Genomic DNA, 57,671 nt, shown 5'->3' with positions numbered 1-57,671 from the left:
CCCGTTCCGGAAGATGATCTCGACGCGGTCCACGGTGCCGTACTGGAAGCGGGTCACCAGCCGGGTGCACTCGCCGACGTCGGTGGGCGCGACCCGGCGCCCGATCAGCGCATTGACCAGTGTGGACTTGCCGGACTTGATCCGGCCCGCGACGGCCACCTGCAGCGGAGCCGACAACCTGCGCAGCACCTCGGCGAATCCGGCCGCGCTCCGCTCGGACACCTGCGGCTGCAACCCGGTGCACAGCCGGGCGACCGCAGCCGAAAGCGGACCGGGCCAGTGCTGCTGCTCGGTACTCAACGCCGACCTTTCCGGTGGACTGTGCGGGTCGTCTCGTGCAGCGCGACCGCGGACGCCATTGCTCCCGACACGATTCGCGCATTGGACATGCTGTCGGGGCGGTCCAGCGGAGATGGCGTTCGAAGAACCAGGCTGCGGACGTGCTGGAAGGGCGGCTCCGCCACTTGCCTGCGCACGTCAGCCCTCCCGATCCACGCGGCCACTCGCTGTCCGTGACATCCTGCCACGCATGGCTGATCAGCCGGGACGTCGAAGGGATATTGCCTGGTGTACGACCACGGGTTGATCCGATTCGAGCCTGCGGAATGACGTCCGCGCAGGTCCGGACGTCCTAATCTCGGCAGTGTGCGGAAACTGAGCCTCTGGTTGCGGGCGCGCCCGTTGGTCGGCGACAGCGGGATCGCCACCTTCATGTTGCTCGTACACCTGGGCGGGCTCAACGATGGCGGTGACCGGGCGATCGCCATGCCGTCCGCGCTGTACGTCGTGGTCGGACTGCTGCTGACCGTGCCGCTGGCGGTGCGGCGCATCTGGCCGGTGCCGTCGGCGTACGTCGCGCTGCTCGGCGTGGCGATCATGTCGGTTGCCCACCAGGGCGCGGATTTCGCCGCGGCGACCGTGGTGGCGTGCGTGATGATCTACACCCTGGTCGCCGGGGCGGGCCGCTGGAAAGCCGCGCTCTACACCGCGCTGACCGGCGGACTCTTCCTGCTCCGGCTGTTCACCCAGCAGGGCCTGCCGGAGAACGTGATCGGCCTGGTCCTCGTCCAGGTCGCGTTCTTCGTCCTGCTGGCCGGATTCTGCTGGATGCTGGGCGAGTTCGTCGGAGCCCGCCGTGCGTACCACGCCGAGGTGGAGCGGCGGCTGCACAGCCTGGAGTTCGAGCGCGACCAGCAGGCCCGCATCGCGGTCGCCGAGGAGCGCAACCGGATCGCCCGAGAAGTGCACGACGTGCTCGCGCACTCGGTCAGCGTGATGGTCACGCAGGCCGACGGCGCCGGTTACGCCCTGCGCCACAAGCCGGAACTCGCCGAGTGCGCGTTGCAGGCGATCGGCAGCACCGGCCGCGAGGCGCTGGGCGAACTGCGGAGCCTGCTCGGTGTGCTGCGCGGTCCAGCAGAGGGCGAACCCGGCCGGATTCCGCAACCGACCTCTGCGGACCTGCACGACCTGGTCGACCGGGTGCGCGATCTCGGGGTCCGCGTGTCGTTGCAGGTGACCGGCGATTTCACCGAGCTGTCGACCGGGATCGGGCTCAGCGTGTACCGGATCGTGCAGGAATCGCTGACCAACGTGGTCAAGCACGGCGGACCGGGAGCCACCGCCAGGGTCCGCGCGGACAACGACGGACAACGCATCGAGATCGAGGTGCTGGATGACGGGAAACGACGGAAGCGGACCGAGCTGACCTCGGGCGGCAACGGGCTCATCGGGATGCGGGAGCGAGCCGTGGTCTACGGCGGAACGCTGGAGGCCGGTCGGCGCGCGGACGGAGGCTGGCGGGTGCACGCGCTGCTGCCGATCGGCCAAACCGAACGCGAAAGCATGCCGTCGATGCAGCGGTAGCCGTTGGGTTTCGGCCTCGCCCTGCCGCGCGGAAGACGCGGGATCGGGTGCCAGTTTCAGGGCAAAACCGGCACCCACTCCGAGGTTCCGCCGGGCAAGCCGATCCGTGCACTCTCCGAGTTCGAAATCCCTGCTCGGATAGGGTGTGTTGCCATGGTTCGCGTGCTGCTGGTGGACGACCAGGAACTGATGCGCATGGGATTCCGGATGGTGCTCGACGCCCAGGACGACCTGGAGGTCGTCGGCGAGGCCGGGAACGGTGCGGACGCGGTCGAGCTCGCCGGGCGGTTGCGGCCCGACGTGGTGTTGATGGACGTCCGGATGCCGGTGCTCGACGGCGTCGAGGCGACCCGCCGGATCGTCGCCGCGGACAGCGCGAAGGTCCTGGTGATGACCACCTTCGACCTGGACGAATACGCCCTGTCCGCGTTGCGCAACGGGGCCAGCGGATTCCTGCTCAAGGACACCCCGCCGGAGAGCCTGGTCACCGCGGTGCGGTCGGTGGCCAGCGGGGACGCGGTGGTCGCACCCAGCGTGACCAAGCGGCTGCTGGACCGGTTCCTGGGCGAACGCGTCGGCGAGTTGCGGGACCCCGCGGTGCTGGACGTGCTGACCGACCGGGAGCGCGAAGTGCTGGTGCTGGTGGCGAAAGGACTGTCGAACAGCGAGATCGCGGGCAAGCTGTTCCTGTCCGAGGCCACCGTGAAGACCCACCTCGGCCGCATTCTGTCCAAATTGGACCTGCGGGATCGGGTGCAGGCGGTGGTGCTGGCCTACGAGACCGGCCTGGTCAAACCGGGAGAAGCGTGAAATACGCCTCCAACCAGCCACAACACCGCCAACGGCGGCTAACCTGCGTTGGTGACCGACGCCGCGTGGAAGCCTCGCCTGATCGCTGTCGACGTCGACGGAACCCTGCTCGACCCGGCCACCCAGCAGATTTCCGCGGTGGTCAAGGCGGCGGTGCGCCGCGCGGTCGAGGCGGGCAGCCAGGTCGTGGTGGCGACCGGCCGCGCCATGCTCGGCACCCAGCCGATCCTCGATGAACTTGAACTGACCAGCGGCTTCGCGCTTTGCTCCAACGGCGCGGTGCTGATGGACGTGGTCACCCGCGAGCCGCTGTCGGTGGAGACCTTCGACCCGGCACCGGTGTTGGCCGAACTGGCGAGTCGGCTGCCGGGTGCCAGCTTCGCCGCCGAGCAGATCGGCGTCGGGAACCTGGTGACCACGAAGTTCCAGGAGCACGAGTTGCACGGCCCGCAGCAGTTGGCCTCGCTGGACGAACTCGTCAGCGAACCGGTGCCCCGGTTGATCGCGCACTGGGTCGACCACCAGCCCGCCGAGGTCTTCGAGGCGCTGGGCGATCTCGACATGCCGTCCTGCACCATCACCCTGGACCACTACGAACCGCTGGTCACCGTCGTGCCCGAGGGCGTGACGAAGGGCTCGGCGCTGGAGAAGCTGCGCGCCGAACTCGGCATCGCCAGCGAGGACACCTTCGCCGCCGGTGACGGGGACAACGACATCCAAATGCTGCGGTGGGCGGCGCTCGGCGTCGCCATGGGGCAGGCACCGGAGATCGTGCGCGCGGCAGCCGACGAGGTCACCGGTCCGGTTTCCGAGGACGGCCTGGCGGCTGTCCTGGACCGCTTGTTCAGGTGAGATCTCCGGGACAACCCTGAGGCGGTCATCCTTCAGGTCGGGTTCACTACGACTCGGGGATGACCCGAAGTCCAGACGCTGGACCGATGTCGGCGTAGTGCCAGAACATGCAAGCTGATCTCGTGGCCCCGGTCAGGGGCCGCGGCAGTCGGCGGCAACAGGAGTGATCATGATCGAGGCGACCGGCCTCACCAAGCGCTACGGACCGAAAGTCGCGGTGAACAACTTGTCGTTCACCGTGAAACCCGGCCGAGTAACGGGCTTTCTCGGTCCCAACGGTGCTGGTAAGTCCACGACCATGCGCATGATGCTCGGCCTGGACCGGCCGACGTCGGGCGAGGTGCGCATAGACGGAAAGCTCTACCGCGAGTTGAAGCACCCGCTGCGCACCGTGGGAGCGCTGCTCGACGCGAAGTGGGTGCACCCCAATCGGTCGGCGCGCACCCACCTGCAATGGCTGGCCAAGTCGAACGGGATTCCGCTGAAGCGGGTCGACGAGGTGCTCGGCATGGTCGGCCTGGACGAAGTCGCGCGTCGCAGGGCGGGCGGGTTCTCGTTGGGCATGTCGCAACGGCTGGGCATCGCCGTCGCGCTGCTCGGCGACCCGAAGATCCTGTTGTTCGACGAGCCGGTGAACGGGCTGGACCCGGAGGGCATCCACTGGATCCGGCGGTTCATGCAGGGCTTGGCCGCGGAGGGGCGCACAGTCTTCGTCTCCAGTCACCTGCTGTCCGAAATGGCCCTGACCGCCGAGGAACTGGTGGTGATCGGCCGTGGCGAGCTCATCGCGCAGTGCAGCACCCAGCAGTTCGTCGACAACGCCAGTACCCAGGGAGTGCTGGTGCGCTCGCCGAGCGCCACGCAGTTGCAGCAGGTGCTGAGCTCGCAAGGGTTGAGCGTGCGGTCCACGGCGGCGAACACCCTCGTGGTCGACGAGGTAACCACCGAGCAGATCGGTGAACTCGCCGCGCAGCAAGGAATAGTCCTGCACGAACTCACCGCGCAACGGGGCTCGTTGGAAGACGCGTACATGCAGATGACCAGCAATGCCGTTGAATACCAGACCGATCTCGGCCCCGCCGCGTCCGCGCTGACCACCTCGGGGGTGACCCGATGACCTTGCTCGCCGTGGAGCGCATCAAGCTCTTCTCCACCCGCTCGCCGTGGTGGTGCACCTTCCTGGCCTTGGCGTTGACCATCGGGTTCGCCACGCTGTTCGCGTCCCGGGCCGACGATCAGATGCCGTTGCAGATGACCCAGATCGGCCACCAGTTCGGTCTGATGGTGGTGCTGGTGCTGGCCGCGTTGTCGATCACCACCGAGTACCGCTTCGGCACGCTCCGCGCGACCTTCCAGGCAGTGCCGAACCGGAGTGCTGTGCTGCTGGCCAAAACGGTGGTCGTCGCGGTGGTGGCGCTGCTGATCGGTGAGGTGGCGGCGTTCGGCTCGTGGGGCGCGGCGAAGGTGCTGGTGCCGAACGCGGATCTCGCAATCGGCACGCTCGACGCGTGGCGCCAGGTCGCCGGGGTCGGCGTGGTGTTCGCCATCGGCGCGGTGCTGGCGGTCGCGGTCGGTGCCCTGCTGCGGCAGACCGCGGGAGCGGTGACTCTGCTGCTGATCTGGTCGCTGCTGGTGGAGAACCTGGTCGGGTTGATCCCGGAGATCGGCGAAGACGTGCAGAAGTGGATGCCGTTCGTCGCCGCCGACCACTTCCTGACTGGAGCCGACGGGGTGGGCGATATGCCATTCGGGCCGTGGGGTGCGCTGGGCTATTTCGCCGCGATCTCGGCGGGCCTTTGGCTGATCGCGTTGATCATCGTCCGGCGGCGGGACGCCTGACCAGCAAGAATTGATCTTGGTGTGGAATTTCATGATCAATTAAAGAAATGCCCTGCTGGGCGGGGGATAGCAAAACGTTACCCAGCCCGGCCGAGAGTCTGATCACGTCAACAGATAGGATCGGCGACAAGATCGAGCCGCAGACGTCGCCACCTCGGTGCGCTGTGACCATTGCGGCACGCAGTGTCCGTAGTGGACACCGTGCGGGGGCAACGGTGCGGCGGACTGGCACAACCGAAATCGACCGACTGCAGCAGCGCTCGGGGGCGCCGGCGGTCGGGACGGGGGAGGGCCCGGGCTGTCATTCGGGGGATGGCCCGGGCCCTGTGCTTTCTCGGAATCTGTCTGTGAACTCGTTTTGCCTAGCGGTGCGGGATGTCCCCGCATAGCACTGCCTGAGAACCCGCGGTGGTGCCAGTTGCGAGGGTGGGCCAAGCGGCTGCGCCGCTTCAAAAACAAGATCAAAGGCAAGCTCTCGGGTATCCGGGTCGTCGGGCGCGGCCTGCGGGCGAGGTGGCGTTCAGACGTTCGGGCGGACCACCAGAACCGGGCAGGCCGCGTGGCGGACGCATTGCTCGGCCACCGAGCCGAGCATCAGGCCAGCGAAACCGCCGCGACCTCGATGGCCCACCACGAGGAGCTCCGCGCCCTTCGACGCCGACAGCAGGGCTTGCGGCGACGGCGAGTGGACGACGTGGATCTGCACCGGCAAGTCGGGGTGCTCCCCCAGCTTCTTGTTCACGATGCGTTCGGTGTCCTCCAGGACGGACTGCTGGAACTGGTCCAGGCTGGGGACCACGTTCGGCGGGCAGTCCGACGGTCGCGGCGCGGTCCGGAAGCTCCAGGCGCGCACCACGTGCAGCACGGTGTTGCGCCGCCTGGCCTCCTCAGCCGCCACGAGCAGAGCGCGCAGCGAGGACGCGGAGCTGTCCACCCCGACGACGACACCGCCGTCGATCTCAACCTGTTGGATCGTTTGATCTGGCACCCCTCCATGCCAACGGCCCAACCCCGCGTTGTCGAGCCGACCAGCGGTGCATCAACCGAACACGTTGTAATTCTGTGACTTTGGACACAATTAACATCCCTGTGTCATTCTTTGACTTGGCTGTGGTAAGGCATGAGTAGAGATGTCCCGAACCAGCGTCGCTTGGGGGCATGCGCTGGGCGAGGGCGAGTTGGATCGGCTCGCAACTTTCTCAACAGCAGAGGGGTGGGCCATGGCGGTTTCGAAGGAAGGCTCGGTAGTCCAGAGGCAGCAGAAAGACGTGCGTCTGAAACGGCCGGACAGCGATGTTCAACTTGAACCGGTGCCGCGTCTGGAATGGTCCCTGGCGACCGAGGCGCACCCGCCCGCGCTGGAGGCTGCAACCCCCGCATCGCTGCGCCGAAGTTGGATCCACACCGCACCGGAGCAGCAGGTCCTCGACCTGTTCCGCAAGTTGCACGGCGCGCAGCGCCGACTGCCCGCCCCGTGGTGGCTGCGGGCGCTGGATCGAGGCGAGATCCCGTCACGCGGCGCGGCGTTCGAGATCGAAGACGAGGTGCACGCGGTGCTCGGCGCCCGGCCGGGTTGGGTCTTCGTGCCTTGGGCCGGGATCGGCGAAGCCGGGTACTGGGAGTACGCGCCGTCGGACCGGGGGGCGATGAAGATGCCCACCACCGTGGTGCTCACCGACGAGCATCCGGGTTGGTTGAACGTGGTGGCCGCGCACGGCGACACCGAACCGGTTCCGGTGCCGGTCAAGCAGGCCGCCGGGCTGATCTCGATGTTGCCGCAGATCGAAGCCTGGTGATCAACCGGCCCCGACGGCCGCACCGGGTTCGGTCGTCGGGGTGTGCTGCGGGTTTGCGATACTGAGTTCTCGTGAACGCGTCTGACCAGCAGGTTCCGTTTCGTCGAACTGTCGTCAGCTACGTCCAGCGCGGCGAGCGGATGACGGTGGGTCAACAGCGGGCCTGGGACTGCCACTGGCCCGAGCTGGGCCACGAGGTGACCGCGCTGCCCGAAGGTCCACTGGACGTCACGACCTGGTTCGGTCGCCGCGCGCCGCTGGTGCTGGAGATCGGTTCCGGCATGGGCGAAACGACCGCGCAGCTCGTGGCCGCCCAGCCCGAGGTCAACTACCTGGCGGTCGAGGTCTACAAGCCGGGCTTGGCCCAGCTGATGCTCCGGGCGGAGAAGCTGGGAGTGACCAACCTCCGGCTGCTGCGCGGGGATGCGATCGTGCTGCTGCGCGAGCACATCGAACCAGCGTCGCTCGCCGAGGTGCGCATCTACTTCCCGGACCCGTGGCCCAAGAAGCGGCACCACAAGCGCCGTCTCGTGCAACCCGACTCGGTGGAGTTGATCGCGTCCCGCCTCGCGCCGGGCGGCGTGCTGCACCTCGCGACGGACTGGGAGAACTACGCCGAGCAGATGCTGGAGGTCTGCCGGGCGGAGCCGCAGCTGCGCAACCGGTACGCCGACGAGCCGGGCGACTGGGCGCCGCGGCCGGAATGGCGGCCGGTCACGAAGTTCGAGAACCGCGCCCACGAAGAAGGCCGCGCGATCCGCGACTTGATCTTCGAACGCGTCTGATAGGCGTCAGCGCCGATCGGCATCGCGACCGGCCTCGTCGCAGAAGCACGCGGGTTCAGCGGGCGTGGAGCTCGTTCGTGCTGAACCGCCGCTGCCGGGGCTCGGGCTGGGCGGCGTTCGTGTGATCCTCGGTCGGTGGTATCTGCTGCTCGCGTCTTGTGCGATGGGTGGATTCAGCGGCGCTGCTCGTCTCGGGCGTACTTGGCGTTGGTCATTGGCGAGTTTCAGTCGGTGCGGCTCGCAGCCGGGCGAGTTCGGCCGCGCTGTTGTCGTGGACCCGCTGGATGAAGCGCAACACCGCGGCGAGCTCCGCGTCCGTGAAGTCGGCGAGATCGTCGCGGGTGTGCGCGGCGAGTCCGGCGTAGTAGGCGCGCACGCGGTTGAGCCCTTCGGTGGTGGGCTCGATGAGCACCCTGCGTCGGTCGCCGGGATCGCGGACCCGCTCGATGCAGCCCGCCGCGTCGAGGCGGTCGATCATGCGTGATACCGAACCCGACGTCAGCCCCACGTGCTTGGCGAGTTCGGCCGCGGTGGCGGGTCCGTGCTTGTTGAGCGCGTGCAGGCAGTCCAGATCGCTGAGCGTGACACCCATCTGCTTGGCGATCTCGGCGTTGAGCTGGGCGGTGGCGTTTCCCCAATCCGGCAGGGCTGCCAGCACCCGCCCGGCCGCCGTGCCGCTGCCCGTACTGCTCACTCCAGCGCTGCCTTCCCGTTCGGCTTGTTATCCGGAAGCTAGCACGATTAATCTGCGTGGCACAACTAATGCGTCACACAGTTAATGCGCCAGGCAGTAGTTGCGCCGCGATGTCGAGGTGTGCCCGGAAAGCTGGGAGTTCAAGTGCGTGTGTTGTTGTCGACCATCGGGTCGCGCGGGGAGGTCCAGCCGGTGGCGGCGCTGGCCTGGCGGTTGAAAGCGCTCGGCCAGGACGTTCGAGTGTGCGTGCCCCCTGACTTCTGCGAGTGGATCGAGGATCTGGGAATCTCGGCGGTCCCCCTCGGAGCGGTGATGCGTCCTGGGGCGACATCCGAAGCAGCAACGGACAAGTGGGACCTGTCCTCGCCCGAGGGATGGCGTCAGGCAGCGGAGGACGCCGTGGCCGCGCAGTTCGCCACGCTCCCGGGGGCCGCGCGGGAGGCTGATGTCCTGGTGGCGGGCGGGGCCGTGCTCGTCGCCGCTCGGTCGGTGGCCGAGTTGATGGGGATCGGCTACGTCCACTTCCACTACTGCCCCACCACCTTGCCGTCCCCGCACCACGCGCCAGCCCCGTGGCCGGGATGGCCGCAGGACGAGACGGGCGACCACCGCCAGCAGTGGGCGTTGGACGCGCGGCGTTGGAACGACACCTGGCGCGCCGCGCTCAACGCCCACCGCGCCAGCGTCGGTCTGCCACCGGTCGACGACGTGCGCAACCACGTCCTCGGCGATCGGCCCTGGCTGGCCGCCGACCCGGTGCTGGGCCCCTGGCCCGAGCCCGACGACCCGACCGTGATTCGGACGGGCGCGTGGATCCTGCCGGACGAACGCCCGCTACCGATCGAGTTGGCAACCTTCCTCGACGCGGGCGAGCCACCGGTCTACTTCGGACTGGGCAGCATGCGTTCCCCTGGGGACGACATCAGCCAAGTGATGACCACCGCGGCCCGCGCACTCGGACGCCGCGCGATCATCTCCCGTGGATGGGCCGACCTGCCGCTGCCGGACGACGGGGACGACTGCCTGTTGATCGGAGAGGTCAACCACCAAGAGCTGTTCCGGCGGGTCGCCGCCGTCGTGCACCACGGCGGCGCGGGAACCACGACCGCCGCCGCGGGAGCCGGGGCGCCCCAGGTCGTCATCCCCCAGGTCTACGACCAGCACTACTGGGCCCGGCGGGTCGGCCACCTCGGGATCGGGGTCGCGCACCCGCAGCGCATGCCGACGGCCGATTCGCTGACCAAGACCCTCAGCCAAGCCCTGGAACCGGACGTCGCGGCCCGCGCCCGCGTTGTGGCCACGTCGCTGCGCGCCGACGGCGCACAGGTGGCCGCACAACGCTTGGTGGCCTGGAGTTCGCAGGGATCACCAACCCTGTCGTCCAGCGGAGATCCCACCTAGACCAGGCGCCTTGCTGGCCGCCTGTGGTCTGGATGGAGCGAAGACCGGTACTCGATCGCGGTCTGGACTTCCATCCGTTGCGGCGGGCGCTGGCTGGGATCCTGTTTCGTCCATCAGCAGCGGGGGCATGAACACGCCGCAGGTTCCTCTGCGACCCGCACCCACACCCGGCCTTCTCGGCGAGTTGCCGAACGCGCTGGCTTCTCGGGCCGAACGGGCAATCCGTTTGTGCAGCTGTTGTGAATCTATGAGCCGTCTCGTCTGGGAGTCGCGCTGCAAGGCTTCGGCGCGTCGTAGCTCGGCTGCTACGACAAGCACACGACACTCGTCCGGATCGAGGGGAGGTGGCGCCCCAACGAAGGATGCGCCGGACCGATATCACCCGCTGCCCGATCAGCACCGCCAACTGCAAGGCCCACGGGCGACGAATCGTTCCAGCTGCCACCAGCAACCAGCGTCGTCGTAGAGCGACTGCCGCTCACCTTTGCAGCGGCGATGCGGACTCCGAGCGCTTGCGTGCGGGCCGGGCGACTTCTAGCCCGCGGCGCGACAAACACGGCGACAAGTGGCGGGGAGTTTGGCAGACTGCCAGCAAGTGGGCATTCTGCTGCTGAAGCTGTTTCTCGCTCCCCTGTTGGTCGTGACGTCCACGCTGGCCGGGCGCCGGTGGGGATCCGAAGTCGCGGGGATTCTCGTCGGTCTTCCGATCGTTGCCGGGCCGATCCTGTTCATCTCCTACCTGCAGCACGGCGCGGACTTCGCCAGCGGTGCAGCCAGTTCTTCCCTGCTGGGACTCGTGTCGATTGCTGCGTTCGCGGTGGTGTTCTCCCGTGCTGCCGGTCGTTTCGGCTGGCTCGCCACGTTGGCCACGAGCTGGACTGCCGTGCTGGCAATGGACGTTGCGCTATCCCTTGTCCGGGTCACCACGCTCGTCGCTTTTGCGTTCACACTGGTCGCGACCACTGCCGCGATGATTCTCATGCCGAGAACTGAGCCGGAAGCCGAGTTGGAGCAACCAGCGTCGCCATCGTGGGACCTGCCCAGCCGTGCGATCGCGACCGGCATCCTGGTGCTCGCAGTTACAACAGCTTCCGGCGCGCTCGGTCCGAACTGGACCGGACTGCTGGCACCGTTCCCCACTGCGATGAGCGTCGTGGCAACCTTCGTCCACGCGCAGCACGGACCCGCAGCGACCGCGCGAACCCTGGCGGGTGCGGTCATGAGCCTGCTCAGCTTTGCGACGTTCTGCCTCTCAGTCGCGATCCTGGTACGTCCGATCGGCGGCGCCTCGTTCGTCCTTGGCGCAGCCGTGACGGTCGCCGTTCAACTTCTGGCAGTACGCACGCGCGAAACACTGCGCAACAGACGGACAACGCTCCAGCCATGACGGCTGCCCCAGATGCTCTGATAGACGTCCGGTCATCGACTGCCGTTGATTGCCAGCGCGGGGAATCCGGCGGCGACACATCATCCTGCCCCACGGCAAGTGCTAATTTCGCGAGAAATCGGCAACACCGCCACCGGCACCGGTAGGCGGGACAAGCAGACGCCGGTCGTTGCGTCTCCGATTGGTCGGACTGTGGATCGGTGGAAGATGTTCACCTGATTGGGCGATCAAGGGTGGCTTTCGTTGGGACGATAGCTGCTACGGCGAGTGGCTCTACGCGCGATCGTGGGTTCGTGAATTCACCGGAAAGAAGAGCGCTTCCGGAGTGACGAGTGAACGGCGATCGCGACTACGTTACCGGTCCGTGACCGTTATCCGTGATGAAGTCATCCCGATCCAACAGCGCTCGCCGGACAGCGACATTAACGGCACCGGCAACAGCGACAGGGCGCGCGAGCTCGACCCCTGTCGGCCCGAGTCGACCACGGATATCTCGGCCGCCGAGGAGTTCCTGCGCGCCTTCCACGATGCTCACCCCGAGGCCGGACCCCTGACCAAGCGGCTGGCCGAGGTGCGCCGGGCGGTTGCCGAGACCGGCACCTACTGGCACACCAGCGCGGAACTCGCCTACGGCGCGCGGATTGCGCTGCGCGACAGTGGTTGGTGCACCAGCGGCGCGCCGTGGCGTCGGTTGCGGGTGCGCGACCTGCGAGGTCTGCGCAACGCCTCCGCGATCGCCAGTGAGTGCTTCGAGCACCTCCGGCTGGCCACCAACGCTGGGCAACTCCAGCCGTTGGTCACCGTTTTCGCCCCGGATGCGCCGGACCGACCCGGCCCGTGCATTTGGAACGAACAGGTGGTCCGGTACGCGGGCTACACCTTGTCCGACGGTGGCGTGCTCGGCGATGCGCGCTACCAAGGCTTCACCGCTGAGGTGCAGCGACTCGGATGGAAACCGCCCAGCGAGCGCGGGCGTTTCGACCACGTGCCGCTGGTGGTCGAAACCGCACACGAAGGCACCAAGCTGCTGACCGTGCCGCGCGACGTGGTGCAGGAAGTGCCGTTGGAGCACCCGGAATTCCCGTGGTTCCGCGAACTCGGACTCCGCTGGCACACCGTGCCGCTGATCAGCAACATGCAGCTGCTCATCGGCGGCATCCGGTACCCGGCCGCGCCGTTCAACACCTGGTTCGTGGGAACCGAGATCGGCACTCGCGGCTTGGCCGACGAGAACGCGTACGGCATCGCCCGGCATGTGGCCGAACGGCTGGGCATGGACACGTCCACGGAACGAACGCTGTGGCGGGACCGGGCGATCGTCGAGATCAACCGGGCCGTGCTGTACTCGTTCGACTCCGCGCGCGTCACGATCATCGACCACCACAGCGAGGCGTTGCACCGGTTGGCTTGGCTGCGGTCGGGGCCGCGAACCGGCTCCCACCGACCGATGTTCACCGTCACCAAGGAAGCGGCCCAGCGTGCCCGGCAGGGCACACCGCCCGGCTTCCGGTCCCCCGAACCGACCCGGCTCCGCTACGACGTGCTGGCGCGGATGAGTCGGCGCTGCCTGGGGACCGATCTGCCCGAGGACTGACCGGACGATCCGCGTTCGGGGCGAACCGCTCCAGTAGATCCGGCAGCACGGAACTGACCGCCATGAGCAGCAGCACCGCCAAGGCAATTACGGCTCCGACGATGGAAATCGCGTTGACGAACATCTCAAACCCTCCCCGACTTCGCTTCTGATACCTAAATCGTCGCTTTTCCGGCCGGTGCGGCGGATCGGCCAGATGGTTCGGCCGGGTGGCCATTCGGCCAGTCCGGCGGCTGCGGGACTGGCCGAATGGCTGGTGCGGTCCGTGCCGGTGGCTACTCGTCGGAGATGGGTTCGGCGCTGATCCGGCGCAGCATCGGCCCGCTGCTGGCGGCGGCGAGCACCGCGACCGCCACACCGATCACGACCGGGGCGAAGATCCAGCCGTTGATCACCACCGGGGTTTCCGAGCCGAACAGGCCCAACATGCCGATCCCGACCGCGATGCCGCCCGCACCTGCGCCCAGCGTCGCGACCAGCGCGGGCAGCGCGGCCTCGGTTCGCAGCGCGCGTCCCAACATGCGCACCGGCGTGCCCGCGGCGATCAACGCTCCGAAGGTGCGCCGCCGATCGACCACCGACGATGCGGCGGTGATCGCGGCACTGCTGCCCGCGAGCAACGCGGCGAGCGCCAAGCCGATGGCCGTGACCCGCTTGAGATCCGCCAGCATCGTCTGCTGTTCGTAGAGCCGCAATTCACGGCTGTTGAACGTCACGCCGGGCAGTGCCGCGCCGAGCGCGGTGCGTGCCTTCTCCCGGTCGGCATCGGTCGCCGGGTTCACCAGCAACGTGGCTTGCCCGACGTTGGCCAGCTCGGGCGCCAGTGCGGGATCGATCAGCACCGAATCGCTCAGCTCCGGGTCCTGGCCGCCGAGCGGGCGCACCACGACGCCTGCCGGTAGCGGGACCTTCACTGGCTCCGGGGAATCGCTGAGCCATGGGTACCACTGGATCTGCAGGCCGGAACTCGGCAGCCGGGTGGACGGGTCGGCTCGAATGGCCGGTGGGCCCGTGCACACCCCGACAGCCATCCGGGTCACCGCCGCGGCGTCCGGGCAACTGATCACCAACCCGGAGAACTCCTCGCCGTCAGGGGTTTCCAGGGAGACTCGTCCGGCCTCGGTGGCCGTGGCGTTCGTGCCGTTGCGCGCCAACTCCTCGGTGATGCGCTGTTGCTGGGCGGCGGCTTGCTCGGACGGCACGTCCACGTACAGCACGGAGTCCTTGAAGGAGCGGCCACCCCCGGCGAAGGCTTCGAAGCTGGGCAGCAGGGTCAGTGCCATCGACCCGACGAAGACCGCGAGGACGATGCCGGACACCGAGCGGTAGGCGGCCTTCGGATCGCTGCGCAACCTGCGGCCCGCAAGCAGCATCGCCGGTCGCCGCCACAGCGTGGCGAACAGCGCGCCGAGCGCGCCGGTCAGCCACGGACCGACGATCGACGCCGACACCAGTACCGCGGCCAGCGACGCGAGCAGCAGTGTGAGGCCGCCGGTGTCCTTGGCCACGGCGAGACCGAAGGCGAAGAACGCTGCCACTGCCACGAGGGAGAGCAACCGCCATGCCTTGGGCGCCTTCCTCGAGTGGTTCATCGCCGCTCCGACGGGAGCCTGCACCACTCGGCGCAGCCCCAGCACCGCAGCCAGGATGACCAGCAGCGGAATCACGATCGCCACCGCGAGGACCGTGAGCGTCGACGGGGTGAAGTCGGTGGCCAGCCAGGTGCCGCCGCCCCACGGGATCTGCGCCCCCAAGTACCGCAGCGGCCAGCTCAGCACGAGCCCGATCACGGTGCCCGTCACCGCGGCGATCGTGGTCTCCGCGGTGACGGTGCCGATCACCTGCCCGGGGGTGGCACCGGCCAGCCGCAGCGCCGCGAGTCGACGCTCCCGACGTGCCGCGGTCAGCCTGGCCGCGGATGCGACCAGGACCAGGCTGGGAATGGCGAGCAGCACGATGCCCACGCCGGACAGCAGATTCAGCAGCAGGTCTTCCTCGCCGACCGACGCCGAGCTGAAGTCCGAGGCACCGGAGGGGTCCAATGTGCCCGGTGGATGCCCGACGATCGCGACGAGTTGCTCCGGGAACTTCAGCGAACTCTCGTCCAGCACGCCGATCACCCGGCCCGGGAACCGGTTGGCGAGTTCCTCGCGCGGGTAGTGCTCGGCCAGATCCGCCAGTTGCGGGGACAGCAGAACCTCACCGGCGCCCGGGAACACCGGCGCACCACCGGTCGGAGCCGGGCTGCCCTCGGTGTCCAACCGGGTGATCGTCTCGTTGTGGAAGAAGTCCTGGCTGGCCAGCGAAACCGCGCCGGACGGGTCGACGGCGTCGCGTTGCCACATTGACCGGTCCAGCCGCGCCTGGGTCGCGTTCGGCAGGGTCGCCAGGAACAGGATCAGCGCCGTGGCGACCGCGACCCCGGCCGCGGTGAGCACGGCTGAAAGGCGGCTGCGGGAGTCCACCCGCAGCACCCGGAGCGCCAGTTGGACGGGATTCATCCGACCATCACCCCGCCCGCGATCACACCGTCGCGGATCTCCACGGTTCGCCCTGCCTTGGCGGCCAGTTCCCGGTCGTGCGTCACGATGACGACGGCGGCTTGGGTGGCCGCCGCGGCGGTGAACAGGGCATTGGTGGTCTCGGCTCCGGTGCGGGTGTCCAACGCCCCGGTGGGTTCGTCGGCGAAGATCACCTTCGGTCGGTGCGCCAGGGCGCGCGCGATCGCAACCCGCTGCGCCTGACCGCCGGAGAGCTCGCCGGGCAGCCGTTTCTCCAGCCCAGCGAGGCCGAGCCGGTGCAACCAGTCCTGCGCGCCCGCCAGCGCCTGCTTCCGGTCGGCCCCGGCCAGCAGCAGCGGCAACGCCGTGTTCTCCACCGCGGTCAGCTCGCCGACCAGCAGGCCCTGCTGGAACACGAAGCCGAACGCGTGCCGCCGCAGCTCGCTGCGCTTGGCCTCGCCGAGCTGGTCGATGCGGTGCCCGTCCAGCAGGACCTCGCCGCTGTCCGGGCGCAGGATCCCGGCCAGCACGTGCAGCAGAGTCGTCTTGCCGGAGCCCGAAGGCCCGACGATCGCCAACACCTCGCCGGGGTGGATCGCGAGATCCACCCCGGCAAGTGCCCGGTCCGTGCCGTAGTTCTTGACCAGCCCTCGTCCCACCAGGAACGGATTTCCGGGCCGCTGGTCGACCATGGGAGCCGACATTCCTTCCTCCTGCTTTAGTGCCCTGGGTCACCGCTGGATGCGGGACGCGTGTGATTCGAGATTGGCGATCAGCGGGAGTTTTGGGATCGGCCTGCGGGCCGTTGATCGAGTGCCGGAGGTCGGCCGATCGGTCAGGGCATTCGAACCATTCGGCCAAGGTGCTCGAATTCGCCACCGACTACCGTTTTGGCGTGAGCAGTTTCGTGACGTCTCCGAAAACCGAACCAGCCGAACCGTGGTGGCGACGGTTCGGTGCCTTCCTGCACGAGCAGTGGATCTTCGCTGCGCTGCTCGGACTGGTCTGGAGCGGGGACGCGCTCGCGCTGCTGACGGATCATGGGCGGAGTCCGCTGCTGATCCTGCCGATCACCGCGATGGCGGTGCTCGCGATCTTCGGTCGCCGCCATCCGGTGCGGTGCGGGCTGGCTGCGGCCGTTCTGCTGTGCGGCACCACGGCGGTCGTCCGGCTGACGGACGCGAACGTGTACTCGCTCGGGTTGGAGTCGGTCTTGCCGACCGAGAACCTGGCCGGGCTGCTGCTGGTGCTCTACCTCTTCCAGTTCCGCCCGGTTCGGAAGGCCATCGTGGTCACCGCAGCCTTGGTGGTGGCGTGCCTGGCGGCGGTGGTCTTCCGCGACGGCACGACGTATTCACTCAGCCAGACCGTGGGTTTCGGGTTCCTGCAACTGCTGCTCGCCACCGGAACCGGCTTGTACCTGCGCGGGAAGTGGCTGGTCCGGGACGACGCCCTGGACAGCCCGATCCGGGTGCTGTTGCGTCGCCAGTGGCCGGTGATCGCGGCGCTGAGCATCCTGCTGTTCCTGGAATTCGCCAGGAGCAATGGATCGCTGATCGCCCTCGTGGTCGTGCTGCTGGGTGGGCTGGTGATGTCGGTGCTGGCCGTGTTCGCGCCGATGCGCCCGGTCGAGGCGGCCATGCTCGGGTCGGTGGCGCTGGTGCTGACGGCGCTGGTGATGCGGTTCCTGGGGTTGGAGGCCGAGTCCGGGCTCCTCGGCCCGGTGCCGATTTCGTCGACCGGTGCGGGCATGTTGCTGCTGACGTTCGCGACCCGTCACGCCGAGCCGCGACGCGCCGTGCGGTCCGGCGTCGCGCTGGTCGCCGCAGCGCTGTTCGCGCTGTTCGTCACGCCGCTGGAGGGCGGAAGTTACGGCGATCTGAGCGATCAGCTGCAATCCGTGTTCCTGGGTGGTCTGCTGCTGGCGATCTCGGTCGGCACCGGGATGTACTTCCGCGCACGGGACGAGGAACGGGCGAAATCGGTGCAGGCCGCCGTGTCGGACGCGCAGCACGCCGAGCGGATGGCGCTGGCGCGGGAACTGCACGACGTGGTGGCGCACCACGTCACCGGCATCGTGGTGCAGGCGCAGGCGGCCCAACTCGTCGCGGCGCAGAACCCGAAGGCGGCGACCGACGCGTTGGCGCGCATCTCCGAGAGCGGCACGGAAGCGCTGACCGCGATGCGACGGCTGGTTGCCAGCATGCGCGGTGCCGAACCAGCCGGTGCCTCGGAGGCCACCGAACAAGCCACCACCAACCTGGAGGCGGATCTGCAGGCGCTGGTCGCCGCGACCCAACGCGTCGCCGGTCACGCGGGCGCGCCCACGGTGAACCTGCGGGTGGACCTCGGTCGGGAAATCCCACCGGAGGTCGCCCGGTCCGCCCTGCGCGTGGTGCAGGAATCCCTGACCAACGCGGAGAAGCACGCGCTGGACGCGAGCTATGTGCAGGTCGACGTGCGGGCCGACCTGGCGAACTTGTACGCCCTGATCACCGATGACGGCACAATGGCACGCCGTCAGCCCGTCGGTGGATCGGGCGGATACGGTTTGGTCGGCATGCGGGAACGGATCGAGTTGCTCGGCGGCCGGTTCCGCGCGGGGCCGGGAGAACACGTCGGCTGGCGGGTCGAAGTGGTGCTACCGCTGGCGGAGCAGACCGAGGAAGTGGGACAGCGATGATCCGGGTGTTGATCGCCGACGACCAGGAACTGGTGCGCGCCGGTTTCCGGATGATCCTGGAGTCCCAAGACGACATCGAAGTGGTGGCCGACGTCGCGAACGGGATCGACGCGGTTCGCGTCGCGCGGGAGAAGCGGCCGGACGTGTGCCTGATGGACATCCGGATGCCGGGGATCGACGGGCTGGAGGCGACCAAGCAACTGGCCGGTCCCGACGTGGCCGAGCCCGTCAAGGTCGTCGTCGTGACCACCTTCGACCTGGACGAGTACGTCGAGCGCGCGTTGCGCAACGGGGCGAGCGGATTCCTGCTCAAGGATGCTGGTCCAACCCTGCTGCTGGAGGCGATCCGGGCCGCGCAACGCGGCGACGCGCTGGTCTCACCGCAGATCACGGTGCGCCTGCTCAAGCACTTCGCCCAGCCGCAGGTGCAACGCCGGTCGGTGCCCGCGCCGACCGTGGAGCTGACCGAACGGGAACTCGACGTGGTGCGGGCGACCGCCCGCGGCCTGACCAACGGCGAGATCGGCAACGAGCTGTTCATGTCGTTGTCCACGGTCAAGACCCATCTCGCCGCCGCGCAGGGCAAGATCAAGGCCCGCAACCGCGTGGAGACCGCGGCGTGGGCGTGGCGCAGCGGTTTGATGGACGACGAATGACCGGTGGTCGATTTTCGCGTCGGTCGGCGGCGATTCCGCGATCGGGCCGGGCACGCGGCACAAATTCCAGGACGACCTTCAACCGCGCGCTCTTCGTGTGATCTTTGACACCGAGTGCACCACTGCACCAAGTCAGGGTGTCGTTGTGGAGCTGCGTGCTGACCACCCGCGAAGGTGCCGTTGAGCGCCTCGGAAACGGCTCGCCGCTTGGCCGACGTCGGGACGGATCGACGCTGGCTACCTAGCCCGTCCGAGGTCAGCCGACTGGCCGCCGGGGACTGGCCGATCGAACGAGGTCAGCGGGCCGATCAGCCGAGGTCCGGGGGCCGGAACCCGGTGATGCTGGAGTCATGACACAGCGAATGCAAGACATCGTTTTCCTGACAGTGCTGACCGGCATCGCGGGCTTGGCGGGGGTGATCATGTTGCTCGTCATAAGCCCCTGGGGCGGCGGATGAGCGTCGGGCAGAATGCGGGCATGCCGATCGCACTACGCCTGCACGCGCCGATCGTTCTGCCCTGCGATCCGACGTGCTCGGTGATCCGGGACGCGGTGGTGGACGTCGACGCAGAGGGGCGCATCGTGTACTGCGGGCCGCGCACCGGCGCACCGGAGCGTCCGCACGATGCGAACGTCCGGGAATGCAGCGGAATCCTGTTACCGGGCCTGATCAACGCGCACGCGCACAGCCCGATGACCCTGCTGCGGGGGACGGGTGGCGATCTTCCGCTGCTGCGGTGGCTGCACGAGGTCATCTGGCCCGCCGAGGCGCGGCTGCGACCGTCGGACGTCCGCGCCGGGATGGAGCTCGGATGCGTCGAGATGCTGCGGGCCGGGGTCACGACCAGCTCCGAGATGTACTTCATGGGCGAGGCAGTGGTCGAGGCGACCCTGTCGGTCGGGTCTCGGGTGGTGCTGGCCACCGCGGTGATCTCCACACCGGCGCTGGACAATTTCGGCGGCTGGCAGGGCATGGTCGACGGCATCAACCGGTGGATCGATGCCGACGGGCTGCGGTTCGGCGCCAGTGATCGGGTGGAGCTGGCCTACGGTCCGCATTCGGCCTACACGCTGCCGCCGGAAGCGCTGCAGATGATCGGCGAGTCCGCACAGCAGCGCGCTGCCTTGGTCCACACGCACGTGGCCGAAACCGCCGCTGAAGACGCGGAACAGCGGGAGCAGTTCGGTTCGGTGCCCGCCCTCCTGGAGAAGCTGGGCGTGCTCGACGGCCGGGTGCTCGCCGCGCACGGCGTGCACCTTTCGGACGCGGACATCGAGTTGTTCGCGCGCCGCCAGGTGGGCGTGGCGCACTGCCCGGGGTCCAACGCGAAGCTCGCGTCGGGAACCGCTCGGCTGGTCGATCTGCTCGCTGCGGGTGTTCCGGTGGGCCTGGGCACCGACGGACCATCCAGCAACGACGACATCGACCTGTGGGAAGAGGTGCAGCTCGCAGGCCTGTTCGCGCGGACCGCGACCGGCGATGCGACGGCCCTCAGCGCGGGTGCGGCGCTGCTCGCGGCGACACGCGGCGGGGCCGAGGCCCTGCACCGGGACGACATCGGAGCGCTGGAGCAGGGCCGCTGGGCTGACATCGTGCACCTGGACGTCGACAACCCGGCGTTCGCCACCGGCCTGGACGCACCGGATGACCAGGTGTTGGCGAACGTGGTGTGGGCGGCCGGGTCCCGGTACGTCCGGGACGTCTGGGTCGCGGGCGAAGAAGTGCTGCACGACAGCGAACCCACGCGGGTGGACCGCCGCGCTGTGCAGGCGGCGGCCCGCACGGCGGCGCAGTACATCCGGGGCTGAACCGGTCCGACGCAGGTGGTGCGGCGACCGGACCGGGTGCGCTGGGTCAGGACGGTCGGATGACGATCTCGGTGAGGTGCGCGTCGGCGCTGGCGTGCACGGCGGACACGATCGGCCCCGCCACCGACTCGGGACGCAGGTAGCGCTCCGGCTCGAACGCGGCGTCCTCCTGCTCGCGGACGTTCCGCTGCATGTCCGTGACGGTTCGGCCGGGGAAAACCGAGGTGACCCGCATGCCGTTGGCCGCTTCTTCGGCGCGGAGCACGTCGGCGAAGGCGCGCAGCGCGAACTTGCTCGCGGCGTAGGAGCCCCAGTGCGGCTTCGCGGACAGCCCGGCGCCGGAGTTGACCAGCACCACGTGCCCCTTCGCGGCACGCAGTGCGGGCAGCAGCAGCCTGGTCAGCTCGGTGACCGCGAAGAGGTTCAGCTCGAAGGTGCGCCGCCAGGAGTCGCTGCGCGCGTCCGCGACCGGCGCCAGTTCGATGAGACCGGCGCTGTGCACCAGCACGTTGAGCCGTTCGATGTCGGTGACCGCGGTGGCGACGGCGTGGTGATCGGTGAGTTCCACCGGCCAAGGCGTGGCGCCGGGCAACTCGTCGACGAGCGTCCGCAGCGCGTCGGTGTCGCGCCCGCCCAACAGCAGATCGTGCGTGTCGGACAGTGCGCGGGCCACGGCGGCACCGATGCCTCGTGAGGCGCCGGTGACCAGGGCAATTGGGCGTTCGGGCATGCCTGAACGGTAACGTCGGCCGGTTTCGATCCGGATACCGGCCGTCCCAATCAGCGGCCCACCACTTGACCCATTGGGGGCTGGAGGCTTAGGTCACCTGGGTGAGCAGTGTCGACGCAGCCTCTGCTGGAGTTCAGAACCGGATCGTGCGCAAAGTCGCGGTCCGGTTGATGCCTTTCCTCTGCTTGCTCTACTTCGTCAACTACCTGGACCGCGTGAACATCGGTTTCGCTGGCCCGAACGGGATGAACGACGAACTGGGGCTGAGCGCGACCGTCTTCGGGTTCGCCTCGGGCATCTTCTTCATCGGCTACCTGGTGCTGGAGGTGCCGAGCAACCTCGCGCTGCACCGCTTCGGGGCGCGCAAGTGGCTCGCGCGCATCATGATCACCTGGGGCCTGGTGGCGACCGCCATGGCGTTCGTGCCCAACGCCACCGCCCTGGTGGTGCTGCGGTTCCTGCTCGGGGTGGCCGAGGCCGGGTTCTTCCCCGGCATCATCCTGTACCTGACCTACTGGTTCCCGGCGGCGCAACGGGCGAAGGCGGTCGCGCTGTTCATGACCGCGATCCCGGTGTCCAGCGCCATCGGCGCAACGGTGTCCAGCGCGTTGATCAGCGCCGGGCACGGCGTCTTCGGGTTGTCCGGATGGCGGTTCATGTTCCTCGTCGAGGGCATCCCGGCGATGCTGCTGGCCGTCGCCACCTGGTTCTACCTGACCGACCGGCCGTCCGAGGCGAAGTGGCTCACGGCCGACGAACGGGCCTGGCTGAACGAGCAGCTGGAGGCCGAACGCAAGCAGACCGAGGCCGCCCACAGCTGGCCGCTGCGCAAGGCCCTGACCCACCCGCGGATCCTGGCGTTGGCGTTCGTGTACTTCGGCATCGCCTACGGCCTGTACGCGCTGGGCTTCTTCCTGCCCACCATCATCAAGGGCTTCGAGCAGCAGTACGGCACCGATCTGTCCACGATGCAGACCGGTTTGATCACTGCGGTGCCGTACGTGATCGGTGCGGTGGCCATGGTGCTCTGGGCCGGGCACGGTGACCGGACTCGGGAGCGGGTGTGGCACGTCGCGTTGCCGATGTTGCTCGGCGGCGCGTGCATCCCGATCGCGCTGTACCTGGGCAATCCGTTCAGCGCGATGGTCGCGGTGACGATCTGCGCGGTCGGTGTCTGCGCCGCGCTACCCACGTTCTGGGCCTTGCCGAGCAACTTCCTGGCGGGTGCGGCGGCGGCCGGTGGCATCGCGCTGATCAACTCGTTGGGCAACATCAGCGGCTTCGCGGCGCCCTACATCACCGGTGCGCTCAAGGACGCGACCGGCTCCCAGCGCACCGGCCTCTGGGTGGTGGGTCTGGTGATGATCGCGGCGGCGATCACGGTGATCGCCCTGCGCGCAGCACCCAAAACGGAACAGGCCGAGACCAGCGCCCAGCAAGAAGGCTGATGCGCCGCACGGTCCTCGGCGGCTGCGGGCGTAGCCGGGCGCAAGGCAGGCGTGCATCGGATTCGGTAACGAAGCCGAGGTGTTCGTGCTGTACGCGATCGGGTGCTTGTTCGGCCTGGTGTCAGCCGCTGGGCGTTCCGGTTCTCGGGCAGGCACGGCTGGAATGCCCTCCGGCCCAAGGCCCGCCCTTGAACTCGCGCCGCGCGCCAGTGCGAGGAGTTGCCAATTTCTTGAGGAATCGGCACCCGCTTCTCACGGGAAGTGACAATTTCGCGAGAAATCGCCCACCCAGACGCGATAGCCACTGTCGGGGACAGGCTCGAAGGTTGCGGTTGTCGAAACGCAGCCTAGACCGGGAAATCCTTGCTGCACGCGGAAAGCAGCGCACTCAGCTCTGCACCGAGTGGGCCGAGCCCGGCGTCGCGTCGCGTGGCAGCAGCGACGAGCGCGGCTATGCGGTGCTCCCAACCACCACCGGGATCGGGCTCGTCGATGCGTTGAAATCCACGCGACAGCAACCCATCGGCGGTATCCGGAAGGCCGCGCAGCACCGCTTTGCACGCACCGAGAGCGTTCATGGCAGCGCTTTCGGCCAGCGACCAGTCAGCGCCGCGCGCCTGCGGGTTGCCGACATCGGCGTCGGTGTCGAAAGCGTGCGACTCAGCCCAGATCTGCAGGTCGAGCCGCCAGAACAGCGGCACTCCGCGAAGCCGCACGAAGATCAGGCGACGCAGCGAGGACCGCTGGAACTCCGGCACCGACCGCACCGACGCGACCTCGGCCACCTCGCCGAGCAGCGGAACCAAACGGTCGGCGCAATCCGGCGCCGCGCCGTCGGGCACCACCCGGGCAAGGTCGACGTCGCTGTACTCGTCGGCTGTGCCAGCCCCCAACGACCCGATCACCGACACCCGCGAGCCGGGCACCGCATCGGTCAACGCCCTGGTCACGGCCTGCGCGAGCGATTCTCGATCCGCGAATCCCACCGCTGGAAACTACCCGGAAAAGCAACGAGGGCCTCCGGCCTGGCCGGAGACCCCCGCGCTGGCGAGGTGGATCAGCGTCGGCCGATCTCACCACCGTCCTTGCGCCAGATCGCCACGACCGACGGACGCGGCTGCGAGTTCCCGCCGTCGGGCCAGTGCGACGCCGGGTTGTCCGCGCTCGCGCCGTCGAGCTCGCCGGGGTGCTGCACGCAAACAGTCACCACGTTGTCCCGGATCACCGGACCGCAGGTCTCTCCGCCGTGCGGCACCGTCAGGAACTGCTTGACCCAGCCGCGTTCGGGACCGTCCACCGGCACCGCGAACAGGCCGTCGTTGCTCTCCAGCGCGTTGCCGTCGGTGGAGATCCACAGGTTGCCGTGCCGGTCGAACGCCACGTTGTCGGGGCAAGAGATCGGGCTGACCTTCGACTTGTCGAACCCGCCGAAGAAGGTGTTCGGGTCGTTCGGGTCACCGCACACCAGCAGCAGGTCCCAGGCGAACTTGGTGCCGGTCGTGTCGTCGGTGACCTCCAGCACGTGACCGTGCTTGTTGCCGACCCGCGGGTTCGCCTCGTCCGGAGCGGCGTTGCCCGCCGAGCCGCGGTTGGTGTTGTTGGTCAGCGCGCAGTAGATGCGGCCGTTGACCGGGTTCGGCTGGATGTCCTCCGGCCGGTCCATCTTGGTCGCCCCGACCTGGTCGGCCGCGAGCCGGGTGAAGATGTAGACCTCTTCGGCGGTGAATCCGGGCACGAACGATTCCTTGCCGCTGGCCAGCGGGATCCACTCGCCGGTGCCGTCGAAGGCGCCGTCCGCGGGCAGCTTGCCGGTGCCGTCGATCTCACCGGCCGGGCTGTTGCCGGCGAACTTCGCGACGTAGAGGGTGCCATCGTCGAGCAGCGTCATGTTGTGCCGCCGGGCGAAGGCGCTGGTGCCCTTCTTCACCTTGCCGTTGGAGACGAACTTGTAGATGTAGTCGAAGCGCTCGTCGTCGCCGGAGTAGGCCACCACCCGGCCGTCATCGGCGATCTGGATGGCCGCGCCTTCGTGCTTGAACCGGCCCAGCGCGGTGTGCTTGACCGGCGTGGACTGGGGATCCTGCGGGTCGATCTCGACGATCCAGCCGAAGCGGTTGGCCTCGTTCGGCTCCTGCGCGAGGTCCCAGCGCTTGTCGAAGTTCTCCCACTTGCGGACGCTCGCGGCGCCCGAGAAGCCGTAGCGGCCCAGGCGGGTCTTGGTGGCCGGGTCGGTGACCGAGTCGGCGTTGGCGAAGTACTGGTTGAAGTTCTCCTCGCCGGAGAGGATGGTGCCCCACGGCGTCAGGCTGCCCGCGCAGTTGTTCTGCGTGCCGAGGACCTTCGTGCCGGTCGGGTCGGCCGAGGTCTTGAGGTAGTCGCTACCCGCGGCGGGACCGCGCAGTTCGAACGGCGTGTTCAGCGTGATGCGCCGGTTGTACTTGCTCGGCTGCGGTTTGAGGCCGCCGCCGTCCCGCTTCACGAGCACCACGGACAGGCCGTGCGCGGCCCAGGCGATGCGCACCTGCTCCTCGGTCGGGTTCTCCTCGTCGTACCCGGCGAACATGTGCGTCTCGGTGGTGTATTCGTGGTTCACCACCAGCAGGTTCTCGTTGCCGCCGCGGTCCAGCGCGATCAGCTCGGCGAAGTCGTTGTTGTAGCCGAACTGCTTCTCCTGCGCCGCCGCGGTCTGGTTGTTGAAGTCGAACTCCGGCGCACCCGGCACCACCGGGTCGCCCCAGCGGATCACGATGCCCTGCTCGTAGCCCTCGGCGGTGACGACCGCGTCCTCGGTGTTCGGGGCAACGGGCGCGAAGTCGGTGCCGGGAACGGCTCCCCGGCCCGGTCGGGCTTGCGGTGCCGGGGTGGCCGCTGCGGTGCCAGCGAGAGCTGCTGCGCCCCCGACGGTCAGGGCGAGCACGCCACCGGCCTTCAGCGCGCCGCGTCGGCTGAGCACGCTTTCGATGATGTCGCCGAAGTAGGCGTTGTCCGAGGTGTTGGGTGCCTCGTGAGCGCACGCGCTACCGCAGCGGTACTTGCAGGTCACCGAGGACCGGTTGGCTGAGTGGTGGGACAGAAGGGGGAGCGGGATGACCCGCCCGCTGTCCGATCGGGAAGACAAGCGGACCTCCAAGTGATCGTCGGGAACAATCGGACATTACGGCGATCAGGCGATAGCACTTGAACGCGAAGATGAACAAAGGTCAAACACATGACGCAGAGTTGCCGAAACCGCCTTCGGACAACCGAAATTGACGAACATCGGGTAGTTGACCGACTACTGAGGTCGATCCCAGAACTCGTTCCGCGTGCGCCGATTTCGCGCTAGATCGCCCACCAAGCTCTCAGCAGTACGGCGGCTGGTTGGTGAGCGCGGTGGCCACGGTCATCCAGACGCGGAACTGCCGGTAGACGTCGGGCAGGTAGCCGCTGATCTCGACGGTGCGATCGTCGCGGGCCGTGACGCCGGGAAGGTCCAGCAGCGTGGTGGCCACGGCGGCGGACTGCCAGCGCACCGCGAGCGTTGTCCGCTCCGCCGCATGGGTTTCGGCCGCAGGCGCCCTGGTCAGGGTCGCGGTCGCGGCGGCTTCGATGGCTTCGCGCGCTTCGGCGATCGGCCGCAGTTCTGCCGCGAAGCGGCCGCGCGCGTACTTCACCGGCACGGTCTCGACGGCGGGGTCCCAATCGGTCATCTCCGCGCATGCGGTGTCGTCGCCGGAGAGCAGCACCACCGGAACACCGAGCACGGCGGCGGTGGCGTGCGTGAGCCCGATCTCGCCGACGGGTCGGTCATCGATCCACAGGTCTTCGATCTCGTGGCCCATGAAGCTGTGGCTGAGCACTCCCGAGGTTCCGGCTCGGGAGTGGTAGCCGATGCAGATCGCCGCGTCGTAGCTGTTGTCGAGACCTTCCAGCATGCCCATGCTCTTGGGCTTGCCGCGGATCAGCCGCGCGATGGGGTGCAGCATGTCGGAACGCAGGTTTCGCATCGGGCCGTGCGCGTCGTTGACGGTGATCTCGGTGGCACCGGCGGCGAGCGCGCCGCGAATCGCCGCATTGACGTCCTCGGCCATCATCAGCCTGCCGTGTTCGTAATCCCGCCCGGCGGGTTGGACGTCGTGGGAGTCGACGAGACCGGTGATGCCTTCCATGTCGACGGTGAAGTAGATCCGCATGGGCACGCTCCGGAGTAGCTGATCAACGCACATCGTTGCACGGCAGCGGCTGCTCACGCGGGCACGAGCTCAGGTGCCCGAAAAATCGGTTTCGAGTCGCGATTGGGACCGCTAGCCTGCTCGGCATGGCTGGTTTTGGTGGCATCGGCGTTTTCATGAGGTTGCGTTCCGCCTAGGCGGCGCCGGATCTGAATTAGCGCCGCCGTCCGCGTCCGGGCTCTCGTTTCCCGACGCGCGGTTCGTTGTGCTTTTGATGCCACGCTGACCTGCGCTCGCGAGTGCCCGGTTCCGACCGGTTCGCGAACGCAGGAGCACTCACCATGCCTACTCGCCGCATGTCGGCGCGCGATCGTGCGCGCCGTGAACTCGGCCAGAACTTCCTGATCGACCGGAGCGCAGCCCGCCGCCTGGTCGACTTGCTCGATCCGTCGCCGGTGCCGATCGTCGAACTCGGCGCCGGGCGCGGAGCCATCACCCGCGCACTCGTCCACACTGGACGAGAGATCACGGCTGTCGAACTCGACCGCCACTGGGCCGCGGAACTCCGCGCCAACTGTCCCCAGGTTCGGGTGATCCGGTGTGACATGCTGGATTTCCGGTTCCCAGACACGCCGTACGCGGTGGTCGGCAATCTGCCTTTCAGCATCACGACGGCGATGACCCGCCGGTTGCTCGGCACAGCGGGTTGGTCGGAGGCGATCTTGCTCGTGCAGTGGGATGTCGCACGCAAACGCGCTGGTGGCGGCACGATGCTGAACGCGCAGTGGGCGCCTTGGTACGAGCTCCGGCTCTGCGGACGGGTTCCCGCTCGATCGTTCCGCCCGGTGCCTGCCGTCGACGGGGGCGTGCTGAAGATCCGGCGTCGGCCGCAGCCGCTGGTGCCCTCCGACGAACTGCGCCAGTACCAGCGATTCGTCGAGGCGGTTTTCACCGGACCCGGTCGGGGTTTGGCCGAGATCGTGCGAAAGGTGACTGGGCGCCGGTTGCGGAACCTGCCCGCGTTGCCGAAGAACCTCACGGCCGAAGGCTGGGCCCACCTCTACACCGAAGTCACCTGACGCCGGTCGGCTTGGTGGTCGCTTTTCGCTGCTTTCCGTTGGAATCGCTCGATGAGCTGTTCCGATTGGTCCGTGGTCGTAGGTGATCAGAGGTCGGATGCTGCGGTTGTGTCATGCAGCGGCGGTCATCTCAAGGAGGTGCTGGACGATGCGGGACGTGCATCCTCCCTGTTCTGCCAGGTCGAGTTGTCCGTTGGGGTGTCGTTGCCTGCTTCGATGAGTTGGCACCTTTCTCCGTATCGGAGGGCTCTCTCCGGCTAGGGGTGGCCGGGCGCCTGTCGGGGCGCGGTGCGCCCGGCCACCATGTGGTCCGGCGTGGGGAGGGACTACGCCGGACCTGGTCGATGTGGGCGGTACCGGTCGGAACTGCCCATCGGTTTGCAAGATTCCGCTGGCTCAGTGCCCACCCTTGATGCTGTCGGAACCGGTGCGGCCGCGTGCCCCGCCCACGCCACTGCCACCGCCGCTGAACCGACCCAAGAGCAGACTTCTGAATTTCGCGCGACGCCACGGCTCAGGGTTACGAGCGAGAACGGTCGCAAGCGGGGCGTCGAGGGCTAATCCCATTCTCATGTCGGGCAAAACCACCGACCCCCACGACACGCCGACGCGATCCCGCGTAAGAGGCCGCGCGTGCGAAGCCCAGCCTGCGCATCCCTGGCGAGGTAACCGCTCCGCAAGCCCTGCTACAGCACCTCTTCATGTCGTCTGATCTGGACTTTCGCTTGTCAGGGCGTAGAATTGTCTACTGTGGAGGACAAGCACGTGGACCGAAGCGTACGTACGGTTGATGACGTGCTCAGGCTCTTGGACGGGCTGTTCGCGTCGGAGGCCGCCCGCTGGACGACCGATGCTGGCGCCTCCTGGTGGGACGGCTTCTACGCGGATCGCGCCAAGCCCGTGCCGTTCTTCGTGGCGAAACCGGACGAGAGCCTCGTCTCCTACCTCGATCGCGGTCTGATCACCACGGGTCGCGCGCTCGATTTGGGCTGCGGTCCCGGCCGCAACGCCTTGCACCTAGCCGCGGCGGGATTCGAGGTGGATGCTGTGGACCTCTCCCCGACAGCTATCGCCTGGGCCGAGGACCGCGCCCGTGACGCCGGTGCCGAAGTTCGGTTCCACTGCGGCGACGCCTTCGACCGCTCCGCGATCGACCTGGGCGGGCCGTACGACCTGATCTACGATTCCGGCTGCTTCCACCACCTGCCACCGCACCGCCGCATCAGCTACCTCGCCTTCCTCGACCGGTTCCTGGCCCCAGGCGGGCATTTCGCGCTCTCCTGCTTCGCGGCTGGTGAGATGGGTTCCGAGCGTCCTGACGCCGACTTCTACCGCAATGCCCGGTTGGACGGCGGTCTCGCCTACACGCCGGAGTCGCTGCGCGAGATCTTCTCCGATCTGACGGAGGTGGAACTGCGCCGCATGCGCGACGAGCCACCGCAGTCCCCGCGTTTCGGCGAAGCCTTCCTCTGGACAGCCCTGTTCCGCCGCGACGCCTGAGAGCCCGCCCGTACGGAAGCGATGGCGCACCGAACAGCGGGTGGTGCCGGATAGCCCGGTACCAGGGGAATTCAGCGCCAGACCGCGATGACGGAAGGGCGAGGTTGGGAGGTTCCGCCGTCCGGCCAGTGGGAGACCGGGTTGTCCGCGTTGGCCCCGTCGACCTCGCCCGGATGCTGGGCCGAGACCAGGATCAGGTCGTCCTCGATGATCGGACCGCATGCCTCGGCACCTCGCGGCACGCTGAGGAACTGCATCACGTGGCCGCGTTCCGGGCCTTCCAAGGGAAGCGCGTAGAGGCCGTCGTTGGCGCCCAGGGCTTCTGCCGAGTCCGTGGTGATCCACAGGTTGCCGTGCCGGTCGAACGCCAGGTTGTCCGGACAGGTGATCGGGCTGACCTGGGATTTGTCGAAACCGGCGAAGTAGGTGCTCGGGTCGTTCGGGTCGCCGCAGACCAGCAGCAGGCGCCAGCTGAACCGGGTGCCCGCCGGGTCGTCGTCGAGTTCCAGGACTTGGCCGTGCTTGTTGCTGTTGCGCGGGTTCAACTCGTCCGCGGCCGCCTTGCCGTCCGGGCCGCGGTCGGAGTTGTTCGTCAGGGCGCAGTACACGCGGCCGGTGATCGGGTGCGGCTGGATGTCCTCGGGACGGTCCATCTTGGTCGCCCCGACCTGGTCGGCCGCGAGCCGGGTGAAGATGTAGACCTCTTCGGCACTCATGCCGGGCACGAAGCTGGTGTCGTTGTGCGCCAACGGGATCCACTCGCCGACGCCGTCGAACTCGCCGTCCGAGGGCAGCTTGCCGGTACCGTCGATCTCGCTGGCCGGGCTGTCGCCGGTGAACCTCGCGACGTAGAGCGTGCCGGAATCCAACAGCGACATGTTGTGCCGCCGGGCGTGCCCGCTGCGGCCAGGTCTCACCTTCTCGTCGGAGACGAACCGGTAGACGTACTCGAACTTCTCGTCATCGCCCAGGTACGCCACCACCCGACCGTCGTCGGCCACCCGGATGTTGGCGCCCTCGTGCTTGAACCGGCCGAGCGCGGTGTGCTTCACCGGCGTCGATGTCGGGTCGTGCGGGTCGAGTTCGATGATCCAGCCGAACCGGTTCGGCTCGTTGACCTGTTGGGCGAGGTCCCAGCGGGAGTCGAAGCGCTCCCATTTGCGTTCGCTGGCGGCGCCCGAGATCCCGTAGCGGGCCAGCCGTTGCTGGGTGGTCGGGTCGGTGACCTGGTCGGCGTTGGCGAAGTAGAAGTGGATGTTCTCCTCGCCGGAGAGGATCGTGCCCCACGGGGTCACGCCGCCCGAGCAGTTGTTCATCGTGCCGAAGGACCGCGTGCCGGTGGGATCCGCCGGGGTTCTCAGCAGTTCGCTGCCAGCGGCCGGGCCGCGCAGCTCGAACGGGGTGTTCAGCGTGATCCGCCGGTTCAACGGGTCGAGGACCGCTTTCGGCGCGCCGTCGCGGGTTTCGAGCACCACGACGGACAGCCCGTGTGCCGCCCACGCCACCCGGACCTGCTGCTGCGTGGGGTTTTCCGGATCGTAGCCGCGGAACAGGAACTCTTCGGTGGTGTACTCGTGGTTGTTCACCATCAGCCGCCGGTCGTCGGTCAGCGGCAGCAGCGCGCAGAAGTCGTTGTTGTAGCCGAACTGCCGTTCCTGGGCTTCCGGCGTCTGGTTGTCGAAGTCGAATTCCGGGGCACCGGGCAGGATCGGATCGCCCCACCGCAGCACGACCTGCTGCTGGTAGCCCTCCGGCACGACCACGGCGTCGGCGCTGTTCGGCTGCACCGGCGTGAAGTCCAGGCCCGGCGGCCGACCGGGTGCGGCGGCTGCGGGCCGCGCGGCGATCGCTGGCAGCACGGCGGCGGAGGCCGCGGCCACGGCACCGGCGCGCAGCAAACCCCGTCGGCTCAGCACGTTTTGCAACAGGTCGCCGAAGTACGGGTTCGCCGTGGGGTTGGGCGGATGCCCGGCGCACTGGTCACCGCAGCGGTACCGGCAGGTCACCCGTGCCCGACCGGTCGACAACAGCGGTAGGAGTCGACGTTCGCCCAGCTGTGCCACCGCAACCTCCCAAGCGATCTAGAAATGGCTTGGAGCGTATGACACCACCAACGAACGGCAAACACTCTCCAAAAATTAGGCGAATTCTCGAAGACCACTTGCGGAGTGAAGGGCACCTTTGACCGAGTAAGCCGGTCAAAGGTGCCCTTCAGTCTTCACCTGAACGGGCGGTTAGAACTCTTCGCCGACCAGGGCGGCTTCGGTGGGGACCTGGTGCTCGTCGGACTTGGGGCGCAGGTCCGTGATCAGCAGACCTGCGGCGACCAGGCACAGCACCGCTCCGGCGGCGAACGGCGCGTGCCGCGAACCGAACCACTCGGCCACGTGCCCGACCAGGGTGGCCGCGGCTGCGCCGCCCAGCCAGCGGCAGAAGTTGTAGCCCGCGCTGGCCACCGGTCGCGGCGCGTTGCTGACGCTCATCGCCGAGCCGGTGAACAGGGTGTTGAGCAGGCCCGAGGCCAACCCGCTGAGGATCACCCCGACGACCACGACCGGCTTGGAGCCAACCGCCATGCCCACGAGCAGCACGGCGTAGATCAGCACCGCGAGCACGGTGCCGCCGACCTCGCCGAACCGGGCGGCCACCCTGGGGGCGAGGGTGACACCGGCGACGGCCACGCACAGGCCCCAGCCGAAGAACACCAGGCCGACCGCGATCGCACCGAATTCGAGGACGAACGGCGCCCATGCGAGCACGACGAAGAACGCGGCGGTGTAGAAGGCGGAACCGAGCGAGGTGCGCAGCAGGCCGCCGTGGCCCAGCGCGCGGATCGGGTCGAGCAGCCGGATCTTGGGCCGTTCGGCGCGATTGCTGTCCTTGGGCAGGAAGCCCGCCGAGAGGATCAGCGCGATCGCCATCAGCACCGCGGTTCCGGCGAACGGTCCGCGCCAGGAGATGTTGCCCAGCGCAGCGCCGAGCAGCGGTCCGGTGGACAGACCGATGCCCAGCGCAGCCTCGTAGAGCAGGATGGCGGCCTGCTGGCCGCCGCTGGCGGCGCCGACGATCACCGACAACGCGGTCGCGATGAAGAAGGCGTTGCCCAAACCCCACACCGCGCGCAGCGCGACGAGTTGCCCGATCGAACTGGCCGCCGCACACGCCAACGTCGCCAGCACGATCAGCACCAGCCCGGTGACCACGGTCCGCTTCGCGCCGAAGCGCGCGCTGAACGCACCGGTCACCAGCATCGCCACGACCTGCACGCCCAGGTAGGACGAGAACAGCAGGGTGACTTGCTCTGGCCCGGCGCGCAGCGCCTCGGCGATCGACAACAGGATCGGGTCGACCAGTCCGATGCCCATGAAGGCGATCACCGCGGCGAACGCGGTGATCCACACGGCTTTCGGTTGTCCCTTGAAAACGTCTAGCAATCGAACGTCGTGCCCGGCGCTCATCGGCCGCCACCCCTTGCTGAACGGAAGCTGTTCGTTTGCAAGGCTAACAACTTTCTGTTAGCCGACCAAACGGACATGAGCCAAGTCACGAAAATCAGGCTCTGACCAGCAGAAATGGTGACGCTCGAAATTAGCGGCTCACGAATTCAGGGCTTCTTGGGCGGCTGTTGCGATGGTTTCCTCCGGGTGGTGTTCGGCGAGCACCGCGAGGACTTCGCCCGCGCTGCCGTGCTCGGTCGCTGCGATCTCCTTGATCAGGGCGATCTGGTCCGCCGCTGGCTGGTGGCTGAACTCGGCCAGGAACAGGTCGACATCTTCATCCACGGCCGCGGCCATGCCGTCCAGCCAGAACAGCAGCTCGTCGCCGGGCCGGGCCACGTCCGCCGTGCTCGTCGGCCGCGATTGCAGCCACATCCGCGCTGCCGGGCCAGCGATCGGGTCCTCGATCAGCTGGCTCGCCGCCGAGACGCCTTCCTCGCCCGTGTGTTCCAGCAGCCCCAGCGCCGCCAGGCGGATCGTCGGGTCGTCGACGCGCCGCAGCAGGTCCGCCAGCTCCGCGCTGGCCTGCCGCTCGCCGCGCCGCTCGATCCACCGCTGGACCAACACCTGCTGCACGTCCGCCGGGGTGTCCGCCGCGACGAGCGCCAGCAGCTCCGCCGGGCATGCCACCAGATCGTCCACCGCGGGCACCTGGAAGCCGAAGGCGCGCAGCGATCCTCGAGCCGCCCACAGACCCGCGGGCATCAGCTCGACCATCGTGCGATCGGCGGTGATGCCCTCTGGCATGTCCGCTTCCAGCGCCTCGACCTCTTCCGGCGCGGTCGTGACGTGGCAGCGGACCGCCTGCATCGCCTCCCACTGCGCGAGCATCCGCCGCACGATGTCGCGCACCGCTTCCCGCTCGTCCAGTTCGCCTTGCCCGAGGAGATCGCAGGCCGTCGCGACGATCAGCTCCAGCGGTACCGCGTCGGTTCGCGAGTACAGCAGGCTCAACGCCGACTGCACGATCTCCGGCAGCGCGTCCTCACCATCGGCCAGGACGTCGAGCTGCTCGTGGAAGACGTCGTCCACCAGCACGAACCGCTGCCAGAGCCGGGTCCACAGCAGTTCCGGTTCGGCCAGCAGCGATTCGGCGATCAGGGTGGGGGCCAGCTGGTCTCCGGCCGACCGGAGCAGGCCCGCCCGCTCGGCCCACTCCAGCAGCAGGTCGGCGTCTGCCGCGTCGCTGCCCAGTGCCGCCGCCAGTTTGTCCACATCGGAGGGATCCTGGCCGTCGCCGACCCAGTCCAGCAAGGTGCGCAGCTGCTGCATGATCGGCGTGCTCGCCGCGATCGCCCGGTGCGGTTCGATCTCGGCGAGCTCGATCGGCGGCAGCCAGAGCGCTGGTCGGGTGGCGTCCAGCGAGTCGCGGCGCTCGATCTCCTCGAACACCTCGCTGTCGAAATCGATCTCGTCGGAATCCACCGAGTCGAAGAACTCGGCCACGGCTTGCGGATCGTCGACGTCCACGCCGAGTTCGCGCATCGTGGTGTCCCAGAACTTCTCCAGGCTCCACTCGGTGGGCTCGGCCATCGCGGCCAGGTAGTCCGGCACGGCCCGCTCGACCGCCTCGTGCAGCTCCGACACCGGAGTCGGCGAGGTCAGCAGACCCTCCTCGGCGAGGAAGCCGAGCCACTGGTGCAGGACCTCCGGAACGGCCGACCACTCCTGCACCACCAGGCGACGTGGCACCACTTCGACCAGGAACCGCGCCAAGTCCTCCTCGCTCCAGCAGGCCAGCAGGCCGTCGCGGACGAGCTTGTCGTCCAGCAGGCATTCCACCAGCCAACCGGCCTCCAACTCCGGTCGGCTGCGGTCGAACCGGTCGATCAACTCGTCGCGCGCGGCTTCGAACCGGTCCACTTCGCCGTGGATGAAGGCAGTGCGCATGACTCGCTCCTTTCGCTCAGGTGTGCGGGGGATCGGGTAGAGGGTAGGGAGTCCCGGAGTGGTTTCCCGGTAGCGGAGGCCGGATTCCGCACGCGTGTCGTGACCCTCGAATGGGTGAAACCGGGGTCACATCGGTACGGCCATCGGTACATGTCCCGCTTTGCCTACCAGGGTCCTTGGTCCATGCTTTCGCCACGTCCGGAAGTTTTCGGACGTGGCGCCGCCGCAAGCGGTGCACGAAGCACTTCCGCCTGCAAGACCCGGTGATCGAACGGCGACGAGACCGCCGTCTCGACTGCGGCCCACCCGGCCGAGGCGGTCATGGGTCGACCCCCGGATCTTTCAGCGGATTTCGCGACAGGGAGGAGGTAACGCCCAGCGACCGGACAGCAGTCAAATTGCCCCAGCCGTCTGTTGTTCGGCCCTCCCATCAGCGAGGCGGGTGCCACCCGTCCGACAAGGCGGCAAGACAACCGCCGCGCCTGCCTCGCTGATTTCTAATGCATCTGGGAGCCGACCGTTCCCGGACCACCCGATCCCCTGATTCCTCTTGAGGCCCGCGATCAATCGACATGAACAGTAACTCCGAATACCGCTCCTACGGTTGGTGGGTCGAGCAAGATCCCAAAACCGACCGAACCACACTGATCATCGGCGGCCGGGTGGGTGCGCTGCGCATCCCCGCCGAACTAGCCGCCCGCGTGCACCACGTGCTGGTCGTCCACCTGCAGGCCGGACCCGCGCTGGCCGACGGCGACGACTGGGTGCTGCTCACCCAGCCGGACGGTCGGGGTGACTTGCCGGACGAACTCGCCGAGGTCGTCGCCATGCCGACCGGCAGTCGACTGGCGTTGCCCCCGCTGGATGACCCGCGCTGGATCAGCCCGCCGCGGGCGGACCGCCTGGCACCGCCCTGGCAGGTCGTCGTCTCGGCGGCCCGCCGAGCCCACGCCGAAATCCTGCACCCCACCGCCTGAGCGGCGGACGCTTGGACATGCAAGCCGGGGATCCCGGAGCCGAGAAGACCACTGCGGGTTCCGTCGCCCGCACCGCGGTGTCGTGAGTGCGTAGCCGGACTGGAGCACGGCTACGCACTCACGACCGTTCGGCTACCCAGACCGCGATTTGGGCTCGGGAGGTGACGCCGAGCTTGGCCAGGATGTGCTCGATGTGGCTGTCCGAGGTCCGCTTGGAGATCACCAGCTGCTCCGCGATCTGCCGGTTCGACAGGCCCTGCGCGACCAGCTGCGCCACCTCCTGCTCACGCGGGGTCAGCCGCGCGGGAGTGTCCGCCGTCTGCGCCGGTTCGCGTTCCCCGAGCGCGAACCGGATCAACTCCTCGACGGTGTCCTCGGCGCCCTGCCGTCGCGCGGCGCGCAGTTCCGGCGTTGGCAGGCTGTTGCGGATCCGCGCTTCGGTCTCCGCGTGCCAGGCGAAGTAGCGCTCGATGCCGAACAAGTAGCTGCCCAGCGGCTTCCACAGGTGGGCCACGGCCGAGGTCAGCCGAGCCGCCCGTGCCGGGTGCTGCTGGGCCGCGGCCACCCACGACTCCAGTTCGATCGCCAGCAGAATTCCGGTGAGGTCGCTGAACAGGTGCTTGATCCGCAGGCATTCGTGCAGGTGCACCAGTGCCGCGGGGAAGTCGCCCTGCCTCCAGCGCACCAAGCCGAGCACCATCTCGGCCCACCCCCGACCCCACTGCTCACCGTGCTCCTCGCAGATCTCCCGGCACTGCTCGCACAGCTCGACGGCCCGCCCGTAGTCGCCCCGGAAGGCCGTCACCAGCGCCAATTTCGGCAGGCTGAGCAGCGCCAACCCGTCGTGCCGCGGCATGTCGTCCCGGTCCAGCGCCTCGGTGAACCAGGTCGCGGCCCGCGCGTGCTCGTTGCGCAGCATCGCGATGGTCCCGGCGAGGTGCGCGATCGACGCCGTCACCGAATCGGCCTTGACCTGGGTGGCCACCTCCCGCGCCTCGGCCAGCAAGCCGTTCGCCGTGTCGGTGTCGCCCTGCAAACCGGTGACCAGGCTGTTGACCGCCAGTGCCCGCGCCCGCTGCAGGCTCGGTCCCGATGACACCTGGAGCGCCTCGTCCAGCCAGTAGCGGCCTTCGCGCAGCAGTCCGCCAGCCATCCAGAAGAACCGCAGCGCCGCAGCCATTCGCAGGCCCTCGTGCCCTTCGCCGGATTCGGTGCGGCAGAAGTCCAAGGCGGCCCGCAGGTTCGCCCGGTCCTGCAGCAGCCGGGTCAGCCACTCCGCCTGGTTGGGGCCCAGCCACTCCGCGTCGATGTGCTCGGCGAGCAGCAGGAAGTGGTCGCGGTGCCGCCGCCGCAACACCAGTTCCTTCGCGCCGCCGCCGAGCCGCTCCCGCCCGTACTCCTGGATCGTCTTCAGCAACCGGTAGCGGGTCGGGGCGTCGTGCTGGTCCTCCTTGGTCAGCACGGACTTCTCCACCAGACCCGCGACCCCGACGAGCACATCCTCGGTGCTCACCCCGTCGCCGACGCAGACGGCTTCGGCGGCGTCCAGGTCGAAGCTGCTCGCGAACACCGACAGCCGCGCCCACAACGCCTGCTCGGTCGGCGAGCACAGGTCGAAGCTCCACTCGATCGCCGCCCGCAGCGTGCGGTGGTGCGGCACGGCATTGCGATCGCCCAGGGTCAGCAGGCGGTACCGGTCGGCGAGCCGGTCCAGGATCTCCTCGACCGAAAGCGACCGCATCCACACCGCGGCCAGCTCGATGGCCAGCGGCAACCCGTCGAGCTGCTGGCACAGCCGCACCACCAGCGCCTCGTTTTCCGGACCCACGGCGAACCCTGGCACGACCGCCGAGGCTCGGTCGGCGAACAGCTCCAGCGCCTCGTAGCCGGTGGCCCGCTGCACCACGTGGCCGTACCGGTCCAGCCGGGGCATGACCATCGGCGGCACCGGCCACACCTGCTCACCCGCGATCGCCAGCGGGGCCCGCGAGGTGACCAGGACGCGCACCTCTGGCGCGGCCGCGAGCAGCCCGCCGACCAGCGGTCCGCACTCCTCCAACAGGTGCTCGCAGCCGTCGAGCACGATCAGCATCCGCTTGTCGGCCAGCTGCTCGGCGAGCAGATCTTCCGCGGACAGCGCCGGTCGATCGCGCAGCCCCAGGGTGGCCAGCAGCACGCGGGCGAGGTGGTTGCGCGCCGGGACCTTGGCCAACTCCACCAACCAGATGCCGTCCGGGAAGGCGCGGCGCAGATCGCGCGCGACGCGGGTCGCCAGCCGCGACTTGCCGACCCCCGCCACACCGGTCAGGGTCACCAGCCGGGACGTTGACAGCAGACGTTTGACCTGCGTGATCGCCCCGCGGCGGCCAACGAAACTCGTCAGGTCGTCGGGGAGTCTGCCCACCCGCCGGGTTGCCATCACGACCACCCGCAACTCACCGAACACCTCGTGCCTGCGAGTGTATGCCCGGAATCGCCATCGGCGAGCGATCACAGCTGCGCAGCACCGCCCAGGTCATGAGCACGCCGACGCCGCCGAAGATCGTGCCGAACAGCAGGCAGACCACCTCCGGCCGGTCGCCGGGCAGCCGGTGCCGACCGGGATAGGGCTCAGCGGTCGGACACCAGGGGCAGTCCGGCGTGCTGCGCCGCGGCGAACTCCTCGTCGATCAACACGACCTCGCGGCCTTCGCGCGCCAGCAGCGAAGCCGCCGCGGCGGCCCGGTATCCGGCGCTGCAATGCACCCACACGACGCCGTCGGCGATTTCATGGGTCCGATCCCGCAGCTCGAAAAGCGGGATGTGCACGGCGTTCTTGAGGTGGCGGGCCCGCCACTCCCGGCGCATCCGCACGTCCAGCACAACGGTGCCCGGACCGGCTTCGGCGAGATCGGCGAAGGTCGCCGACGGCATGCCGCGCACCAGGCTGGCGTCCACGAGTTCCTGCGGCTGACCGACCGCCGCGGTCAGCCGCTCGATGCCGATGCGCACCAGTTCGCGCTGCGCCGCCGCGACCTGCTCCGGTGCCTCGCCGAGCAGGGTAAACGGGGTGCCCCAGTCGGTCAGCCAGCCGAGCCAGGTCGCCAGCGGACCGTCCAACCCGAGGCTGATCGCGCCCGCCAGGTGGGCGCGCGTGAAGGCGCGGCGGGAGCGCAGGTCCACCACCCATTCGGCGCCGCGCAGCCGCCGCGCGAGCTCCGCTGGCCGCACCCTGGCCGGTTCCCGCAGGTCCACCGGGTCCGGGCCGGTCAGATTCCGCGAGCCCATCCGCGCGTAGTAGGCCGGGAACGGGTCCAGCGCGCAGAGGGTGTGCTCGACGAATTCGTCCTCGCTGAGGCGGAACGCGGCGTTGACCTTCTTCTGCTGGCCGACGGTCCCGGAGTCGCCGGACACCGCGCTGGCCGAGCAGTAACTGCCGAAGCCGTGCGTCGGCCAGATCTCCGCGCCGTCCGGCAGCACCTCGGCGAGCTTGTGGACCGACGCGTGCTGCTGCCGGGCCAGTTCCTCGCTGTGCTGCTGCCCGAGCAGGTCGGTGCGCCCGGTCGAGCCGAACAGCAGCGATCCGCCGGTGAACACCCCGACCGCCCCGTCGGTGCCTTCGAGCACGTAGGACAGGTGGTGGAAGGTGTGCCCCGGAGTCGCCAGCACGCGCAGCCGCAGTTGTGGCGACACCTCCAGCACATCGCCTTCCACCAGCTGACGTCGCGCGAAGGTCACCTCGTCGGCTGCGGCCACCCCGTACTCCGCCCCGGTGAGCCGACACAGCTCCAGGCCGCCGGAGAGGTAGTCGTTGTGGATGTGCGTCTCCAGCACGTGCGTGATGCGGACGTCGCGGCGACCAGCCGCGGCGAACAGCCGGTCGATGTCGCGTTGCGGGTCCACCACGGCCGCCACCGCGCCGTCGGTGACCAGGTAGCTGCGATCGCCGAGCGACGAGGTCTCGACGACTTCGATCGCGACCATCACGCGCCCGCAGGTCAGCTGGGCGTCTCGTCGCGACCGTGGACCTGGGCCGGTGGGTGCGTGGCCTCCACGGCGGTGAACGTTTCCAGGATCTTGTAGTGGTGCTCGGCGCCCCTGGGGATGACCCACGAGTCGCCGGGTTGCAGCAGCACGGTCTGCCCTTCGCTGTGCAGCTCCGCGCGGCCGCTGATCACGTACCCGGCGGTCTCGTAATCCCGTGCGGCGGAAGGTTTGTCGGTGCCTGGCGGTTCGTCGCGCCACAGCCGCATCGACAGGCCCACACCCTCGGCGAGGTAGTACTGCCCCAGCGAGCCGCGCGGCGAGTGCGCGCCGTCCACCTTGATGATCGTGGTGTCACTCATCGGGTCCCCCTCTTGCCGGTTTCGGCTCGATTCTCCCGCCAGCCCTACGGTCGGGCAGCACGATCAGGGGTGGGTGCGTTGGGGCGCCCCAACGCACCCGCAGACCCTGGAGTCTTCTGAAACAGTCTCAGACCGAGGCTCGGTCGGCGTTGGCGGTGATCGCCGTTCGGACGAATTCCGCCAGGCCGGGCGCCAGGTCCTCGTACACCGCGCGGAAGCGCTCGTCCGCGACGTACATCTCGCCGAGACCGCGGTGGATCTCGTAGGTGCAGTCGTAGCACCAGCGCGTGATGTGCTGGCGGTGCTCCTCGGCCAGGTCCATCGCCGCTTCGCTCTCCGGCGCGATCCCGGCCTGGTGCGCTTCCGCCAGGCGGCGGCCGATGTCCTCCTGGGAGGCCAGGAACCGCTTCCAGTCCTCCTTCGTGTAGGAGCTCATCTTCTGCTGGGACTCCCGGTACGCGTCCGTGCCGCCCCAGCGCTGCTCGACTTCCTCGGTGTAGTCGTCCGGGTCGAAGTCGCCGAAGAGCTCGAACTTCTCCTCCTGCGTCAGGTTTATGCCCAAGGTGCTCGCCTCCAGTTCGCGTTCCACTGCCGCGACCATCCGCTGCAGCCGCTCGATGCGGCTGCGCAGCAGTTCGTGCTGCCGCTTCAGGTGCGCCCGAGCGTCACCTTCGGCGAGGATGCTCGCGATGTCGTCGAGGGTGAGGTCCAGCTCCCGGTAGAACAGGATTCGGCGCAGCCGGTCCAGATCCGCGTCGGAATAGCTGCGGTAGCCAGCCGACGTCCGGGCGCTCGGTGTCAGCAGACCGATTTCGTCGTAGTGGTGCAGCGTCCGCACGGTCACCCCGGCGAGCCGGGCGGCTTCGCCGACCGAGTAGCTCATCTCCTCACCTCCTCACCTCCGCGCCACCGAGCCTGCGGCCTAACGCAACGTGAGGGTCAAGCCGAATTCCGCGGTACGCGCCACAACCGGTAGTGCAGCCGCAGCACGGGAATCCGCCCGAACCGCAGCGTGCGCGCATCGACGTGGAAGTGTTCACCGATCCGGATGCACCGCGTTCGAGCACCAGATGTGCGCCGTCGCCCCGCGTCCAGCGGATGGCGCCGGGTCATCTGCTGGCGACGCGGCGGTAGCGGGCGACCGCCAATGGCATGAAGATCGCCATGATGACCAGGGCGGACGCGATCGAGTACAGCACCGCGTGCTGCGCGGGCCAGCCGTCCGGCACCGGCCCGGTGACCCGCAGCGGGTTGCCGTAGAGCTGTCGCAGCGCGTCGGCGGTGACGGTGATCGGGTTCCACTCGGCGAAGGCGCGCAGCGGTCCCGGCATCGACTCCGCCGGGACGAACGCCGACGAGATGAAGGTGACCGGGAACAGCCAGAGCAGCCCGGCGCTCTGCGCCACCTCGACACTGCGCGAGAGCAGCCCGATGAACGCGCCGACCCAGGACATCGCGAACGAGAACAGCAGCAGGATGGCGAAGGCCAGCAGCGCTTCGAGCAGGCTGCCGCGGATCCGCCAGCCCACGAACAGCCCGCACAGCGACATGATCACCACGGTCAGCACGCTGATCACGAGATCCGACGAGGTGCGGCCCAGCAGCACGGCGATCCGCGACATCGGCAGCGACCGGAACCGGTCCACTATCCCCTTGTTCAGGTCGTTGGCCAGCCCGATCACGGTGAACGCACTGTTGAACGCGACGGTCTGCACGAAGATCCCGGCGATCAGGAACTCCCGGTACGCCTCGCCGCCCAGGCTGCCGCCGAAGACGTAGGCGAACAGCAGCACGAACATGATCGGCTGCGCGGTGCTGGACAGCAGCATGTCCGGGTTCCGCTTGATGTTCATCAGGTTCCGCCACGCGACGACGCTGCTGTCGCGCATGCTGACGGCGAGCACGGTCACGGCTGGCCCTCCTCTTCGGTGCGGCGACCGGTCAGGCCCAGGAACACGTCGTCCAGGGTGGGTCGGTGCAATGCGACGTCCTGCACCGCGACGCCTTCGAGGTCCAACCTGCGCAGCGCCTCGATGAGCGCCTTCGGCCCGGTGTCCACCGCGACGAGCGCCTTGCGCAACTGCTCCTCGATCTCCGGTGGTCCGGACCCGACCTCGCTGAGCACCCGCGCCACCACCGGCAGGTCCGCCGCGTCCTGCACCGCCAGTTCCAGACGTTCCCCGCCGACCTGGGTCTTGAGCTGGTCGGCAGTGCCGCTGGCGATCACCCGGCCGCGGTCGATCACCGCGATGCGGTCCGCCAACTGGTCGGCCTCCTCCAGGTATTGCGTGGTCAGCAGGACGGTGGTGCCGTCGGCGACGAGTTCGCCGATGACGCTCCAGGTGTCCATCCGGCCGCGCGGGTCCAGTCCGGTGGTCGGCTCGTCGAGGACCACGACGGCTGGCGCGGCGACCAGCGCACCGGCCAGGTCCAACCGTCGGCGCATGCCACCGGAGTAACCCTTGGACGGTCGGTCGGCGGCCTCCCGCAGCCGGAATCGGTCCAGCAGTTGGCGCGCTCGCGCGGTCGCGCCCGCGCGGGACATGCCGTAGAGCCGACCGACCATGTAGAGGTTCTCGTAGCCGGTGAGGTTCTCGTCGACCGCCGCGTACTGCCCGGACAGGCCGATCGAGCGCCGCACCGCCTGCGGCTCGGCGAGCACGTCGTGACCGGCCACGAAGGCCCGCCCGGAGTCGGGTTTGAGCAGGGTGGTCAGGATCCGCACGGTCGTGGTCTTGCCCGCGCCGTTGGGTCCGAGCAGGCCGAGCACCTGACCGGACGGAATCTCCAGGTCCACGCCGTCCAACGCGCGGTTCGAGCCGAAGGTCTTCACCAACGCTTCCGCGCGCACAGCAGCCATCGGGGTCTCCGCAGGGGTTTTTGCCGGAAATGTCAGCGCAACTGTAGGCGGTGGCCCGGACAATCCGCCGCCGATTTTCCGCGGTCACCCGGTGCCTGGCAGTTCAAGAGCAACTGCTGGCTGCTGCGGCTCGGATGGCGCAGCCCGCTTGGGAGGTCTATGCCACAAGCTGAATTTCGCATCGAATTCCCTGGTCGTGGCCGGTTTCGACAACGGGGTGCGCAATGTCGCCTTGGCACGGGTTACTGCCAGGTAATACTCTCTTGTTACCGACGAGTAAGGGCCGAGCCGGGCCCGCCCGCAGCAGCGCGCAAGAGGGAGCCTCCGATGGGCCACTACAAGAGCAACGTCCGCGACCTCGAATTCAACCTGTTCGAGCTCTTCCGGGTGCAGGACCGCCTGGGGCGGGGCGCCTTCGAACAGTCCGACGAAGACACCGTGCGCGGCGTGCTGACCGAACTCAACGAGCTGGCCACCGGCCCGCTGGCGGAAGCCTTCGCCGAGGGCGACCGCACGGGCGCCAAGTTCGACCCGGCCACCCATTCGGTGACCCTGCCCGAGGCGTTCAAGAAGTCCTACCGGCAGGTCGTGGACGGCGAGTGGTGGCGGCTGAGCCTGCCGGACGAACTCGGCGGCTACGGCACCCCGCCCAGCGTCGTCTGGTCGGCCGCGGAACTCATGCTCGGCGCCAACCCGGCGGTGTACATGTACATGACGGGCCCGAACTTCGCCACGATCCTGTGGCGCAACGGCACCGAGGAGCAGCGCCACTGGGCCGAGCTGATCATCGAGCGCGGCTGGGGCGCCACCATGGTGCTCACCGAACCGGACGCGGGCTCCGACGTCGGCGCCGGGCGCACCAAGGCCATCAAGCAGGAGGACGGTTCGTGGCACCTGGAGGGAGTCAAGCGGTTCATCACCTCCGGCGACCAGGACATGACCGAGAACATCATGCACCTGGTGCTGGCCCGCCCCGAGGGGTCCGGCGTGGAGTCCAAACCCGGTACCAAGGGTCTGAGCCTGTTCCTGGTGCCGAAGTTCCACTTCGACACCACCACCGGTGAGCTCGGCGAGCGCAACGGCGCCTTCGTCACCAACGTCGAGCACAAGATGGGGCTGAACGCCTCCGCCACCTGCGAGCTGACCTTCGGCCAGCACGGCACCCCGGCCAAGGGCTGGCTGCTCGGCGAGGTGCACGACGGCATCGCGCAGATGTTCCAGGTCATCGAGCACGCCCGGATGATGGTCGGCACCAAGGCCATCGGCACCCTGTCCACCGGCTACCTCAACGCGCTGGACTACGCCAAGCAACGGGTGCAGGGCGCGGACCTGACCAAGTCCACCGACAAGAGCGCGCCGCGGGTCACCATCACCCACCACCCCGACGTGCGGCGGATCCTGATGCTGCAGAAGGCATACGCCGAAGGGCTGCGCGCGGTCTACCTCTACACCGCCAGCTTCCAGGACCAGGTCGCGCAGGGCCAGCACGACGGCACCGACTTCAGCACCGCCGAGCAGGTCAACGACCTGCTGCTGCCGATCGTCAAGGGCGTCGGATCGGAGCGGGCGTACGAGATGCTGACCCTGTCGTTGCAGACCCTGGGCGGCTCCGGCTACCTGCAGGACTACCCGATCGAGCAGTACATCCGGGACGCCAAGATCGACAGCCTGTACGAGGGCACCACCGCGATCCAGGCCCAGGACTTCTTCTTCCGCAAGATCGTCCGCAACAACGGCGCGGCCCTCGGCCAAGTCGCGGCCGAGATCCAGGCGACGCTGGAAGCCGAAAGCGCCGACGAGCGGCTCAAGGAGGAGCGCGCGCTGGTCGCCCGCGCGTTGCAGGACGCCCAGAGCATGGTGGGCACGCTGATCGAGTTCCTGACCTCCGCGCAGGAGGACGTCAAGAACATCTACAAGGTCGGCCAGCACGCGGTCTCGTTCCTGCTGAGCATGGGCGACCTGCTGATCGGCTGGCTGCTGCTGCGGCAGGCCGAGACCGCCCTCGCCGCGCTGGACGCCGGTGCGTCCGCCAAGGACCAGCCGTTCTACCAGGGCAAGGTCGCGGCGGCCCGGTTCTTCGCCAAGAACGTGCTGCCGGAGCTCACCGGTCGCCGCAAGATCATCGAGGCGACCGACAACTCCCTGATGGAACTGGACGAGTCCGCCTTCTGACGCACCTCCCGGCCGAGGCCACCGTTCAATCGCAGCGGTGGCCCCGGCTTTGGGCGGCGCCGCAACGACGGGCGCGGGAATCGGGGTAGCCGCGGCGACGTCCGGCGTTCCGCTCTCCACCCACAAGACAGCTCAACCGTCCGAGTCCTATGTGGACGAATCGTCAGTCCAGGTCGTAGTCGAAGGTGTAGGGCACCGCGGATTCGCCGTGCTTGGTGGTGTAGCGGCCGGTGCCGCTAAGCCCGGACAGCTCGTCGGTCGCCGAGCCCGCCACCACCTCGAAGGTGCCGTGGATCAAACCGTCCGCCCCGAACCAGCCGCGTTCTTCGACGGCGAAACTCCCCTTGCGCCCGCTGATCGTCCCGCTGAGCAACTGCATGCCGGTGAACGACCCGGTCAGTTCGGTGCGGTAGACGAGGGTGTACTCGCAGCGGACCTCGGCAGCTTCGATGCCGCCGGAGAAGGTGTTGGTGATCGCGGCGTGGGCGAGCTTCGGATACCGCTCGGCGTCGCCGACGACGCTCTCGTCCCAGCTGGCGACGATGAAGCTCCCGGTGGTCTGCGTGCTCATGGACGTCCTTTCGATCGTTTTGCGACCAGCCTGGATGCGGTAGCTGACACCTCCTGTCAGGTACCGCGGGCAAAATCCGCGCCATGCGCGCCGACCGCCTGCTCGCCGTCCTCCTGCTGCTGCAGAACCGCGGCCGGATGACGGCGACCGAACTCGCCGCGGAACTGGAGGTGTCGGTCCGCACGATCTACCGGGACATCGAGGCCCTCGGCACGGCGGGCGTCCCGGTCTGCGCCGACCGCGGGCCGGACGGCGGCTACCGCCTGGTGGACGGCTACCGCACCCGCCTGACCGGACTCACCGACGCCGAAGCCGGATCGCTGTTCCTCGCCGGAGCGCCGGGCCCGGCCGAAGATCTGGGTCTTGGCGCGGTTCTCACCACCGCGCAACTGAAGGTCCAAGCCGCCCTGCCTGCCGCCCTGGCCGAACGCGCGCGACGCATCCAGGACCGCTTCCACCTCGACGCGCCGGGCTGGTTCCGGGACGCCGATCCGGTCCCGCACCTTGCCGAAATCGCCCGAGCGGTGTGGGAACAACGCGTGCTGCGTGCGCACTACCGCCGCTGGAAAGGCGAAGTGCACCGGGAACTACACCCGCTGGGCGTCGTCCTGAAAGGAGGGATCTGGTACCTGGTCGCGCAGGCCGAAGAAGCGGTCCGCACCTACCGGATCTCCCGGTTCCGCAGCGTGCGGGTCACCCCGGAATCCTTCACCCGACCAGCCGGTTTCGACCTCGCCACCAGCTGGGCCGAAGCGGCCCGCCGGATGGAAGCAGCGATGCTGCGCGGAACCGCTCGACTGCGGATCTCGCCGCGCGCCCAGCGATTGCTGCCCGCGCAGTTCGGCGCGAAAGGCGCCCGAGCCCTCGCGGAAGCCGGACCGCCGGACGAAAACGGCTGGGTGCAGGTCGACCTACCGGTCGAGCACCAGCAGGTCGCGGTCTGCGACCTGCTCCGCCTCGGAGCGGAAGCCGAAGTCCTCGCTCCAGCCGAACTCCGTTCGGCCGTCGCCGAAACCGTCACGGCCCTGGCAACCCGCTACGCGTCGTGAGTGCGAAACCGGGCTCCAGCCCGGCTAGGCACTCACGGCCCCATTCGAGTGAGGGGTGAGGGGCACCCTTCACCAAGTAAGTTGGTAAAGGGTGCCCCTCACCCTGTCTCTGCACCCCGCGACGGGGCTCGGGCGTCGATCAGGGTTGCTATGCCGTCGAGGACGCGTTGCAGGCCCAGTTCGAAGGTTTCGGCGGCGGACGGGTCGGCACCCGCGAGCAGGGCTCGGGCCAGGGCTGGGTAGTCGTCGAAGTTCACCAGCTCCGCCAGCGCCTCGTCGCGCTTGGCCGCCCAGGCGGTGTCGCCCGCACCCCGGTCCACGCTGGTCCACGCGGTGCCGCGGACGAAGCCGTCCAACGTCTCGATGACCGCGAGTTTCTCCTGCTCCGACAGCCCGGTTTCGGCCAGCACCCGAAGCGTCGAGTCGTACCAGGCCAGCAGGTTCGGACCCGGCAGCACCCGGCCGGAGACCACCTGCAGCACCCACGGGTGCCGGTGGAACTCCGCCCAGTCCTCCCGCGCCCAGGTCTGGAACTTCGCCCGCCAGTCGCCCGGCAGCGTGTGCGGCAGGCTGGAGTATCCCGCGACCGCGTCGAGCATCAGCGCGATCAGCTCGGCCCGCCCCGGCACGTAGGTGTACAGCGACGCGGTGCCCACGCCGAGTTCCGTCGCGACGCGGCGCATCGACAGCGCTGTGACGCCCTCGCGGTCGGCGATGTCGATCGCCGCGCGCACGATGCGGTCGACGTCCAGCGCGGGGCGCGGGCCGCGTCGCGGGCGGTCCCGGACGCCCCAGAGCAGTGCGAGGGCGCGGGACGGATCAGTTTCATCGGTCGACATGTTGCGCTCAGCCTATAACTCCGAATACTGTTCGGATAACTCCGAATGATGTTCGGAGTTATCCGGCGCCACTGGGGGGACCGATGCCAACCCTGACGACCCGCGGACCGGTGCGAGCCACCGAACGCGCCCTCGCACCCGACCTCGCCCGCGGCCTGATGCTGCTGCTCATCGTGCTGTCCAACACGACGTTCTTCCTGTGGGCCGCCGACTACGGCGGGCCCGGCCAATACCCCGCTGCGGCGACCCCGATCGACAGCGCCGTGCAGTTCGTGCAACTCCTGGTGCTCGACATGCGGGTGTATCCGCTGTTCGCGTTCCTGTTCGGCTACGGGATGACGCAGCTGTTCCGACGGCAGATCGAAGCCGGAACCAGCGAACGGCACGCCGTCGTGCTGCTGCGCCGCCGAAGCCGCTGGCTGCTCGCCTTCGGCTTCGCGCACGCCGCGCTCCTGCTCGCCACCGACGTGCTCGGCGCCTACGGCGTGATCAGCCTCGTCATCGGCGCGCTCCTGCTCCGCCGCAGCGATCGCACCCTGCTCACCTGGAGCGCGATCGGTGCCGCCCTCCTCGCCCTGCTGCTGATCAGCGGAATCGCCTTCGCGTTCGCCCCCGCCGACCCCGCCGCGATAGGGCCGACACCAGCGAACGCGACGGGCGCAGCCGACGAGAACTACCTCGTCGCGGGCATCTCAAGACTCGCCACGTGGCTGGTGCTGACCGGCCTGACCACGTTCGGCATCACCGCCCCGGTCGCGATGCTGCTCGGGACCTGGGCCGCCCGCCGAAGAATCCTCGAAGAACCGCACCGGCACCTGCCACTGCTGCGCCGCACCGCGATCATCGGCATCACCACCTGCTGGCTGGGCAGCCTGCCCGCAGCCCTGTCCCAGGTCGGCGCCCTGCCCGAGGTGAACGAAGCCGCCCTGTGGGCGATGCAATGGCCGACCGGACTAGCAGGCGGACTCGGCTACGTCGCGCTGTTCGGCCTGCTCGCCAACCGGACATCCCGACGCGCCAAGCCATCGCGGGCGATCGTGGCGGTCAGCGCGGTGGGCAAGCGCTCGCTGTCCTGCTACCTGACCCATTCGGTGATCATGGCCCCGGTGCTGGCCGCCTGGGGTCTCGGCCTCGGCGCACACCTGACCAACGCGACCATGGCCTGCTTCGCCACCGGGCTGTGGCTGATCACGGTCGCCGGAGCGTACTGGTTCGAACGTCGCGATCGACGAGGTCCGGCAGAGCACGTGCTGCGCCGCTTGATGTACCGGACCTGACATCATCCACAGTGGACCGGGCCGCGAGGAACGCGATGAACAGGCCGACCAGCAGCGCGGCCCGGCCCCACACCCCGATCATCAACGCCTGCGCGGTGAAACCGTCGTGGATCCCGCTGGGCTCACCGGTCATGTTCAAGTAGAACCAGCGGAAGATGCTGATGCCCATCGCCGCGTCCGCCACCAGGTACGCCGCGATCCAACCCCAGCGCACCGACACCAGCACGAACATCGGCAACAACCACAGCGTGTACTGCGGCGAATGCACCTTGTGCAACAGCAGGAAGCCGCACAGCATCGCCGCCGACACCTGGACCCACGGATAGCTCCCGGTGCGCTCGTAGCGCAACCAGCCCACGCCGCAGGCGATCGCGAACGCCACCAGCATCAGCAGCGGCGACACCACGCCCATCGCCGACTGGAACCCCTCGGAGTCGGTCCAATGCCGAAAACCCCAGTACCAGACCGAATTCGTGCTGATGTCCACCTGCCGCCGGGACTGGAACTCGAACGACGCCAACCAACCGCCGAACCCGGCCAGCGCGAACGGCACGTTCACCGCCACCGCCGTAGCGACTGCCGCACCCACGACCTGCACCGCGCCCCGCACATCCAGCCGCCCCCGGCCGCTGGTCAGCACGTACAACGCCAGCGGTAGCACGAAAAGCGCCGGATACAGCTTCAGCGCGAAACCCGCGCCCAACAACACCGCGGCCACCGTCGCCCGACGCCGCAACGACACCGACGTCCACCGGTGCACCACGAACACCGCCGCCACCGAACACGCCACGACGGGCAGATCCCAGTTGTGGAACGCATACCACACCAACGGCGGGCTGAGCGCCCACAACAACGCCCGCCACCCGCTCAACCTGCCCAACCACCACGCGACGGCCAACCCGAACGGAGCCATCAACAACGCCGACGCGGCGAGAAAACCCGCATCGGTGTGGGCGAACAACGCCCCCACCCAGATCAGCACCCCGGTCAGCACCGGGTACTCGACCACCCCGCCGTACAACGTCCCGTCAGCCCGAATCCCCCCGTGCACGTAGGGGAACACGTGCCGGTCGATGTCCCGGCCGATCCACAGGTTCTGGATGTCGGAGTAGCACACGTCGCCGTAGGCCCGTTCCTGGTAGGCCGGTTCCGACCGCCCCTGCTCGTCGAAATCCGGACCGGTGCAACGAGCCTTGTTCGCATAACCCAGCGCCAACGTCAGCGCCGTCAACAGGCACAGCACCGCCAACCCGGAGATCGTCAGCGCTCGTGAGCGATTACGGCCGCTGGAACGGCCATTCGCACTCACGACACCTTGCCGCGCAAGAACGAGATGTCCTCGGCCTGGCCCTCGTCCGGCGTCTCCACCACCACCGGCGCCGCAGCGTTCGCGCACACCGCGACCAGCAGATCCGGATCGATGTTGCCCGCCCCGATGTTGGCGTGCCGATCCCGCGACGAACCGAACTCGTCACGCGAATCGTTGAGGTGCACCAGATCGATCCGCCCGGTGATCGCCCGCACCCGATCCACGATGTCCAACAACTCCTCGCCCGCCGCATGCGCGTGGCAGGTGTCCAGGCAGAACCCGGCACCGAACTCCCCGACGGCATCCCACAACCGCGCCAACGCGTCGAAGCGCCGGGCCATCGCGTTGGCCCCACCAGCGGTGTTCTCGATCAGGATCGGCACCTCGAAACCACCGTCAGCGGCCTGCCGCTCGAACAACTTCCGCCAGTTCGCCACGCCCTCGGCCGGAGCATCGTCCTTGGTCACGTGCCCGCCGTGCACGATCAGCCCCTGCGCCCCCACTCCGGCCGCGGCCTTCGCCTGCTGCGCCACCGCCTTGCGCGACGGAATCCGGATCCGGTTGTTCAGCGACGCCACGTTGATCACGTACGGCGAGTGGATGAACACCACCAGCTCGCTGTCCCGCAGCTGCTCGGCCTGCGGATGCGGCTTCGGGGCCTTCCAACCCTGCGGGTCGGACAGGAAGAACTGCACTACCTCCGCGCCGCGCTCGGCAGCGGCGGTCAACGGATCATCATCGCGGACGTGGGCGCCGATACGCATACCCCGAAGTCTAGAACCGTCGCGACCCGCCCGTTCAGCCGTCCGAGCCAGCCGCTTCCGCGTGAAATCGGCCCGGCCATCCCACTGGTCGGAAACCAACCGACCCCGTCACCAATGGCGGTGTTCACGCGTTGGATTTTTTTGAGAGAGTGGATGATCAGCATTCGCATTCGCACTGCCAACGGGGAGGCGAGCATGGGGGCACGGGGTCGACCCAACCCGCTGATCAGACCGAACGCGCTCGGCCGGACCGCATCCGCTGGGCTCGTCGCCCTCGTGATCAGCGCCAGCACCTTCCTCGGTGCCGGAGCCGCCCACGCCGCCGACACGCTGGTCGTCGACCAGCCGCTGGCGACCGTCGAGGCGGTGCCCGGCCAGGAGATCGCCGTCGCGCCGTCCACCCTGGACTTCAAGGTCCGCGAAGCTGTGCTGCTCGCCATGCCGCTGGCCCTGGGCCCGGCCGACGACGCCGCCGACCGGTTCGCCGAGCTGACCCCGATCCCGATCGGCAACGCACCCGAAGGCCGCACGTTCTACTCCGGCAACGACATCGCCGCGGCAGCCGCGCCCCGGCTCGCCGAACTCGGTCTGCCAGCCGACAAAGTCGAAGCCGTGACCTGGCATTTCACCACCCTGGTGAGCATCGGCAACGCCGTCACCGTGAACGCCGAACAGCCCGAGGAACAGCCACCGCCGTCGTCGGAACCCGCCCCCGAGCAACCGGCACCGACACCTCCACCGCAGACCAGCCCACCGCCGAGCAGCAGCGAAGCCGCACCGCCACCGGCACCGGCCGAAACGTCCGCGCCGGTCCTGCTGCCCAGCGGCGGCGCTCCGGCCGCGATCAGCGTGCTGCCCCCCGACCTCCGCTATGAACCGTTGCCGTGGGCGCAGCCCCGCTACGACCAGGTCCCCGGCCTGACCCCGAACGTCGGCGACCTCGCCAGGCAGACCCAGGAACAGCAGGCCCAGCAGCAGGCGCGCGAAGAGCAGGACGAGATCCGCGCCGCGGGCAAGGCCGAAGCGCTGCCCACCGAGGTGACCGATCGGGTCGCCCTCCCGGTGCTGCTCGCCGCGATCTCGCTGGCGGTGCTCACCGCGGCCCTGGTCCGCAGCTGGGTCCTCCGCCGCTACTGACCAGCGGAAACACCCGCGCTGCTGGCCACGCCGAGAAGCGGCGGGGCGCTGCGGGTGGTGTCGGGAGGCCTTGCTAGCCTTGTCCAGTTCGTCGACGCGAACGACCCTCCTGCCACGGAGAGCCCGTGGCCGCGAGTCCACAGGAGGTGAATGGTCTTCATGCGTCATTACGAGCTCATGGTCATCCTCGACCCGAGCCTGGACGAGCGCAACGTCGCTCCGTCCATGGAGAACTTCCTCAACGTTGTCCGCAACGACGGTGGCACCGTCGAGAAGGTGGACGTCTGGGGTCGGCGGCGGCTGTCGTACGAGATCGACAAGCACGCCGAGGGCATCTACGTCGTCCTGGACCTCAATGGCGAGCCGGCCACCATCAAGGAACTCGACCGGCAGCTGAACCTCAACGAGTCGATCCTGCGGACCAAGGTCCTGCGCAAGGTCGTCGAGCCCCGCAAGGCTGCTCGGGCCGCCAAGGCCACCGCCGCCAAGGCCCGCGCTCAGGCATCCGCCTGATCCGGCCCCGAACCCGCTAACGACCAGACTGGAGTCCACAGGTCATGGCTGGTGAAACGGTAATCACGGTGGTCGGCAACCTGACGGCCGACCCGGAGCTGCGCTTCACCCCGTCCGGTGCGGCGGTTGCGAACTTCACGGTCGCCTCCACGCCTCGGACCTTCGACCGCCAGAGCGGCGAGTGGAAGGACGGCGAAGCCCTCTTCCTGCGCTGCAACATCTGGCGCCAGGCCGCGGAGAACGTGGCCGAGTCGCTGACCCGCGGCATGCGGGTGGTCGTGCAGGGCAGGCTGCGGCAGCGCTCCTTCGAAACGAAGGAGGGCGAGAAGCGCACCGTCGTCGAGCTTGAGGTCGACGAGATCGGGCCGTCCCTGCGCTACGCCACCGCCAAGGTGAACAAGGTCAGCCGCGGCGGCAGTGGCTTCAGCGGTGGCGGCGGCCAGGCGGGCAGCCCGGCCGACGACCCGTGGGGTTCCGCGCCGCCCGCCGGTTCCGGCGGGTTCAGCGACGAGCCGCCGTTCTAAGCGGCGCAGCAACGCTTACGAAGTTTTCGTTCAGGAGGAAGACCGATGGCCAAGGCGCCTGTGCGCAAGCCGAAGAAGAAGGTCTGCGTGTTCTGCAAGGACAAGGCGGCGCAGATCGATTACAAGGACACGACGCTGCTGCGGAAGTACATCTCCGACCGCGGCAAGATCCGTGCCCGCCGGGTGACCGGCAACTGCAGCCAGCACCAGCGCGACGTCGCGATCGCGGTGAAGAACGCCCGCGAGATGGCGCTGCTGCCCTACACCTCGACCGCTCGCTGACCCGGAAAGGAGACACGTCGTGAAGATCATCCTCACCGCCGACGTGACCGGTCTCGGCGAGTCGGGCGACATCGTCGAGGTCAAGGACGGCTACGCGCGCAACTACCTGCTGCCCCGCAGCCTGGCCATCGTGGCCACCAAGGGTGCGCAGAAGCAGATCGAGACGATCCGCCGCGTCCAGGAGAACCGCCGGGTGCGCAACCTGGAGCACGCCCGCGAGCTCAAGCAGCAGCTGCAGGACCTCGGTGCGGTCACGCTGACCGCGAAGGTTTCCCAGCAGGGCAAGCTTTTCGGTTCGATCACCAGCGGCGACGTCGTCGCCGCAGTGCGCAAGGCAGGTGGCCCGAACCTGGACAAGCGCTCGGTCTCGTTGCGCGGCCACATCAAGTCGCTGGGCAAGCACGTCGTCGACGTGCAGTTGCACCCGGACGTGACGGCCGCCGTCAACGTTCGAGTCGCTGGCGAGCAGTGACCCGGTAGTACCGGTTTCCACCGGCAGCATCGTCCACTCCGGCATTCGTGTGATGGGTGGACGATGCTGCGTCCGGCGTGCACACCGGCCGTCACGACGACCGCGCAGCGTCGCCGATTCCGACACGCCGAAGCCAGCGACACGCCGGGACTTTTCCACGGATTTCTTCCACAGCCTGCACATTGCAGGTGACCTGGGGTTTCTCGTCGATCATGGTGACTTGTCCCCAGGTTGTCCCCAGCTGCGCGGAAGGCTGGCACAAGTTATCCCCAGCTCGATTCGAGCTATCCACAAGTTGTCCCAAGGTTTGTCCACAGCCTGACTTGCCTGCTCCATGCGGGCGATCTAGCTTCGCGCGCGGGCTTCTTGCCCACTACGCGTGATCATTTTGGCGCTGGAGGAGGTGCGGGGTCCGGTGGCGGTGCCCGACGAGCGGGAAGATCCGTACTTCGCCAGCGACGACGGCGCCGGTAACGGCACCTTCGAACGGCAGCCCCCGCAGGACTTGGCGGCCGAGCAGTCGGTGCTCGGCGGCATGATGCTGAGCAAGGACGCGATCGCCGACGTCGTCGAAGTGCTCCGCCCGAACGACTTCTACCGACCGGCGCACCAGGCCATCTACGACTGCGTCCTCGACCTCTACGGCCGTGGCGAACCAGCGGACGCGATCACCGTGTCGGCCGAACTGGAACGCCGCCAGGAGTTGCTCAAGGTCGGCGGCGCTCCCTACCTGCACACCCTGATCGCCACGGTGCCCACGGCCGCGAACGCGGGTTACTACGCGGAAATCGTCTCGGAGAAGGCGGTCCTGCGCCGCCTGGTGGAGGCGGGCACCCGGATCGTGCAGCTCGGCTACCACGGCTCCGAAGGAGCGGCGATCGAAGAGGTGGTCGACCGAGCCCAGGCCGCGATCTACGACGTGACCGAGCGCCGAACCAGCGAGGACTACCACGCGCTCGAAGAACTCCTCCAACCAACGATGGACGAGATCGACGCCATCGCCTCCCGAGGAGGAGAATCCCAAGGAATCCCAACGGGTTTCGCGGACCTGGACGCCCTGACCAACGGCCTCCACCCCGGCCAGATGATCATCCTGGCCGCGCGTCCTGGTGTCGGGAAGGCATTGGCGTTGGACACGCCCCTGCCAACCCCGAACGGCTGGACGACGATGGGCGAGGTCGCGGTCGGTGACCACCTGCTCGGATCCGACGGCAAGCCCACGAAGGTCGTCGCGGCAACCGAGGTCATGACCGACCGCCCGTGCTACGAAGTCGAATTCTCCGACAGCACCATCATCACCGCCGACGCCCAACACCGGTGGCAACTCGCCGACGGCGGCGTGCACGCCACGGAAAGCCTCGTTTCCTTGGTGCCGACGGCGATGATTCGCCGCGCAGACCTCAAGATGACTGATGTGCGGCCGACAGCCAGTGTGCCGGTCCGGTGCGTCGAGGTCGATGCGCCGGATCACCTGTACCTGGCCAGCCGAGCCATGATTCCGACCCACAACTCCACGCTGGGCTTGGACTTCGCCAGGTCGGCGTCGGTGAAGCACGGGCTTGGCAGTGTCATCTTCTCGTTGGAGATGGGGCGTACCGAGATCGTCATGCGCATGCTGTCCGCGGAGGCCCGGATTCGGCTCGGCGATATGCGCGGTGGTCGGATGACCGACGACGACTGGACCCGGCTGGCTCGGCGGATGAGCGAGATCAGCGAGGCGCCGCTGTTCGTCGACGACTCGCCGAACCTGACCATGATGGAGATCCGCGCGAAAGCGCGACGCCTGAAGCAACGCCACGACATCCAGCTCATCGTCGTGGACTACATGCAGCTGATGACCTCCGGCAAGCGGGTCGAGTCCCGCCAGCAGGAAGTCTCGGAGTTCTCCCGAAATCTCAAGCTGCTGGCCAAGGAACTAGAAGTCCCCCTGGTAGCGATCTCCCAGCTGAACCGAGGCCCAGAACAAAGAACGGACAAAAAGCCCCAACTCTCGGACCTGCGTGAGTCGGGGTGCCTCACAGCTGACACCCGGCTGCTGCGCGCGGACACCGGTGCCGAGGTCACCTTCGGTGAACTGATGCGCACCGGGGAACGGCCGCTCGTCTGGTCCTTGGACGACCGGATGCGCCTGGTGCCGAGGCCGATCACGAACGTCTTCTCCAGCGGCGTCAAGGAAGTCTTCAAGGTCCGGCTCGCCTCCGGCCGCGAGATCGAAGCCACCGCCAACCACCCGATGCTCACTGTGGACGGCTGGGTGCCACTGGGTGAATTGGCCGAGGGATCGCGGGTTGCCGTACCCCGGCAGCTGCCGGAGCCGCTGGATGTGAAGCCGTTGCCGGAAGCCGAGATCGTGATGCTCGCGCACCTGATCGGCGACGGCTCGTTCGTGAAGCGGCAGCCGTTGCGCTATGCGAGCGTGGACGAAGCGAACCTGGAAGTCGTGGCTGAAGCGGCGAAGCACTTCGGTATCACCGCAGTCCGCGACGTCTACGCGGCGGCGAAGGTGACCACGCTGCGGCTCCCCGCGCCGTATCGGCTGACGCACGGCAAGCGGAACCCGATCGCGGCCTGGCTCGACGAGATGGGCCTGTTCGGCCTGCGCAGCCATGAGAAGTTCATCCCGGACCGGGTCTTCTCGCTACCCCGCAAGCAGATTGCAGTGTTCCTGCGGCACCTGTGGGCCACCGATGGTTCGGTGCGCTGGGACGAGAAAGCCAGCCAGGCGAGGCTTTACTACGCGACGACGAGCCGACAACTCGCCGATGACCTGGCTCGTCTGCTGCTTCAGATCGGTGTCTTCGCCCGGATCACGGCTGTGAAGAAGTCCGGCTATAGAGACTGCTACCACGTGCTCATCTACGGTGCGGAGAACCAGCTGAAGTTCCTGGACGAAGCCGGAATTCACGGAGCCCGGTCTGTTCCGGTCGCATTCGTGGCTGAGAAGCTGCGGGCGATCAGCGGGAACACGAACCGGGACACGGTCCCCAAGGAGGTTTGGGGCCGGATTCGTGGCCTTCTCGCAGCGCGTCCGATGACGCATCGGGACTTCTCGGCGCGAATGGAGACCCAGTTCTGCGGCTCGACCATGTGGAAGCACGCGCCCAGTCGGACGCGGCTGGCCCGCGTGGCAGCGGTGCTGGACGACGCCGACCTGGAGATGTTGGCGACCAACGACGTGTTCTGGGATGAGATCGCGGAGATCACCGGTGTCGGCGAGCAGCAGGTCTTCGACGCAACCGTCGATGGAACGCATAATTTCGCGGCAAACTGCATTTGTATGCATAACAGCCTGGAGCAGGATGCCGACATGGTGATCTTGATCCATCGGCCGGATGCGTTCGAGCGGGATGATCCGCGGATGGGTGAGGCCGACCTGATCTTGGCCAAGCACCGCGCCGGTCCGACCGCGACGATCACGGTCGCCCACCAACTCCACTACAGCCGCTTCGTCGACATGGCCCAGGAGTAACCACCGATTGTGTAGGGTCTCAAATCTGATGGCCAATTCTCAGTCCTGATGGCCACTGTCTGGCCAACTGGCCATCATCGAGCCGGGGGCGGGTATCAGTCGTCGGCGAGGATGGCGTACAGATCCGAGTCGCGCCAACCATCGCGAATGTACGCGGTGCCA

General features: G+C 68.3%; 49 protein-coding genes (1 of these 49 running past the window's edge). 27 read left to right on the top strand and 22 right to left on the bottom strand.

Features of this window, described 5'->3' with window-relative positions:
• On the bottom strand, positions 1–300 hold the start of the coding sequence (locus tag MOQ72_RS15800; RefSeq protein ID WP_242184306.1) for a dynamin family protein. The gene continues 1,239 nt to the left of window position 1, outside the view; 300 of the gene's 1,539 nt are visible here — the first part of the coding sequence; its start codon is at positions 298–300; its stop codon lies beyond the left edge, outside the window.
• A 345-nt stretch (positions 301–645) separates the two neighbouring features.
• Between MOQ72_RS15800 and MOQ72_RS15795 the strand changes: the two genes are divergently transcribed.
• The 5 genes from MOQ72_RS15795 to MOQ72_RS15775 all read left to right on the top strand — a co-directional run bounded on the left by MOQ72_RS15795 (position 646) and on the right by MOQ72_RS15775 (position 5,367).
• Positions 646–1,866, top strand: a complete 1,221-nt coding sequence (locus MOQ72_RS15795; RefSeq protein WP_242184305.1) for a sensor histidine kinase — start codon at positions 646–648, stop codon at positions 1,864–1,866.
• Positions 1,867–2,019: 153 nt separating this feature from the next.
• Complete coding sequence (locus MOQ72_RS15790) at positions 2,020–2,676, top strand: response regulator (RefSeq protein WP_242184304.1); 657 nt, start codon at positions 2,020–2,022, stop codon at positions 2,674–2,676.
• 51 nt (positions 2,677–2,727) lie between these two features.
• Positions 2,728–3,528 (top strand): HAD family hydrolase, encoded by an 801-nt coding sequence (locus MOQ72_RS15785; RefSeq protein ID WP_242184303.1) that lies wholly within the window; start codon positions 2,728–2,730, stop codon positions 3,526–3,528.
• 169 nt (positions 3,529–3,697) lie between these two features.
• The gene (locus tag MOQ72_RS15780) at positions 3,698–4,645 is read left to right on the top strand and encodes an ABC transporter ATP-binding protein (RefSeq protein ID WP_242184302.1); all 948 of its coding nucleotides are present in this window, start codon (positions 3,698–3,700) and stop codon (positions 4,643–4,645) included.
• On the top strand, positions 4,642–5,367 hold the full coding sequence (locus MOQ72_RS15775) for a hypothetical protein (protein ID WP_242184301.1): 726 nt from the start codon (positions 4,642–4,644) through the stop codon (positions 5,365–5,367). Before MOQ72_RS15780 ends, MOQ72_RS15775 begins: the two co-directional genes overlap by 4 nt.
• A gap of 520 nt (positions 5,368–5,887) precedes the next feature.
• Here MOQ72_RS15775 and MOQ72_RS15770 read toward each other — a convergent pair.
• A complete protein-coding gene (locus tag MOQ72_RS15770) occupies positions 5,888–6,355 on the bottom strand; it encodes a universal stress protein (protein WP_242184300.1) in 468 nt (155 codons plus the stop codon).
• Positions 6,356–6,677: 322 nt separating this feature from the next.
• Here MOQ72_RS15770 and MOQ72_RS15765 point away from each other — a divergent pair, with 322 nt between their 5' ends.
• Together MOQ72_RS15765 and trmB are read left to right on the top strand one after the other, a co-directional pair.
• Positions 6,678–7,163, top strand: a complete 486-nt coding sequence (locus tag MOQ72_RS15765) for a hypothetical protein (RefSeq protein WP_242184299.1) — start codon at positions 6,678–6,680, stop codon at positions 7,161–7,163.
• A 140-nt stretch (positions 7,164–7,303) separates the two neighbouring features.
• Positions 7,304–7,948: a tRNA (guanosine(46)-N7)-methyltransferase TrmB gene (gene trmB / locus MOQ72_RS15760; RefSeq protein ID WP_242184399.1), complete on the top strand. Its 645-nt coding sequence runs from the start codon at positions 7,304–7,306 to the stop codon at positions 7,946–7,948.
• A 211-nt stretch (positions 7,949–8,159) separates the two neighbouring features.
• On the opposite strand, the gene MOQ72_RS15755 is transcribed toward trmB, so the two are convergent.
• Positions 8,160–8,642 carry a MarR family winged helix-turn-helix transcriptional regulator gene (locus MOQ72_RS15755; protein WP_242184298.1) on the bottom strand — a complete coding sequence of 161 codons (483 nt, stop codon included), beginning with the start codon at positions 8,640–8,642 and terminating at the stop codon, positions 8,160–8,162.
• Positions 8,643–8,786: 144 nt separating this feature from the next.
• Between MOQ72_RS15755 and MOQ72_RS15750 the strand changes: the two genes are divergently transcribed.
• The 3 genes from MOQ72_RS15750 (at position 8,787) to MOQ72_RS15740 (ending at position 13,024) form a co-directional block, all read left to right on the top strand.
• On the top strand, positions 8,787–10,043 hold the full coding sequence (locus MOQ72_RS15750; protein WP_242184297.1) for a glycosyltransferase: 1,257 nt from the start codon (positions 8,787–8,789) through the stop codon (positions 10,041–10,043).
• A gap of 595 nt (positions 10,044–10,638) precedes the next feature.
• Positions 10,639–11,430, top strand: coding sequence for a hypothetical protein (locus tag MOQ72_RS15745; protein WP_242184296.1), 792 nt, complete (start codon positions 10,639–10,641; stop codon positions 11,428–11,430).
• Between the two features lie 364 nt (positions 11,431–11,794).
• Positions 11,795–13,024: a nitric oxide synthase oxygenase gene (locus MOQ72_RS15740; protein ID WP_242184295.1), complete on the top strand. Its 1,230-nt coding sequence runs from the start codon at positions 11,795–11,797 to the stop codon at positions 13,022–13,024.
• A gap of 275 nt (positions 13,025–13,299) precedes the next feature.
• On the opposite strand, the gene MOQ72_RS15735 is transcribed toward MOQ72_RS15740, so the two are convergent.
• Complete coding sequence (locus MOQ72_RS15735; RefSeq protein ID WP_242184293.1) at positions 13,300–15,525, bottom strand: FtsX-like permease family protein; 2,226 nt, start codon at positions 15,523–15,525, stop codon at positions 13,300–13,302.
• Positions 15,522–16,229 (bottom strand): ABC transporter ATP-binding protein, encoded by a 708-nt coding sequence (locus MOQ72_RS15730; protein WP_242184292.1) that lies wholly within the window; start codon positions 16,227–16,229, stop codon positions 15,522–15,524. The genes MOQ72_RS15735 and MOQ72_RS15730 overlap by 4 nt, the downstream gene beginning before the upstream one ends.
• Before the next feature lie 191 nt (positions 16,230–16,420).
• Between MOQ72_RS15730 and MOQ72_RS15725 the strand changes: the two genes are divergently transcribed.
• The 3 genes from MOQ72_RS15725 to MOQ72_RS15715 all read left to right on the top strand — a co-directional run bounded on the left by MOQ72_RS15725 (position 16,421) and on the right by MOQ72_RS15715 (position 20,674).
• Positions 16,421–18,208 carry a sensor histidine kinase gene (locus MOQ72_RS15725; protein WP_242184291.1) on the top strand — a complete coding sequence of 596 codons (1,788 nt, stop codon included), beginning with the start codon at positions 16,421–16,423 and terminating at the stop codon, positions 18,206–18,208.
• The gene (locus MOQ72_RS15720) at positions 18,205–18,864 is read left to right on the top strand and encodes a response regulator transcription factor (RefSeq protein ID WP_242184290.1); all 660 of its coding nucleotides are present in this window, start codon (positions 18,205–18,207) and stop codon (positions 18,862–18,864) included. Before MOQ72_RS15725 ends, MOQ72_RS15720 begins: the two co-directional genes overlap by 4 nt.
• A gap of 478 nt (positions 18,865–19,342) precedes the next feature.
• Entirely contained in the window at positions 19,343–20,674 is a 1,332-nt protein-coding gene (locus tag MOQ72_RS15715; protein WP_242184289.1) for an amidohydrolase family protein, read from the top strand.
• Between the two features lie 46 nt (positions 20,675–20,720).
• Here the strand turns inward: MOQ72_RS15715 and MOQ72_RS15710 are convergent, their stop codons facing one another.
• Positions 20,721–21,404, bottom strand: a complete 684-nt coding sequence (locus MOQ72_RS15710; protein ID WP_242184288.1) for an SDR family oxidoreductase — start codon at positions 21,402–21,404, stop codon at positions 20,721–20,723.
• Between the two features lie 101 nt (positions 21,405–21,505).
• Between MOQ72_RS15710 and MOQ72_RS15705 the strand changes: the two genes are divergently transcribed.
• Positions 21,506–22,852 (top strand): MFS transporter, encoded by a 1,347-nt coding sequence (locus tag MOQ72_RS15705; protein ID WP_242184287.1) that lies wholly within the window; start codon positions 21,506–21,508, stop codon positions 22,850–22,852.
• A gap of 347 nt (positions 22,853–23,199) precedes the next feature.
• On the opposite strand, the gene MOQ72_RS15700 is transcribed toward MOQ72_RS15705, so the two are convergent.
• From MOQ72_RS15700 to MOQ72_RS15690, 3 genes are all read right to left on the bottom strand, one after another.
• A complete protein-coding gene (locus tag MOQ72_RS15700; protein ID WP_242184286.1) occupies positions 23,200–23,838 on the bottom strand; it encodes a nucleotidyltransferase domain-containing protein in 639 nt (212 codons plus the stop codon).
• Between the two features lie 71 nt (positions 23,839–23,909).
• Entirely contained in the window at positions 23,910–25,895 is a 1,986-nt protein-coding gene (locus MOQ72_RS15695; protein ID WP_242184285.1) for a PhoX family protein, read from the bottom strand.
• A 298-nt stretch (positions 25,896–26,193) separates the two neighbouring features.
• On the bottom strand, positions 26,194–27,024 hold the full coding sequence (locus tag MOQ72_RS15690; protein WP_242184284.1) for a M55 family metallopeptidase: 831 nt from the start codon (positions 27,022–27,024) through the stop codon (positions 26,194–26,196).
• Between the two features lie 335 nt (positions 27,025–27,359).
• On the opposite strand from MOQ72_RS15690, the gene erm reads away from it, so the two are divergent.
• A complete protein-coding gene (gene erm / locus MOQ72_RS15685) occupies positions 27,360–28,082 on the top strand; it encodes a 23S ribosomal RNA methyltransferase Erm (protein WP_277954155.1) in 723 nt (240 codons plus the stop codon).
• 795 nt (positions 28,083–28,877) lie between these two features.
• A complete protein-coding gene (locus MOQ72_RS15680) occupies positions 28,878–29,582 on the top strand; it encodes a class I SAM-dependent methyltransferase (protein WP_242184282.1) in 705 nt (234 codons plus the stop codon).
• 71 nt (positions 29,583–29,653) lie between these two features.
• Here MOQ72_RS15680 and MOQ72_RS15675 read toward each other — a convergent pair whose 3' ends face one another.
• From MOQ72_RS15675 to MOQ72_RS15665, 3 genes are all read right to left on the bottom strand, one after another.
• A complete protein-coding gene (locus MOQ72_RS15675; protein ID WP_242184281.1) occupies positions 29,654–31,645 on the bottom strand; it encodes a PhoX family protein in 1,992 nt (663 codons plus the stop codon).
• Between the two features lie 171 nt (positions 31,646–31,816).
• Positions 31,817–33,040, bottom strand: coding sequence for an MFS transporter (locus MOQ72_RS15670; protein ID WP_242184280.1), 1,224 nt, complete (start codon positions 33,038–33,040; stop codon positions 31,817–31,819).
• Between the two features lie 138 nt (positions 33,041–33,178).
• Positions 33,179–34,969 (bottom strand): hypothetical protein, encoded by a 1,791-nt coding sequence (locus tag MOQ72_RS15665; protein ID WP_242184279.1) that lies wholly within the window; start codon positions 34,967–34,969, stop codon positions 33,179–33,181.
• A 572-nt stretch (positions 34,970–35,541) separates the two neighbouring features.
• Here MOQ72_RS15665 and MOQ72_RS15660 point away from each other — a divergent pair.
• The gene (locus MOQ72_RS15660) at positions 35,542–35,946 is read left to right on the top strand and encodes a hypothetical protein (protein ID WP_242184277.1); all 405 of its coding nucleotides are present in this window, start codon (positions 35,542–35,544) and stop codon (positions 35,944–35,946) included.
• Between the two features lie 118 nt (positions 35,947–36,064).
• Here the strand turns inward: MOQ72_RS15660 and MOQ72_RS15655 are convergent, their stop codons facing one another.
• Positions 36,065–38,365 carry a LuxR C-terminal-related transcriptional regulator gene (locus MOQ72_RS15655; protein ID WP_242184276.1) on the bottom strand — a complete coding sequence of 767 codons (2,301 nt, stop codon included), beginning with the start codon at positions 38,363–38,365 and terminating at the stop codon, positions 36,065–36,067.
• Positions 38,366–38,409: 44 nt separating this feature from the next.
• On the opposite strand from MOQ72_RS15655, the gene MOQ72_RS15650 reads away from it, so the two are divergent.
• Positions 38,410–38,553: a hypothetical protein gene (locus MOQ72_RS15650; RefSeq protein WP_242184275.1), complete on the top strand. Its 144-nt coding sequence runs from the start codon at positions 38,410–38,412 to the stop codon at positions 38,551–38,553.
• 3 nt (positions 38,554–38,556) lie between these two features.
• On the opposite strand, the gene MOQ72_RS15645 is transcribed toward MOQ72_RS15650, so the two are convergent.
• From MOQ72_RS15645 to MOQ72_RS15625, 5 genes are all read right to left on the bottom strand, one after another.
• Positions 38,557–39,909 (bottom strand): rhodanese-like domain-containing protein, encoded by a 1,353-nt coding sequence (locus tag MOQ72_RS15645; RefSeq protein WP_242184398.1) that lies wholly within the window; start codon positions 39,907–39,909, stop codon positions 38,557–38,559.
• Between the two features lie 14 nt (positions 39,910–39,923).
• The gene (locus MOQ72_RS15640; protein ID WP_242184274.1) at positions 39,924–40,271 is read right to left on the bottom strand and encodes a cupin domain-containing protein; all 348 of its coding nucleotides are present in this window, start codon (positions 40,269–40,271) and stop codon (positions 39,924–39,926) included.
• Between the two features lie 127 nt (positions 40,272–40,398).
• The gene (locus MOQ72_RS15635) at positions 40,399–41,154 is read right to left on the bottom strand and encodes a MerR family transcriptional regulator (RefSeq protein ID WP_242184273.1); all 756 of its coding nucleotides are present in this window, start codon (positions 41,152–41,154) and stop codon (positions 40,399–40,401) included.
• 226 nt (positions 41,155–41,380) lie between these two features.
• Positions 41,381–42,181, bottom strand: a complete 801-nt coding sequence (locus MOQ72_RS15630; protein ID WP_242184272.1) for an ABC transporter permease — start codon at positions 42,179–42,181, stop codon at positions 41,381–41,383.
• Positions 42,178–43,131, bottom strand: coding sequence for an ATP-binding cassette domain-containing protein (locus MOQ72_RS15625; protein ID WP_242184271.1), 954 nt, complete (start codon positions 43,129–43,131; stop codon positions 42,178–42,180). Before MOQ72_RS15625 ends, MOQ72_RS15630 begins: the two co-directional genes overlap by 4 nt.
• 327 nt (positions 43,132–43,458) lie before the next feature.
• Between MOQ72_RS15625 and MOQ72_RS15620 the strand changes: the two genes are divergently transcribed.
• Positions 43,459–45,303 (top strand): acyl-CoA dehydrogenase, encoded by a 1,845-nt coding sequence (locus MOQ72_RS15620; protein WP_242184270.1) that lies wholly within the window; start codon positions 43,459–43,461, stop codon positions 45,301–45,303.
• Between the two features lie 163 nt (positions 45,304–45,466).
• Here the strand turns inward: MOQ72_RS15620 and MOQ72_RS15615 are convergent, their stop codons facing one another.
• Positions 45,467–45,874 carry a DUF3224 domain-containing protein gene (locus MOQ72_RS15615; RefSeq protein ID WP_242184269.1) on the bottom strand — a complete coding sequence of 136 codons (408 nt, stop codon included), beginning with the start codon at positions 45,872–45,874 and terminating at the stop codon, positions 45,467–45,469.
• 83 nt (positions 45,875–45,957) lie between these two features.
• Between MOQ72_RS15615 and MOQ72_RS15610 the strand changes: the two genes are divergently transcribed.
• Complete coding sequence (locus MOQ72_RS15610; protein ID WP_242184268.1) at positions 45,958–46,923, top strand: helix-turn-helix transcriptional regulator; 966 nt, start codon at positions 45,958–45,960, stop codon at positions 46,921–46,923.
• Between the two features lie 98 nt (positions 46,924–47,021).
• Here the strand turns inward: MOQ72_RS15610 and MOQ72_RS15605 are convergent, their stop codons facing one another.
• Positions 47,022–47,762, bottom strand: a complete 741-nt coding sequence (locus MOQ72_RS15605) for a TetR/AcrR family transcriptional regulator (protein WP_242184267.1) — start codon at positions 47,760–47,762, stop codon at positions 47,022–47,024.
• A gap of 83 nt (positions 47,763–47,845) precedes the next feature.
• On the opposite strand from MOQ72_RS15605, the gene MOQ72_RS15600 reads away from it, so the two are divergent.
• Entirely contained in the window at positions 47,846–49,039 is a 1,194-nt protein-coding gene (locus MOQ72_RS15600; protein ID WP_242184266.1) for a DUF418 domain-containing protein, read from the top strand.
• Here MOQ72_RS15600 and MOQ72_RS15595 read toward each other — a convergent pair.
• Positions 48,951–50,348, bottom strand: coding sequence for a glycosyltransferase family 87 protein (locus MOQ72_RS15595; protein WP_242184265.1), 1,398 nt, complete (start codon positions 50,346–50,348; stop codon positions 48,951–48,953). The two genes, MOQ72_RS15600 and MOQ72_RS15595, sit on opposite strands and share 89 nt — an antisense overlap.
• Positions 50,345–51,112 carry a deoxyribonuclease IV gene (locus tag MOQ72_RS15590; RefSeq protein ID WP_242184264.1) on the bottom strand — a complete coding sequence of 256 codons (768 nt, stop codon included), beginning with the start codon at positions 51,110–51,112 and terminating at the stop codon, positions 50,345–50,347. The genes MOQ72_RS15595 and MOQ72_RS15590 overlap by 4 nt, the downstream gene beginning before the upstream one ends.
• Positions 51,113–51,307: 195 nt before the next feature.
• Here MOQ72_RS15590 and MOQ72_RS15585 point away from each other — a divergent pair, with 195 nt between their 5' ends.
• The 6 genes from MOQ72_RS15585 (at position 51,308) to MOQ72_RS15560 (ending at position 57,509) form a co-directional block, all read left to right on the top strand.
• Entirely contained in the window at positions 51,308–52,249 is a 942-nt protein-coding gene (locus tag MOQ72_RS15585) for a hypothetical protein (protein WP_242184263.1), read from the top strand.
• A 150-nt stretch (positions 52,250–52,399) separates the two neighbouring features.
• Complete coding sequence (rpsF, locus tag MOQ72_RS15580) at positions 52,400–52,762, top strand: 30S ribosomal protein S6 (protein WP_242184262.1); 363 nt, start codon at positions 52,400–52,402, stop codon at positions 52,760–52,762.
• 44 nt (positions 52,763–52,806) lie between these two features.
• The gene (locus MOQ72_RS15575; protein WP_242184261.1) at positions 52,807–53,286 is read left to right on the top strand and encodes a single-stranded DNA-binding protein; all 480 of its coding nucleotides are present in this window, start codon (positions 52,807–52,809) and stop codon (positions 53,284–53,286) included.
• A 45-nt stretch (positions 53,287–53,331) separates the two neighbouring features.
• Positions 53,332–53,568, top strand: coding sequence for a 30S ribosomal protein S18 (gene rpsR, locus MOQ72_RS15570; RefSeq protein ID WP_093151213.1), 237 nt, complete (start codon positions 53,332–53,334; stop codon positions 53,566–53,568).
• 19 nt (positions 53,569–53,587) lie between these two features.
• A complete protein-coding gene (rplI, locus tag MOQ72_RS15565) occupies positions 53,588–54,040 on the top strand; it encodes a 50S ribosomal protein L9 (RefSeq protein WP_242184260.1) in 453 nt (150 codons plus the stop codon).
• A gap of 379 nt (positions 54,041–54,419) precedes the next feature.
• Positions 54,420–57,509 carry a replicative DNA helicase gene (locus tag MOQ72_RS15560; RefSeq protein ID WP_372495389.1) on the top strand — a complete coding sequence of 1,030 codons (3,090 nt, stop codon included), beginning with the start codon at positions 54,420–54,422 and terminating at the stop codon, positions 57,507–57,509.
• Positions 57,510–57,671: the final 162 nt, after the last annotated feature.

This window comes from Saccharopolyspora soli (assembly GCF_022678645.1).
GTDB lineage: Bacteria > Actinomycetota > Actinomycetes > Mycobacteriales > Pseudonocardiaceae > Saccharopolyspora > Saccharopolyspora soli.
This window is presented reverse-complemented; position numbering and strand designations above follow the sequence as displayed.

Excerpts from the sequence above, each read along its gene's own strand:
- MOQ72_RS15780 (WP_242184302.1), top strand. The coding sequence starts at position 3,698 with ATGATCGAGGCGACCGGCCTCACCAAGCGCTACGGACCGAAAGTCGCG.
- erm (WP_277954155.1), top strand. The coding sequence starts at position 27,360 with ATGTCGGCGCGCGATCGTGCGCGCCGTGAACTCGGCCAGAACTTCCTG.
- rpsR (WP_093151213.1), top strand. The coding sequence starts at position 53,332 with ATGGCCAAGGCGCCTGTGCGCAAGCCGAAGAAGAAGGTCTGCGTGTTC.
- MOQ72_RS15690 (WP_242184284.1), bottom strand. The coding sequence starts at position 27,024 with ATGCGGATCTACTTCACCGTCGACATGGAAGGCATCACCGGTCTCGTC.
- MOQ72_RS15710 (WP_242184288.1), bottom strand. The coding sequence starts at position 21,404 with ATGCCCGAACGCCCAATTGCCCTGGTCACCGGCGCCTCACGAGGCATC.
- MOQ72_RS15635 (WP_242184273.1), bottom strand. The coding sequence starts at position 41,154 with ATGAGCTACTCGGTCGGCGAAGCCGCCCGGCTCGCCGGGGTGACCGTG.
- MOQ72_RS15720 (WP_242184290.1), top strand. The coding sequence starts at position 18,205 with ATGATCCGGGTGTTGATCGCCGACGACCAGGAACTGGTGCGCGCCGGT.
- MOQ72_RS15670 (WP_242184280.1), bottom strand. The coding sequence starts at position 33,040 with ATGAGCGCCGGGCACGACGTTCGATTGCTAGACGTTTTCAAGGGACAA.
- MOQ72_RS15730 (WP_242184292.1), bottom strand. The coding sequence starts at position 16,229 with ATGTCGGCTCCCATGGTCGACCAGCGGCCCGGAAATCCGTTCCTGGTG.
- rpsF (WP_242184262.1), top strand. The coding sequence starts at position 52,400 with ATGGTCTTCATGCGTCATTACGAGCTCATGGTCATCCTCGACCCGAGC.
- MOQ72_RS15605 (WP_242184267.1), bottom strand. The coding sequence starts at position 47,762 with ATGTCGACCGATGAAACTGATCCGTCCCGCGCCCTCGCACTGCTCTGG.
- MOQ72_RS15650 (WP_242184275.1), top strand. The coding sequence starts at position 38,410 with ATGCCCGGAATCGCCATCGGCGAGCGATCACAGCTGCGCAGCACCGCC.
- MOQ72_RS15665 (WP_242184279.1), bottom strand. The coding sequence starts at position 34,969 with ATGCGCACTGCCTTCATCCACGGCGAAGTGGACCGGTTCGAAGCCGCG.
- MOQ72_RS15660 (WP_242184277.1), top strand. The coding sequence starts at position 35,542 with ATGAACAGTAACTCCGAATACCGCTCCTACGGTTGGTGGGTCGAGCAA.
- MOQ72_RS15575 (WP_242184261.1), top strand. The coding sequence starts at position 52,807 with ATGGCTGGTGAAACGGTAATCACGGTGGTCGGCAACCTGACGGCCGAC.
- MOQ72_RS15645 (WP_242184398.1), bottom strand. The coding sequence starts at position 39,909 with ATGGTCGCGATCGAAGTCGTCGAGACCTCGTCGCTCGGCGATCGCAGC.
- trmB (WP_242184399.1), top strand. The coding sequence starts at position 7,304 with ATGACGGTGGGTCAACAGCGGGCCTGGGACTGCCACTGGCCCGAGCTG.
- MOQ72_RS15620 (WP_242184270.1), top strand. The coding sequence starts at position 43,459 with ATGGGCCACTACAAGAGCAACGTCCGCGACCTCGAATTCAACCTGTTC.
- MOQ72_RS15790 (WP_242184304.1), top strand. The coding sequence starts at position 2,020 with ATGGTTCGCGTGCTGCTGGTGGACGACCAGGAACTGATGCGCATGGGA.
- MOQ72_RS15590 (WP_242184264.1), bottom strand. The coding sequence starts at position 51,112 with ATGCGTATCGGCGCCCACGTCCGCGATGATGATCCGTTGACCGCCGCT.
- MOQ72_RS15615 (WP_242184269.1), bottom strand. The coding sequence starts at position 45,874 with ATGAGCACGCAGACCACCGGGAGCTTCATCGTCGCCAGCTGGGACGAG.
- MOQ72_RS15600 (WP_242184266.1), top strand. The coding sequence starts at position 47,846 with ATGCCAACCCTGACGACCCGCGGACCGGTGCGAGCCACCGAACGCGCC.
- MOQ72_RS15640 (WP_242184274.1), bottom strand. The coding sequence starts at position 40,271 with ATGAGTGACACCACGATCATCAAGGTGGACGGCGCGCACTCGCCGCGC.
- MOQ72_RS15585 (WP_242184263.1), top strand. The coding sequence starts at position 51,308 with ATGGGGGCACGGGGTCGACCCAACCCGCTGATCAGACCGAACGCGCTC.
- MOQ72_RS15775 (WP_242184301.1), top strand. The coding sequence starts at position 4,642 with ATGACCTTGCTCGCCGTGGAGCGCATCAAGCTCTTCTCCACCCGCTCG.
- MOQ72_RS15735 (WP_242184293.1), bottom strand. The coding sequence starts at position 15,525 with ATGAATCCCGTCCAACTGGCGCTCCGGGTGCTGCGGGTGGACTCCCGC.
- MOQ72_RS15715 (WP_242184289.1), top strand. The coding sequence starts at position 19,343 with ATGCCGATCGCACTACGCCTGCACGCGCCGATCGTTCTGCCCTGCGAT.
- MOQ72_RS15610 (WP_242184268.1), top strand. The coding sequence starts at position 45,958 with ATGCGCGCCGACCGCCTGCTCGCCGTCCTCCTGCTGCTGCAGAACCGC.
- MOQ72_RS15625 (WP_242184271.1), bottom strand. The coding sequence starts at position 43,131 with ATGGCTGCTGTGCGCGCGGAAGCGTTGGTGAAGACCTTCGGCTCGAAC.
- MOQ72_RS15655 (WP_242184276.1), bottom strand. The coding sequence starts at position 38,365 with ATGGCAACCCGGCGGGTGGGCAGACTCCCCGACGACCTGACGAGTTTC.